The sequence below is a fragment of the Paenibacillus radicibacter genome (genome assembly GCF_024721995.1).
Lineage (GTDB): Bacteria > Bacillota > Bacilli > Paenibacillales > NBRC-103111 > Paenibacillus_AM > Paenibacillus_AM radicibacter.
The window spans coordinates 230,686-288,356 of the sequence record NZ_JANQBC010000002.1; the positions used below are offsets into that span (position 1 = coordinate 230,686).

A 57,671-nucleotide genomic window follows, 5' to 3' on the forward strand; every position below is an offset into this window, starting at 1 on the left:
AAAATGTCCTGGGCGCGACGCACCGCATAATTTCGTTGTAATATCGCTCACGATGACTTCTGTCTTCGAAGGACGCGGATAGATCTCTTCCACTTGCGGGAAAAATACAATGTCAGCCCCAGCTTCCTTCGCAATCGCTAAGTCACGCTCTTCGTTGCGCGGATATTTATCAAAGTCCTCATTCGGACCGAATTGTGTAGGATTTACAAAAATACTTAGTACAACAATTTGGCATTCTTCACGTGCTTTGTGCAAAAGGGATGCATGACCGGCATGTAAAAACCCCATTGTGGGTACAAATCCAACAAGCGCATCAAACGGTCTTTTCTTAAGTTCCGATCGTAATTCGCTTATCGTACGAATAACTTTCATTTCTCATCCGACTCCTATCTATATTAAGCGATTATTCGTTGTCGCTGCCGTACAGCTTTTGCGCTAATTCTTGATCCATTTGGAATCCGTGTGCTTCAGTCGGGAAGCTGCGATCCTTCACTTCTTTCACAAATTCCGCGATTCCATTTTGAATCGTCTCACCGATGTTCGCGTAAGTTTTCACGAAGCGCTTCGGATGACTTGGCGGGCCATATTGCAAAATATCATGGTACACAAGTACTTGACCATCACATGTTGGGCCTGCACCGATACCGATCGTTGGAATCGTTAATTGATCCGTAATCCAAGCCGCTAATTCCTCCGTAACAAGTTCAAGCACGATTGCGAATGCACCTGCTGCTTCAATTGCCTTCGCATCTGCAAGCATTTTCTGTGCTTGATCCGAGTTCTTACCTTGTACCTTGAAGCCACCAATTTGGTGAATGGATTGTGGGGTCAATCCAAGGTGACCCATAACAGGAATCCCTGCACTTGTCAGTGCTTGTACGGCTGGTGCAATCTCAGCTCCACCCTCCATCTTAACCGCTTTCGCTAAGCCCTCTTGCATGATGCGAGCCGCGTTGCGAAGGGTTTGATCAATCGATCCATGATAAGTCAAGAATGGCATATCCGTTACGACGAATGTCGTTTTGACTGCACGTACAACGGAGCGAGTATGGTAGATCATGTCTTCCAAAGTTACAGGGACTGTTGAGTCATAACCAAGTACGACATTCCCTAGAGAATCCCCGACCAGAATAATGTCTGTACCTGCTTGTTCAACGAGGTAAGCGGAAGGAAAATCATATGCGGTTACGACAGTGATCGGCTCACCGTCCTGCTTCATTTTCAAAATTTTAGATGTTGTAATCGGTCTGCGAACTGCTGTTGTCATTACATTACCTACTTTCGATTGAATGTGACAGCATGAAGTAGATGTTGGGGAGCAACAAAAAGTATGGCTACTTACGTAGAAAAGAGTGCTTCCAGTCGCTGTTGAAATCGTGACTCTTGGATTTTATTCTATGGTAATTTCACGATTTCAAAGGCGAACGCTTCGCTCTTCCAACACTCTTTTCTACTCCATTGCACTTTTTGTTGCTCCGTAGGAGAAAATAAAAAAGCCTAATAGCATGAGCTAATAGGCCTTCAACGTCAAAAGAATCATATGATCCTTTCTGTCTCGGTCCTTACGGCTCAGAGCAGAATCCAACATACTACTTATACAATTTCCATTAGGGTTGTTACACAAACATGAAAATAATGCTGTTGTAAGTGCAATTCCGCATGCGGATATCGCCTCACAGCATTATTATATCAAGATTGAGTGAGAGTGTCATCCTTTTTTCCATATAACTCCACGTCTCCGGAAAAAATACACAATTGCTCACCTGTACTAGATACAATACGCAGTCCACCTGACTCATCAATACCTGATGCAATCCCTTCCACGATGCCATCGCGAGGGGTATGTATTTGAATCGGTCGATGCAGAGTCACAGAAAGTGCTTCCCATAGGGCGCGAATTGTCGCAAATCCTTCTTGATGATATAGCTTATACAACTGCTCAAGCTCCTGAAGGAATGAAGCGATCAGCGTTTCACGATAGACTTGCTCACCCGAAGCAATAGCTAGTGACGTTGCAATATCAAGCAGTTCAGGTGGATAGTCCTCCTCGCCCAAGTTCGCAGATATGCCCACTCCGCAGATCACATGCTTGATCCGTTCATCTTCAGCACTCGACTCAAGCAATATTCCGCATACCTTCTTGCCATTAATGAGCAAGTCATTGGGCCATTTGATCCCGATGTCTACTTTGCATTCCCGACGAATGGTCCGACATAGCGCTACTGCGGTGAGCAGTGTTAACTGCGGGGCAAAATGAATCGGGATTTGCGGTTTGAGCACCACACTCATCCAAATTCCCTTCCCTTTAGGGGAATACCACTTTCGCCCCATGCGACCGCGACCAGCCGTTTGCGATTCTGCGATCACAATCGTGCCTTCCGGCGCACCTTCGGCAACTTTTTGCTTCGCAATCGTTTGGGTCGAATCCACTTCATCATAGTAATGAATACTTCTGCCCATCGACTCGGTCTCAAGTTTGCCAAGTAAAGTAGGAATGTCTAATTTCGCAGGCACTTGAACAAGGCGGTATCCCTTGCGTGAAGATGCCTCAAACACATAGCCTTGTGCGCGAAGGGAACGAATCCCCTTCCACACAGCAGTACGAGAGCAGCCAAGCTGCTTGCTGAGGTCTTCACCGGATACGAACGCACCTATATTTTTCTCGAAAATTTGTAAAATCGTATCTAACAACGTTATTCACTCTTTTCCTTAAGCTCAACTAATGCAGCTTCGATAAGCTGAGCTCGGCTATTAGATAACTTGCCCACAGCAACTCGGTTCAATAGTTCGTGTAACAATTGACCAACCCACGGTCCGCCTTTCATTCCCGCGGCTTGCATTAAATCGCTGCCTGTAATTGCAAGCTCAGATACCATCGTGCAAGGCATCTCAGTAAGCCACTGGTTGCCACTAGCGAGTATCAAATCACATGCATCGGTATGCAAAAATGTTAGGAGGCGGGAAGTGGAAAGATCCGCAGCCGTTTCGGGTACCGTGGATGAGCTTACAGCTCCATCCACGGTCGGCACGGGCTGCGCAGGCGCGCTCTCGCGCGGTGGCGCAGCTTGCATGTCCGATGGCGCACTCGGCGCCGCCATCGCCGCCCCCGCGGCGCGGCGAAGCACGGCGATGGCAGCCAGCCATCGCTGCGCAGCCTTCGCGCCGTAGCGAACCGCGGCGAGCTTCACCGTCGCCGCGAGAGCCACCTCGCTTGCCGGCTCTGCCAGGCAAGCGGTAGCAACGAAGTCGTCGTGCAATGCGACGACGGCGACTACCTCTTCGCCGGCTGCGCGGGCGAAGGTGAGCTGCCGCAGCGCATGGCGTGCGGCAGCAGGTCCCTCCTCCGTCAACAGGAGGAGGAGGGACCACCGCGCGCTGACATCGGCCAGCGCGGTGAGGTTCGCTAGCGCACCTGCGGATAGCTTGGTGCGCCACGCGGTGGCTACAGGCAGGCCGAGGTCCTGCCTGAAATACGCCAACAGCTCGCTATCCAGCAAGAGCTGCAAGCCTCTCTCCGGTGACTCCCCCCCGACCAATCGCTCTAGCTCCGCACGCACACGCTCCATCGCAATGTGCTTGAGCAGCGGTGCTTGCGTGCATAACGCCTCCCAAGTCTCATCCTCGATTTGCATCTGATATCCTGCAGCAAATCGTACACATCGCAGTAAACGCAGTGCATCCTCGCCGAATCGCTCCATCGGATTTCCAACACAGCGCAGAATTGCCGCTTCCAAATCCTGTTGCCCACCGAATGGATCAATGATCTGACCCTCTAATCCGAGTGCCATGGCATTCATCGTAAAATCTCGGCGCTGCAAATCCTCTTCTAAGTTCGTTACATACTGAACGTCAGTCGGTCTGCGAAAATCCACATATGCCGTTTCTGTCCGAAATGTCGTCACTTCGAAGGGTTGCTTGTCGATCAGCACCGTTACCGTCCCATGCTGCAAGCCCGTCGGTACCGTCCGTTCAAAGCAAGCAATTACTTCTTCAGGCTTCGCTGAAGTCGCAATATCAATATCCTTGACTGGTTTGCCAAGACATGCATCACGAATACAGCCCCCGACAAAGTAAGCCTCATAGCCACTGGCATGAAGCTGTGCAAGCACCTGCCTGCCCGCTTTTTCCGTAACACCTAGATTCCAAGCTTGCATCCTATTCACAACCTTACTTCGATTCCATCTTCATTATTTGCTATATTCACATGCTCCGGGATCTAACAAACGCAGCTCCGGTGGCATTGTACGTCCTAATGTTCGATAATAAATCTCTTCATATTGCAGCGTAATATAATCATTACAGAACGTGTGACGAGCGCGGTATAGACAAGCCTCACTCACACGTTTATACAGTGCCTCATCTGTAAGTAAACGAATCGCGTACTGCGCCATCGCTTCCGTATCTCCAATAGAAGCTAAGTAGCCTGTGTCTCCATGTGTTATAAGCTCTGGAATACCACCTGCATTCGAACCGATTGTCGGAACACCACATGCCATCGCCTCAAGCGCAACGAGACCAAAACTCTCTTTCTCTGAAGGTAACAACATCACATCAGCTAATGAAATAACCTCTGCAACATCATCTTGTTTACCGCAGAATATAACGCGGTCACCGATCCCCAGTTCCTTAACCCGACTATGAACTCTAGACAAATCGGGACCTTCCCCTACGAACATTAACTTACTCTTCACATGCTGCTGAACTTTTGCAAAAATTTCAACCACATCCATAACCCTTTTCACAGGTCGGAAGTTCGATATATGTATCAGCAGTTTCTCATCAGGCTCTACGAAATTTTTACGCAGCTCACTAACTTCGCGCGGGTAGTACACCCTTTTGTCCACAAAGTTATACGCAAGATCGATATCACGATTAATGGCAAGTGAATCTCTCGTTTCACGGATCAAATCCGCAGATACAGCGGTTACCGCATCACTCTTATTAATCGCAAAACGAATTAAATCCGAGATCGAATGATCCTGTGCAAGTACCGTAATATCGGTACCGTGCAGTGTCGTCACGACTTTAAGCTGATCGCCAACCATCTGCTTTGCTAGAATTGCACATACTGCATGCGGAATTGCATAGTGCACATGTAGTAAATCCAGATTTTGCATCTGTGCAACTTGTGCCAGCTTACTAGCCAATGACAAGTCATACGGCGGGTATTTAAACACATGATAATCCGATACTTCTACTTCATGATAAAAAATGTTTTTATCAAATTTGCCTAAGCGAAACGGCAAGCTATGTGTAATAAAATGCACTTCATGCCCTTTTTCAGCGAGCAGTTTACCAAGTTCAGTTGCTACTACACCTGATCCTCCTAGTGTCGGATAGCACGTAATTCCGATTTTCAAAAATTGACTCATTATTATCCTTCTCTCTTCAATCCGAAGTAATCTAGAAACAGCGGCTGCTTCGTTACAAAACCTTCGGCAAATCGAACTCCACCTTTTTGACCTAGCAAGTAATCTCTTGCTTCTACCCGCTCCATATAACTCTGATTCAGCGGCGTAGCGACATAATCATTGCTTGAGCCAGCAGGATTGAATTGTGTCTGATATGCGCGTAGAGAGTCCAACTTTTGCTCATAAAATGCTGTAACATCTGTCAATACATCTGCTTCGTGCACATCATTAATAAAATAAAAATACACTTGTGAAACAAGGTGTGCGTCCATGTCAGGTAGGTATTTACGAAGTTTCGCATTGAATAATGCTTCTTGTACAATACGGGAGCACATCACATGATCAGGGTGACGATCTTCCCAATACGGCGCAAATAAAATAGATGGACGATGCTTCCGAATTTCTCTTGTCACGGCTTCAATATGATCAGGGATGAGCTGTAAACCTCGATCTGGAAGCCCTAGATTGGACCGCATATGAAGATGTAGCACTTTAGAAGCAGCATTTGCTTCTTGAATGCGCGACTCCACCGTTCCATTGGAAGACATCTCCGCGTAAGTTAAATCACACATACCGACTTTGTAACCAGCGGCTGTGTGCTTGGCTATGGTTCCACCCATACCGATTTCTGCATCGTCTGGGTGAGCACCAAAAATCAATATATCTAAATGATCATCCATTACATCTCACCCGGTTTATACGTATTATCTAACGCTCTCCAACCCATATCTCCGTGCTCAATTGCTTTAATTACAATTTCAGCTGATGCCAAATTGGTTGCAACCGGAATCCCTATCACATCGCAAAGACGCAAAAGTGCAATAATATCGGGTTCATGCGGTTGTGCCATTAGTGGATCACGCAAGAAAATGATCGCATCCATCTTATTTTCCGCAACTAAAGCACCGATTTGTTGATCTCCGCCAAGTGGCCCTGAGTTAAATCGGTGTACGCTTAGTGATGTATTCTCCATAATCCGAGTACCTGTTGTACCTGTACCGTATAACGTATGATTAGCAAGTACGTTCTCATAGGCAATTGTAAAATCAACCATCTCTTCTTTCTTTCGGTCATGAGCAATTAGTGCAATATTCATCAGAATTTCCTCCTGTGATAACGATCTGAATTGTTGAATACGCGTTCAAAAAGCGACTTTTTGAACTCACTCTTGTATTTAAGTAAATAAGGACAGAGCGTAATAATTACGCCTTGTCCCCATTGTAAACCTATTCAACAAAATGCTCAAACCCATAAATCATCCCAGTGTATGTCATCACCTTTTTGCAGGCAACACTTACCCCTGGCATATAAGAGGATCTTTCATAGGAATCATTGCGTATTTTCAGTGATTGACCTGCAGCGCCGAAGATTACTTCTTGTTGTGCAAACACCCCAGGTAAACGCACACTATGTATCCGGAATCCCTCATACAATGCACCGCGAGCTCCATCAATCGTTTCTTCTTCACTCGGATTTCCTTGACGGAATTCATCACGATTCTGTGCAATAATCTCTGCTGTTTTCACTGCTGTACCTGATGGTGCATCTAGCTTCTGATCTCCATGATACTCAATAATTTCAACATGTGGGAAATATTTTGCCGCTTGTGCAGCAAATTTCATCATCAGAATGGCGCCGATCGAGAAGTTTGGTGCGATAAGCCCGCCAATTCCTTTTTCCTGACAAAGCTTGTCCAACTCTTCGATCTGCTCAGGGGTAAACCCTGTCGTTCCAATTACAGGACGTACTCCATGCTTAATCGCGATCTCTGTATGGAGTACGGCGGAATGCGGCAGTGTAAAATCAACCAGCACATCCGCCCCACTCTCAACTAGAGCAAGCTCCAGATCATTCGTAACGGCAATTCCGCAAGGTTTCATACCTACAGCTACGCCAGCATCTTCCCCTTCTGTAGTACGATTAACCGCGGCTACCAATTCGAGTTCTGGATCATTTAATACCATCTTTACAACTTCACGGCCCATTTTTCCATAGGCTCCTGCTACTGCAACTTTAATACGTTCACTCATTCTTATCTGATTCCTTCCTATCTAATCCCAAATATTGAGATAATTGTACTTGGTAATTAAGAAGCAATTCCTGTGCGAGTTCATGTTCAGGTTCAAGCCTCAGCGCTTCCTTAATAACATGAATAGCTGGATAGTAATCTTCAAGCTCGACATACGCCTCAGCTAGCAGTAAATAGGCTTCAATTAATAGGGGGTCCCACTCTAACGCCTGTTTCAAGAGAATAATCGATGCATAAGCAGATTCTGCGGTACCATCTAAGCGATGTTCAGTCTGCCGGGTTAACTCTTGTGCCTGCAGTCTTAATATGTGCTGTCGGTACACTTCGTTATTTGGCTCTAGCTGTGATGCTTGATACGCATATTGCTCTGCTTTTATTAACTTATTACTCCGAAAATAGGTGATAGACAGACGGTAGTACAATGAAGCATTGCCCGGATCACTTTCAATTGCTTTATGAAACCAATCAATAGCTGCTTCAAAGTCACTTAGCAACAAAGATTCATAAGCTTTTTTTATTAAAAAATCGCTATCCATGACCATCCACCTCAACTTGCATGTGATATACTGGCTTGGGGGATGGTACATCATATGTAGCTATTGTTTACTCGGTTCCCTTTTTTGTCCAACGGTTCGCATCACGCGTATTGAACTTATTTAACACTTTATCATGTGCCTCGGTCAAATCAATACCAAGTGAGTTAGCAAAACAGATTGTAATGAACAGGATATCACCAAGTTCCATTTCAATGGAGTTTGCCTCTTCGGTCGATTTTTTAGGCTTTTCCCCAAATTCATGATTGACCTCACGAGCAAGTTCACCCACTTCTTCGGTCATACGAGCAAGCATGGAAAGTGGTGAGAAATAACCTTCCTTGTATTGAGAAATATATTCATGTACTTCATTCTGTAGATCTTGAAGCGAACGTTTCGTCATCATTCACCCTTCCTTTACAACTTTCTACCCCTTATGTTAACTGAAAGCTGAAAAGTTGACAAATCATTTATCAATCGAGGAGGACCACTGTTGTCACAAGCATCCCTATTATCCAAGCTTCGCAATCTCATCCCGATCTCACTAGGTACAGCCATTTTTGCATTCGGCCTTCATTTCTTTGTAATCCCTAACAAATTGATGGAAGGTGGCGTAACGGGTATCGCCATTTTGCTCAATTATATTTTTGATTTGCGGCCTTCCCTCACTTCCCTTTTACTGAATATTCCTTTATTTTTCGTTGGATGGAAGTATCTCGGGCGTAATGCCATGTTCTATACGATTTATGGAACGATCTCTTTATCCTTTTTCCTATGGATTATGGAAATTCTTATTGCTCATGATTTGATCACACCATTTAATGCTGAGCATGACTATATTTTAGCTGCTTTATACGCAGGGGTTACAATCGGAATTGGACTAGGGATTGTATTTCGTTTTGGAGGTACAACAGGCGGGGTAGATATTCTAGCTCGGATTTATAGCAAAAAAGGCGGACGCAGCGTCGGACAGTTTATTTTCTCAACAGATGTTATCATTATCGGTTCCTCACTATTTTTTATCACCTTAGATAAAGTCCTTTATACATTAGTCACTGTCTTTATCGCCTCACGCGTAATCGATTACATTATTGAAGGGGCTTATGAAGCCAAAGCCTTCACCATCGTCTCTTCGAATCCAGATGCCATTGCAGAACAAATCACCTCGCAGATGGAACGTGGGGTCACGCTGTTCCATGCACAAGGTGCTTATTCCAAAGAAGACAAGAGAGTCGTCTATTGTGTCGTATCTCGCTCCGAAATACGCCAGCTAAATCAAATTGTTCGAGCAATCGATCCACGAGCTTTTATCGTTATAAGCAATGTACATGATGTACTTGGAGAAGGATTTAAGGACGAATAACACTACTCCCAACCACTCTCTCCGCTTTTCTTGCGTGATTTGATGGTCGTCTGCTGCGATTGATACATACGGATAGCGGAATAAGTTAATGTAAGCAATATAATCGATCCTAAGAGTATCGTCCATAGGATTGGCTCCTCTGGTACATATACAGGCCCAAGTGTTTCTTTGTCATCACGACCAAATAAGATATTCGTCTCTTTACGCAAATTGTCTAAACTCATCGTAAGCTCCGTCATGGCATAAGGATTATGGCGGAGCTGCGCTTTGGTCAATGTGAGCAAGTTCTGGACAGGTTTAATCTCCTCTGGATTCTTCGTTATTTGGACCGCAGGCTGTATTCTCGTATAGTGCTTCATCAGATTCGCAAAGGCAGCATCTGCTTCGATCCGCTTCTCCTGCTTCACACCTGTGTATATTCTTCTTAAATCATCCATGATAACGCTGTAAGCTTCATTCCACAGTGGATGTAATTTATGGCTAAGCGCATCTGTCATATAGCGAACTTGCGCAGCAGCTTCTATGCCATTTTCTGGTTGAAATCGAAACACACTAAACACATTAATTGCATGATCCAATGTTGCGAGTATCGTATCAATTCCGGTTGCAGTCGTCATCTCTTGTAATGGCAATTGCGCAAGCATACGCTGCATTGCTCTTAAATCCTCTAATGTGGCCAGTGGATCGCATTGTTCTGCTTTCCTATACATCTGGTCACTTCTTTTGTTTAGCGTCTCTAAGTCCATCTGTTGCTTCTTATTTCCTTCTGCCTGGTTCACTTCCCCTTTATCCTTAGAAGGTGCTGCTAGGGCTTGCACATCCCCACACACACCCGATAATCCAATTAGTAGGATCAGATAACAGCTGAATATACGCCATTTGCGCTGCAAAAAAAACATGGACATTCCCTCCTCACAACAGTGTATGGAGGGCTGTCCTGTTTTAGACCTTCGCTTGCTCGCCGATTTGAACCGTTCGATTACGAAGCTGCATATAAATGATGGCGGTTACAATACACATGAAACTTAAACTAATTGTAAAAGTTTTAACAATGTCCAGATCATTTAACAGCGTGTGTGATAAATAAGGGAAAATGCCTTTGTTGTAATCCATAAAGTCATTCCATAATGTCCAAGCCGCTGCACATAGAACAGCGCCCATGCCATATCGATAGAACGCACCAAATAATAACACTTCAAACGCCATACCTAAATGAGAAAAAATAAGCATGAAATGCTGCCAAGAAAGCGGATCCCCCAGATAAGCACCAGCTACGATCATAGTGACTGCCCATATTCCATATTTAATAGAAGTAATAACTGCAAATGCTTCAATAAATCCTCTCACTGCACGAGAAAATTTCGTACTTGGTTCTGCCTTCGGAAACATCAGATATACCAAACTTAATGTGAAAAATAAGCTTGCTGTCGGTGAATCCGGTACGAACGGTAAATACCAAAGAGGTTCTGTATCCGCTATATCAACAAGCTGTCCCCAGTACCAATAATACCCATACACCGTCCCTAATAAATTAATTAGGAACACCATCCATAGAATCGGACGGCTTAATAAGAATGACTTACTCCAAAAAAAAGACATTTGCAACGATTCTCGCCCCATTCTATGTACAATTACTTCTAAACATTTAAAAAGAACCTGACCGTATTTGTTGTACAGTCAGGTTCTTCATCATCGTGCATTTATTTTTTCTGTAGCGCGAGCCATGATACCATCTTATCGATATCTGCATCTGACAAACCTAGATTTTTGTTAGCATCGTACTGAGCGCCCATTCCGCCAATACCTTCTTTAACAATCTTCATCAGCTCATCTTTCGGATGCTTATCACCGATTCCAATTAAGGTAGGTCCAATTTTACCTTTTAAGTCTCCACCATGACATTGGATACAAGAAGATTTCTGGAAGACTTCATAACCAGGGTCATCTTTAGCAACAATTGCTGATGCTGCTTTCTTAGGTGCTTCACCTTTATTGCCACCGCCAGCAGCTGCTTTCTGCGCATGTAACTCTTCTTCACGCTTGATATGCTCAGGAACCATACCTTTTTCCTTGAGTTCAAGCTGGTAATGGTGCCAAGAGAATACTGTCAAATATGTAACAGCTGCAAGTGTCACAAGCATAATGGATGATGCGATTGGTCTTTTGTAGAAGCGACGCTCTTTACCTGTATCAAGAAATGGCGCAAGGATAAGTGCACCAAACATAATACCTGGAACTAGCATCGTACCTACGATTACGAAATCACCAGCTGCGTAAGGGTACTTCAATAGTTGATACATGAACAAGAAGTACCAATCTGGCATTGGAATTACCGTTGCCATTGGGTTAGCTGGATAGCCTAGTGGTGCTGGATCGGACATTACCAAGCACAGTACGCCAACAAGAGCTACTACTGCAACCATCCACTCTTTTAAAAGAAAATTCGGAATAAACGCTTCCGACTTACCCGGATAGGATGTATAATCGGGCGGCGTTATGAAACCTTTACTTTTACGAACACGGGAATCCCCGACATATACGATTTTTTCATTAGATTTAGGGCCATGTGCCATCTTAAGTCACTCCTTTCTCTTATAGAGGTCCAGAAATACCTTGCTTACGAATCATGAAGAAGTGTCCTGCAAGCAAAGCAAGTAGAACTGCCGGTAAGAAGAATACATGTAGTGCGAAGAAACGAGTTAACGTTTGAGCGCCAAGAATCTCTCCACCTTGCAGGAATGTCTGGATGTAAGGTCCTAAGATAGGTACGGAAGCGGCGATTTTAACACCTACTTGTGTTGCAAAGTAAGCTTTGTTATCCCATGGTAACAAGTAACCTGTGAAACCAAGTCCAAGCATTACCATGAAGATAAGCATACCAACTACCCAGTTCATCTCACGAGGAGCTTTATATGAACCTGTGAAGAATACACGTAAAGTATGTAAGAACATCATAACGATTACTAAGCTCGCACCCCAGTGGTGCATACCACGTACGATTACACCGAATGCCACTTCGTGTTGAATGTAGTCAACACTCGCGTAAGCATTAATAATATCTGGTGTGTAGTACATCGCAAGGAACATACCCGACAAAATTTGAATCGCTGTAATAAAGAACGTCAAACCGCCGAAGCAGTAAACGAACGCTGAGAAGTGATGGGCTGGATTCACGTGCTCAGGAACTTCATGATCCGCAACATCTCTCCACATTGGCGTGATGTCAAGACGTTCATCAATCCAGTTGTACATATTCTTAAACATTGATTAAACGCCTCCCTATTTCACTCTTGTGTTGGCATGAAGCTCGCCAACGTATACAAAACCATTCTCGATTTTGACCGTATACTGATCAAGTGGTGCCGAGGCAACAGCAAGCTGTTTCCCATCAATTGTGTAATGGGCACCATGGCATGGACAAGCATACTGATCTTTAAGTGTAGGGTTACCATTCCAAGTAACCATACAACCTAAGTGCTTACAAGTTGGATTTAGTGCGAAGATCTCACCTTTACTATCCTTGGCAACCCATGCTTCGAATTCAGGATCACTTTCGTACCATCCATCCACTTGATGCATCGCGAATTTAAACGCTTTCGGTTCTGTTCCTACTTTTGCTTCTTCAACGACTTTTACCCAATTTGCTTTAGCTTTCGGCTTGAGTACTGGATCTACCGCAAAGCGAAGCATTGGTACGACTACACCTGCAGCCATAAAAGCGGTTGCGCCACCTAGCGTATAGGTAAGAAACTGCCGACGGGACACTTCGCGTCTCACGGGTTTCTTATCCTGTTGCTCATCATTGTGATTGTTGTGATCAACCATTGTGTCGTTTTTCCCCCCTAAACATTTGCTCGTGTAAGGTGACTAACCTTGTCATATTCAACGTCTCGTTCGACCTCATATTACCATCATAAACTAGGACATAATAATAATAATCCACGACTTTTGGGGCGTCAATAATGTCAAGCTTTGATATTGACGCGGTTTCGGGACTATTCTGTAAATTTAACCGAATTGTCACAACTGTGATTTAGTTCATTGCACTCCACATTGCTTGGACCGCTTTTGCAATATTCTCATGAATCAATTCTGGATTTTCCTGTAATTCTCCTGCATTTACATATAAAAATATATCTGCATCCTGCAGCTTCAATTGCTCATATGCAGCTTGTGTCGTTAATACGATGACATATTTGAAAGAATCTTCCTTCAATTTATGGCACAACTCGTCCAATGCTTGTTCAATCTGGCCTGTTTCCTGATGCAAGACATAATGTAAAGCTGGATATGTAATCACTCTGCCTCGAAATGGAATCTCAATACAATCCATCGCATCACGCAGTAATTCGAGCTTATCAGTTGCTTGCCAAGGTGACTCTGATCCACTTAGACCCGTAATAGGCAGTAAACACGTATCGAGATAAGGCTTGAGTTCTTCCCACTTACTTGATTCTACATCGCTAAACTTCATCACTTTTCACTCCTCGTCTTAATCGCTACTTTAAGATGCATCGAAGGAGAAGTCAATAACAAAAAAAAGCATATGAAACGCTTCATATGCCTCCCCTTACTATGTGTATTGTATGGAACGAATGCTGCATAAACCTAGTATTGCAAAGATTTAAGTTCAGTGGTGAGAACTAGGAAGGAAGCTTCGTCTCCGTCAGCTAACGCGCTATCTATAGCTTTGTAGAGATGTTCTTGTCTATGTTTACGAATAGATTCATCCCACACCATTTCCGCAAACAGACTTAGTAAAACCTCATTGGAAACATTCATTTTTCCCATCATACCTACCTCCAAGCATTGTTCACGCTTTTCGTTAGCAGCAATTGTATCTGTTCTGTTCGTTTCGTTTGTTCCTGCTCCTACTAAAGCATATTCACTTCTTTGCACACCGCTAAGTACAATAGCCCCCATCCCGATTAATGTGTCTTTACCTAACGGGGATCCGAGATGTGATTAGGCCATTTAATCACTTCATCGTCTTTCACTTGTATACCTCGAATAATGAAACTGCCAACACGCGAAAGACGAACCACTTGTTTGCCTTGTTCCGTTTCACCAATCGACAACAAACCTAGATGCAACATCATCTGTGTTAGTCTGAAATCAAAGATAGACTCCGCTTGATCATAGTAGAATGGACTGATGAGTGGGCATAACACTTCCTTTAGTGAGGATACGTCAACCCAATCCTTAGTAAGTCGCTCCATCCACTGAACCAAAGCTTCTAAATTCGGTATCGGTCCTTTGTATAACCGTAACCAGAACTTGTACACATCTTGGATCAATTCCTTTTGATTCAGCAAAATACGTTCGGTGCCTATGTCTGTAAGCTGGAGTCTCCCATCTGTTTCTCGAATAAGAGCGTGGAAGTAACAGTAGTCATAGATGAGTGAGAATCGATTGGGATAGTCTTTAAACATCCTGCCGTACCCGAAACGCCATCCCCCTTTTGAAACGTTTGCCTCTCGTACAGATAACTCTTCCAAGGCAGCAGCTAATGTGCGCTTATAGATTGTTCCATCTGCAGCTAGAATGACATCATTGGATCCTACGAATTTCAGGAATTTATGAATATCTTCCACAATAAGCCGATGTTCCTCCCGATATACAACTGGATCTTTCGTCCATTGCAATCGTTCGAGCATCCTACGACCTAGCACATCACAAAATCGTTTCTTCAAATCATTGGGCACTTGAAACAAATATTTAGTCTGCGGGGAATGCCCGTGAAATAACCACCCAAGCTTTTTGAACCTTACGATAAGATCTCTTGGGTTGAAGTTGTCTGAATCTTCTTTTTCAAACTTAGCCTGCCTGGCACGTGCCGTTAATTCTTCTAGTGAGAATAGCGCTTTCGTATCAAAAAGAAGGGAGTTAAGGAATCGAACTTCTTCCAAGCTTAAATCTGCGATTTGCTGTTCAAATACATCCTTACGATTCACAGTACTGAGAATGGATTGAATCAAGTCATTCTTCGAGTGCGAGTTACACTCACAATCGTAGGTAGATGCGATTCGATTCAAATCTTGTATGTCTGCATAAGTCAGCATATCCGCTAGATTCATCTTGGCTACCTCCACTTTTAGTAACCATTATTGGATTATTTTAGAAAAATATTCCTACCCTCTCAAAATCTCTTTTTTGGACAAATAAAAAAAGCACTTAATCTAAGTGCTTTGTACAAGAATATAACGAGCAGGACCAAGCATTCGCGTCCCTATGAATAATCGTTAATGACGTATTCGTAATCCATCCATTCTCTTCTTCTAAACCAAGAGAACGAACAGCTTGACCAATATAAGAACCATGAGAGACGACAAGAATACGAGCATCTGGCTTGTTTGCGATCCATTCATCAGCAAAAGCAGTCCAACGTGCGAACAAAACATCATCTTGCTCCATACCAAGATCTTGCGTGCGCCACTGTTCTCCCCAACGCTCCAATCGCTCACTTAGCGTCGTTCCTTCACATTCACCGAAACTTCTTTCCCGAAGCAGTGGATCTGTTCCATGCAGAGGAATACCCGAATATTGCGAGATGATCTCAGCTGTCTCATGCGCACGTAGCAAATTGCTGCTCACTATGAAATCCCAGTCACTTGATTTAAGCTTCTTCCCCAATAATGTAGCTTGCTCTCTACCTTCTTCAGTTAAATGCGTGTCAATCTGTCCTTGCAATTTACCAAGTTTGTTCCACTCTGTACTCCCATGTCTCACAAGTCCAAATGTCGTCATAATTTCCTCCTATAACAAGGCACGCTTGTTACGATTTCATTCGCGTAAACCAGTTCATAATTAATATCATACTAATAAACCCTAGGAGAGACAACACTAGCAAGTAATCCGGATAGGAGTCAATCGGTCCCACTTGAAACCGAACAGGTTCTACAAACGATGAAGATACATTCGCCACTGCCGTTGTCATCGTCTTCTTACTTATTCCTTTATAACCGCCCTGAGCATCAAGTGCTTGCGGTGCTTGAATGGAGTAGATCGAGCTGTCGTCTACTGCCGATCTACTTCCCATATCGTATATCATCGTAAAAAGAATGGAGCCTAAGGATAAAATTAAGCAGAACGAAATCGCAACAAGGAGATTTCTTCTCATTTTGCGAGAGAAAGCATACATCCTCTCAGGTACAGGCAAGCGCCATGAATCATCTTCATAGATACGCTTCATTACCTTGGAAGATATGGAATTCTCTTCACGATGCGAAGAATAGGAAGATAACTGCTGTGCAGATTCATCCATCGCAGATCGAATCAACTGTGTACTTTCCTGCCAAATTTGAAACTCTTCCGCGCACTCCGCACAAGTCAGCACATGCTGATCAATGGCTATACGCTGTGGAGCATCTTCTGGCATATCCCAGTAGTCACCTAACTGCTCTCTTACCTCGTTACATCTCATCTTGTATTCATCCCTTCATAGTCCTCATACGCTGATTCCACAAAGTACGGTTCAAGCTGTACTTTTACACTCGCCCGAGCACGAAAGAGTAAGGACTTGACTGAACTAACCGTTTGACCCAGTATATTCGCAATTTCTTGATAATCCTTACCATCATATTCTCTTAAAATAAGCGCTGAACGCTGTTTTTCCGGCAAAGCATTAATCGCTTCCCTTACCTTGATCACACGCTCACTGCGAATCAAAGCATGTTCCGGGTGCGTATCAAGTGGTGCATGTGGTAGAACTACATTATCTTCAAGCGAGCAACTGATTGCCTTATTCTTACGGATTTCACTTAATACGGTATTACGTGCAATTGTATATAACCAAGTTGAAAAGGAAGCTTCAACTTCACGGAATGAATGGATACTGCGATACGCTTTATAGAAAGTTTCATTGCATAGATCCTCAGCCATGGTCTCTAGACCTGCTGTACGGACCATGTGATAGATAAAGGACAATAACTTACGTTCATAACGACGCATTAATTCACCATATGCTTCGCTATTACCATCTTTAATTTCACGAATCAACTGGGAGTCAATCATGACGCAGGTCCTCCTACTCTTTCATCATGCCCCAGCCTCTCAACATGTTTTACTACAACATGCCAAGAAAGTTGCGCACGGATTCAAATTAAAAAAATTATTATTTCTGACAATTAATGTGACTATTCTACACATATTCGGCTGATACAGCCTAATCCCTGCTTTTTTCGACAATAAACCGATATAAATATACATTCCAAGAAATTTTTATTTCATTTATGTAACATTTTCCAATCCGAATCAGTATATGGCTCAACCTTTCAAAAGATGACGCAAAAAAAAACCGCCTGAGCAATTCAGGCGGCTGCACATTGTGCAATTAATCGGATAGGAGTGGAGAGAAACCATACTGTACTTTTATTATATGTATACGTTTACATTCTGTCAATGGTTTTTTTGAAAACGCTGTCTTTTTTATTTGAACTAAAAAATCCAGCTTCTATCCCTCACTCTTCATCCGATCCATCACTTCTAAATACAGCACCTGAAGAAACTTCTTAATATTCACTTTTCCCTTCTCGGGTTTATCTTGATCATCGATTTCTTTCATCTTGAGTCTTACGTCTTGGAATTCAAAATACAGTGGGGCATAATGCTCAAACTTTGGATTGCTATAATCCGTCAGTCCAATGCTAGCAATGTTCGTTAGTGCGGCATTGACTGTACGCCGAATACGCTGCTCAATCGCTTTACATTCTTTATCAACGTCCAATTGTCCAACTTTATGTGAACGAACGGTTATTTCATATAACTCTTTAAGCGGCGGAATGCCTGCTGCCTTATGATGTAAGGTTAGGTGCTCGATAATATCCATCACATCTCGGCCACCACTTTCGCCTACGATGCCTAAATCCATAAGAATTTGATGCATGATCTCTCTAGCAGTCCGTTTCTTGCGTGGTTGATCCAGTCCTGTATGTAGTAAGTTCAGCTTCGTTAACGACTCTCTAATTTCTTGCAAAGAACGGCTAATCTTCCACTGCTCATTCACTTTAGAGAGTACCGCTTCGACTTCAATCTTATTGATTGGTTTTTGGATATAATATTCGACGCCGGCTTGATACGCTTTGCCGATCATCTCTTTATTTTCAATCTGCGAAATCATAACATATTTCCCTTGGAATCCTTGTTCCTTCAGGCGAATAATCGTCTCAATCCCATCTTGATCAGGCATTAATAAGTCAATGACGACAACATCGGGTGTTGTCTCAAGCAGCACTTTCTCACCTTCAATTCCGCTTCCTGCTGTTCCAACGACTTCGCCAAGTCCGCCTTTTTCGATAATCGTCTGCAGCATTAATCGACTCACTGCATCGTCGTCCACAATTCCGAATGACAGCATGATCTCTACACTCCTTTTCTCAACGTATCCGTCAATAAGGTGATAACGAAAGTTGTCTGCGCAGCCTGTTCACCACTTTGTAGATGAATGTCTCCACCTAATGCATGCACAATATCACGAACATGGGAAAGACCGATTCCTGTAGCAGCAAAGCCCTCTTGGTTAAACTTAGTTGTGAAACCCGGTTCGAAGATCATATCTCGATCCTGTTCCGTAATACCAGTACCTGTATCCGCAACAATAAGTATCGTCTCACCCTGTTTTTCATCTGCATAAATATGAATCATGCCTTGTGATTCTATCGCTTCTACGGAATTAGATACTAGGTTGTTCAATATCGTGAGCAGCGGCGTAAAGTGATCCGTCCAGTAATCAATGCGTATATCACTCTGAAAATCAATGGATTTACCCAACATATTGCTGTAACCACGGTTGGATTTAATGGAGAAATCGACAACCTCAGCAAGCCGCATTTCCGATGCGATATCATGATCGAACAGCTTAAAGAGACCCGCAAGGATTCGTTGAGAATCCTTCTTCACCTCATGAATTTGTTGTGTAATTTCGAGTATGCTTCGCGAATATCTTTTGAGACCTGCATGATTAACTTCCTGATATAGATTGTGGCTTTTGGCTGTAATCTGCTCGATTGTATCCATCGACTTTTGCAAATAAAATACTTCGCCATACAATCCACTGTTCGTATTTAGCATCTGCTCAATGCGCTTCTGCTGCTCACTTTGTATGCCTCGCATTTGCGTAATGGAGAAACTGCTGTAGATTCCGATGACAAAGTAACTACGCACAAGTGCCGTCACCGTAATGAACATCCACTGGTCCGGAAACATAAACGGCTTATTGAATATCAAGCTTCTTGCTAACAGTTCGATCTCATTGGATACCAAATCAACAATCGATATATAGATCCCTAGCAAGAATGGATGATAGTCCTGCAGCTTGGCTTGAATTCGGCTCATAATGATACCAAAAGCAACATAATACAACGTAGCTGGCAGATGAACCTGCATACTGTCTAGCACATTGCTAAGTTCGTATGAGGCCACCATATCCCGTATCGTACGAAACAACAGAACGGTAATCCCCGTTACAATCCCCGTATACACGTAAGGAAGGTGCCTCATGAGCAGCAGACACAGCAGAAAAGCGCTGCTGCCAAGTCCAATTCGGAACACCTCTCCGCTAAACGGAATAATTTTGAATTCTCCGGCAATTGCAGTCACAATCGCAACGAGAATCATTTGTATACCTTCATTCTTCAAGCGTCCTAGCATGACATCCCCCCTTAACATCTATTGTAAATCTTGAGGGGGATTTGTCTATACAACTTTGGCCTCTAGACGGCGTGCAAAGATAGATAGTGCGTAGTTGACTGTGAAGTACAGAACCGCAACCATAAACAAGACTGGGAATATATGTTCATCGTTATGCGCCATAACAATTTTTGCATGATTCATAAGCTCTGGCAAAGCAATCGCAACAGCAAGCGAAGTATCTTTAAGAAGTGAAATAAACTGGCTCACAAGCGGGGGTACCATTCGACGAATCCCTTGTGGCATGATAATAAAACGTAATGTCTGCGTATAACTAAGTCCTGAAGCTCTTGCAGCTTCAATCTGACCTTTATCTATGGACTTTAGCCCGCTCCTCACGATTTCCGCTATCATCGCACCTTCGAAGATCGTTAAGGCAATAATTGTCGCACTAGCAGGACTTAACTTCAAGCCGAATTGCGGCATCGCTAAATAGGTAAAAATGATAACAAAGAGAAGTGGTAAATTCCGTACTAACTCCACCACTACGGCGAAAATCTGTGACAAGACTGGCAGCTTCGTGTATCTAATTGTACCGAGCACACAACCTACAATGAAACTTAATACAATCGAGATAAAAGCTACCTTCAGTGTTAAATAAAACCCTTCTAATATAAAACGTACATTATCTATCGAAAATGCACCTATAAAATCCATATGCTCACCTCCTCATTGTGTTAATCAACTAGTTCTAGCCAGTCTTCGCTCCAAATATAGGGATAAGTAACTAAGTGGTAGAGTTAGAATTAAATACAGAACAGCAACGAAAAAGTAAGTATCAACAGTAGCATAAGTTTCACTTGCGATATGGTCACCAAAGTACATTAAATCTAGTCCTGCGAACATCCCTAGAACGGATGAGTTTTTCACCAAGTTAATAAATTGATTACTAAGAGGCGGAATTACGATCTTAATCGCTTGCGGCAAGATAACATGCCACATCGTCTGAACATAGGTCATACCTGTTGCACGAGCAGCTTCGGATTGCCCCTTTGGCACCGCCATAATGCCTGCACGAATGGCTTCAGCAATAAAAGCAGCTGTATAGAATGTTAACCCCGCAGTTCCACAAATAAAGCCACTTAGAGTGATTCCCATATAAGGAAGTCCAATATAGAAAGCGAAAACAACTAAAAGCAGAGGAATGTTTCGCATGACCTCGACATACGCCGTCCCAAACCATTGCAAAGGCTTGATGTTTGTTATACGAAATATCGCTATAATCGTACCAATAATGAAACTGCCTATCAGTGCAATCACACTCGACAATATCGTGTATCCGAAGCCCTGCATATAGGTATCAAAGTATCTTGTGAAAATTGTAAAGTCCATCTTAATCCTCCCCCTATACAGAAGATGGGTGGCAGCAGCCACCCATCACTTGCTCCATCATACGCTTATTTGGATGGTGCCTTACCAATCCATTTTTCATAGATTTTGTTATACTCACCATTGGATTGAAGTTTTTTCAACGCATCATTTACTGCTGTTACAAGTGCAGTCTCACCTTTTTTAATGGCAATACCATAAGGCTCATCTGTGAATGGAGGCTCGTTCACAACTTCAAATTTATTATCTTGTGCCACCATGCCGTACAAGATTGCATTATCTGTTGTTAAAGTATCCCCTTGACCTGCTTTAAGTGCACTGAATGCATCTTGGTAGTTATCGAACTCTAGAACTGTTGCTTCTGGAGCTTTTGCTTTGATATTAGCAACGGAAGTTGCCCCTTTAACAGCAAGTACTTTTGTACCCTTCTTCACATCAGCAATACCTTTAATCGCACTGCCTTTTTTCACAAGTAAAGATTGACCTGCTTTAAAATAGACATCGGAAAAATCAACCTGCTTCTTACGCTCTTCGTTAATCGTCATCGTAGCAACAATCATGTCAATTTCTTTGTTGTCCAACATCGGAATACGTGTCTTGGACGTTACTTCCTTCAGCTCAATCTTCTTCTCATCACCTAGAAGCTCTTTCGCTAACGCTTTCGCAATATCAACGTCAAAGCCTTCAACTTCATTGTTCGTCGGATTTTTGAGACCGAACAGCTTTGTATCATACTTCACGCCAACAACAAGCTTCCCCTTACTCTTAAGCGATTCTGGGCCAGTTCCGCTTGCTGCTGCAGCCGCAGGGCTTCCAGCAGGACTTGCTGCCGCACCTTCTGTTGAACTTTTACCGCAACCTGTTAATACGAAAGCAAGTGCTAGTGTGGAAACGATACCGCTTGTTAACCATTTTTTTGTCTTCATGAATCTTCATCCCCTTTTATTTGTTAATGATGTAATACCCGATTTAGGAACAGCCTTGCTCTCTCCTCACGAGGACTCGTGAAAAACTGCTCAGGAGGCGATACCTCCAATATTTGTCCTTTATCCATGAACACAACGCGATCAGCAACTTCTTTGGCAAATCCCATTTCATGTGTCACTACAACCATCGTCATCCCTTCACGTGCAAGCGTTTTCATAACATCAAGCACTTCGCCTACCATCTCCGGATCAAGTGCAGACGTTGGTTCATCAAACAGCATAATCTTAGGTTTCATCGCGAGGCCTCTGGCAATCGCCACACGCTGCTGCTGCCCACCAGACAACTGAGAAGGGAAACTCTGTGCCTTATCAGCGATTCCTACCTTCTCGAGATAATTCATGGCTAGTTCTTCCGCTTCTTTCTTCGCCATTCCTCGTACATTAATCGGGGCAAGCGTGACATTATCAATCACTTTCATATGCGGGTATAAGTTAAAATGTTGAAACACCATTCCAATGTCCCGACGCAGCATATTCACATCGGTCTTTTTATCATGAACTCTAAATCCATTCACATTAAGATATCCTTTTGTAATCGCTTCCAATTGATTGATACAACGAAGAAGTGTACTTTTACCAGAACCTGATGGCCCTACAACAACGACAACTTCCCCTTGATTAATTGTAAGATTAATACTTTGTAGAACATGAAAATCACCATAATACTTCTCAACTTGCTCAAAAATAATCAATTGAACCACTCCTTTCTGCTAAACTATGATCGTATGTATCTTGCTTATTGTTGTTACATCTAACTATCACGACATACCTATACAAACATATACAATCCGACATCGATTATTCAAAAAAAGTTCAAATTATTTTAAAGGAATAACAAAAAAGACCTTGCTCTACTTGGAATAGTAGGCAAAGTCTTCTGAATTTGGTTGTTATACATGAATAGCAAACTGCTCATGTAATAGCTGTGCGGCACGATCTGCGTCGTCTTGCTTTCGGAAAGATAAGCGAAGAATACCAGGCACATAATCACGACTTTCAAAAATATGAAGATTGCTCAGGTTGATCTGCTGCTGACCTAGTTGTGTAGCAATCGCTCCAATGATACCCGGTTGATCGGGGATATCCACATATATATCGTACTGGGAAGGCAGCATCCCCTTACGACGATCTGGAACCGAACGACGGAAGTCATTCGCTTTCTGGAACTGCGATGCAATACCTTCGGCATCCTCATTCTCAAGCAATTGAATGAACTCATCAACTTTCGTGTTCCAATCCCCTAACAATTTAAGCAGAATGTCACGATTGTTAATGAGAATATCACGCCAGATCGTTGGTTCAGATGATGCAATCCGTGTAATATCGCGGAAACCACCCGCCGCAAGCAGCTTATATAACGAGTTTGAATCGTTATAATCACAAACTTGATTCACGAGCGCTACAGCAATAATGTGCGGCAAATGCGAGATCGCACCTACAATCTCGTCATGCTCTTGCGGATTAACCTGAATGATCTGTGCTTTCGTCCAATATAACAAGTCCGTTAATCGATCAATGGCAGGCTGTGGTGTGCCTTCACTTGGGCACAGCACGTAGAAAGCATTTTCAAAAAGATGAGAAGATGCTGCTTCGATCCCTGATCGTTCAGAACCTGCCATCGGATGACCGCCGATAAAGTGAACGTGCTTTAGGTTCAAGCGACTTGCGCAAGCTGCGATCGAGCCCTTGGTCGATCCAACATCTGTAAGAATGCAGCCCTCTTTAAGCGGCAGTGTAGCAAGTTCCTCTAGATATGTATCTAACAAAGATACAGGCACACATAGCACAATTACATCGGCATCTACAACTGCTTCAACCATCGAAGTCGTCGCCTCATCTACAACTTGCATTTGGAGCATTTTATCTACAGATTTCTGACTTGGTGAATGCCCGACAATCGTATAACCTGGCTTCCCCTTCAAACAAAGCGCAAGTGATCCACCAATCAAGCCTACGCCAAATATAGCTATTCTTGTCTTCGTCATGGCATTCAACCTTCTATTATGTGTATTTACTCTTAAGTCCGCAGCTTAGCTTACGTTAGGCTTGCACAGTAACTTCTGCTAGTACTTCCTCTAGAGCATGAGCGAGTTTCGTATTCTGTTCTTGAGAACCAATTGTCACACGAAGGTGATTCGGCATCCCCCATTGTGGGTCAAAGCGAACGATGAATCCTTTACGTAGCAGCCCTTGGAACACTTCGCTGCCTGGGCGCTTTACATCAACCATAATAAAGTTTCCGTGTGCGGGGAACGCATCTAAGCCAAGACGTATAAATTCTCCTTGCAAATATGCACAACCAACAGCATTATCTTCACGACATTTCGCAACGAAATCTTGATCTTTAATCGCTGCTATTGCAGCTGCTTGCGCAATACGAGTCGTATTGAACGGCTCACGTACTTGGTTAATCGTATGAATCACATCAGCGTGACCGATACCATATCCAATACGTAGTGCGGCTAAGCCATATACTTTGGAGAATGTACGAAGTAAGATCAAGTTCTTGTAAGATGCGAGCAATTCAAAGCTGCGTGGGTATACGCCGCTTGTATCATATTCACAATAAGCTTCATCCAAAACAACGAGCACATGATTGGGTACAGCTTTCATGAATGTTTCTACTTCATCATGTGTGACCATCGTTCCAGTCGGGTTATTCGGGTTACAAATCCATACAATCTTCGTCTTATCGTTCACACGTGCAAGCATACCCGGTAGATCGTGCTTCCCATTAATATGAGGCACTTCTACACAAACCGCATTCTCGATTTCTACATTGTGCTTGTACTGAGGGAATGTTGTTGTAGCCATGATCGTCTCATCGCCAGGTACTAAGAATGCACGAGCAAGCATCAGAATGATTTCATCGGAACCTGCACCAAAAATAATCTGATCCGTGTTCACACCGTAGTGTTCAGAGACAGCTTGAGTAAGTAGCACAGCTGCTCCATCTGGATATAGGTAAAGTTGGTTCAATTCCTCAGCGATCGCTTCTTTTACTTTTGGTGAGAAACCAAATGGATTCTCGTTGGAAGCGAGTTTCGTAATTTCGCTAAGTCCTAGTTCGCGTCTTACTTCATCTGTTGATTTCCCTGGTTTATACACAGGAAGATGTACAATGTTTGATTTTGGTTGCACAATAATCACCTCGTCTGGTTTTGTGGTTGGAAAGGCGTGATCAAAAAAGTTTAAACGTAGTGAAAAAGCAATAACTGGAGAAGCGTAGCGGTCGACTTTGAAAGAGTGAATATACCATAACATCAATTCAAAAGTTCACGATTTCAGGAGGATCGGAAGTTATTCTTTTTCACGCAGTGACAAATTTTTTTGACCAAGCGCTTGAAAATTATTGTTTTAATTGTGCCACAAAATCGCGAATTTGCAAGAGATTGTAAGATTTAGTCTGTGGGTTATCGGATTGTAAGCCCTCACCTAGCTCTCCGATCTTACGAACGAGTGCACTGCCAACAACGACACCTTCACACACTTTTTCAAATTGGGCAACATGCTCACGTGAACTGATCCCGAAACCTATTGCAATCGGCAACTTTGTTGCACGACGGACACTTTCTATAAACTCATGAATCCCACTGTGGAATTCAGACCGCACACCTGTGACGCCTAATGATGATACACAATATATAAATCCTGATGCGTTACCCACAATCTTAGCAACACGATCATTGGAAGTTGGTGCCACAAGTGGTATTAGATGAACACCATATTGCTTAGCGATCTCTCGTACTTCTCCCGCTTCTTCATACGGTAGATCTGGAATGATAATACCTTCAATGTCGCTTTCCTTTATTTTTTGGAAAATAGAAGAAAGTCCAAGTTGTAGAACAGGGTTAAAGTAAGTAAAGAGAATAAACGGCAACTGTGATCCTTCGCGTCTTGCTTGTTTCGCTACTTCCAGACAATCTAACAGCGTAATGCCATTCTTAAGTGCACGTTCAGATGATGCTTGAATTACAGGCCCATCTGCGAGTGGATCTGAATAAGGAACCCCTAACTCGATGAGATCCGCGCCTGCTTGTTCAAGTTCATGTATGATGGCAACGGAATGATTAGCAGATGGGTCACCCACTGTTAAAAAAGGAATGAGTGCACTACGACCTTGCTCCTTTAAGCTTGCGAAAATGGCATCAATACGATTATTACTCATAGCGCATCCCCTCCTTCTGCAAGATAACCCATTATCGCTGCTACATCTTTGTCACCACGACCGGACAGATTCACAATTACGAGTTGATCTGGAGACATCGTTGGTGCGACTTTTAGTAAATGCGCAATGGCATGGGCGCTTTCTAGCGCAGGAATAATACCTTCTGTACGAGAGAGTAATTGCAGCGCATCAAGGGCTTCTGCATCTGTAATCGGTACATATTCAGCACGTGCAGTATCGTTAAGATAAGCATGCTCAGGTCCAATACCTGGATAGTCTAAACCTGCTGAAATCGAATGAGCAATTTTCACCTGACCATATTCATCTTGGAGCAAATAACTCATTGACCCTTGGAACACACCATGCGTCCCTTTGGTAATCGTGGCAGCATGTTCTTCCGTATGAATCCCTCTACCAGCAGCCTCCACACCGATTAATCGAACGTCTTGATCTTCGATAAACGGATAGAACATACCAATCGCATTCGATCCACCGCCTACACACGCAATAACCGTATCAGGAAGACGACCTTCTTTATGCAAAATTTGTGCTCTTGTCTCATCTCCGATCACGCGCTGAAAGTCACGAACCATCATTGGATACGGATGAGGACCCACCGCGGAACCTAGAATATAGAACGTATCATGTACATGCGATACCCAGTAACGAAGAGTTTCATTACCCGCATCTTTAAGTGTGCGTGACCCGCTTGTCACAGGAATTACTTCTGCACCCAGAAGTTTCATGCGGAAGACGTTCAATTCTTGCCTTTGCATGTCTTCTTCACCCATAAATACCTTGCATTCGAGCCCCAACAAAGCCGCTACTGTTGCGGTTGCAACACCATGTTGTCCTGCTCCCGTCTCAGCGATCACTTTCTTCTTGCCCATTCTTTTGGCAAGTACGGCTTGACCGATTGTGTTGTTAATCTTGTGTGCACCGGTATGGTTTAAATCTTCACGCTTTAAGTAAATTTTGGCTCCACCTAGTTGCTCCGTCAGACGCTTCGCATAATAAAGTGACGTCGGTCTACCGGAATATTCCTTCAACAACTGATTCACTTCTGCGATAAAATCAGGCTCAACCGCATACTTGCGATACGCTTCTTCGAGCTCATGTAAGGCATTCATTAATGTTTCAGGTACATATTTCCCACCGAATTTCCCAAATCGACCATGTTCATCAGGTACTTTAGTCATTAGTCTTCAACCTCTCCACGAATTTCTTTATTTTCTCTATATCTTTCCGTCCATCGGTTTCTACTCCACTTGATACATCGACACCATCTATTTCGTACGCATCCACTAGTATCCGCACATTATCGGGATGCAGTCCACCAGCTACGATTAACTTCACACCTGCATGCTTCGCCCACTCCGTAAACCTCGGAATCAGCTCCCAGCGAAATACTTGCCCAGAACCTCCACCATATACCGGATCATGCGTGTCAAGCAGCAAGGCGTCAATAACACCAACATAGCTAACTAATCTTGCAAGAAATGATTTTGACAAAGGAGCATCTACACTTAACTCTGCATGCTCCCCTTTGATCGAAATCACTTTATACACTTGTACACCGAACTTCTGTTTAACCCATTTGCACAAATCTGGCGATTCCTCACCATGAAGTTGAATGACATCAAGCGAAGCATGCTCCATAACTTGTGTCAATTCCTCTTGCGTTGGATTCATGAATACACCGACTGTTAGAGGCGTTCGACGATCTTCTTGCTCTCTCATTTGATTTAAGAATGCGATCATCTCGCCAGCAATTTCCTTCGTCACTCGCCGTTTACTCGGTGCAAATACAAATCCAATTTGATCAATGGGTAATGATTGAATAGATTTTAGCACTTCAACGCCCTGAAGTCCACATATTTTTATTGTAGGTTTCATCGGCTATAACCGTCCCACCAATTGATAAACAGCCTCTTCGACAGATTGCTGACGCATGAGATGTTCGCCAACGAGCACCCCGTGAGCACCTACTTGCTGTAAATACCCGATGTCTGCTGCCCCTGTAATCCCACTCTCGCTAATAACTGTGCGGTCACTTGGAATGTGTGCGATCAACTCTTCTGTCGTTTTCAAATCGGTAACGAAAGTCCGTAAATCTCGATTATTGATCCCAATTAACGTTGCATCTAATTCCAGTGCCCGCTCTAGCTCTGAACGATCATGAACTTCAACTAGCACATCCATACCCAGATCACGACTCAAACTCAAATACGATTTCAATTGTTCATCACTTAGAATGGCTGCAATGAGCAGTACTGCATCTGCCCCGAGCATACGAGCTTCATAAATTTGCAAGGGATCAATTGTAAAATCTTTGCGCAGCAGCGGTATGTTTACCGTCTTGCGAATGACCTCTAAATACGCATTACTTCCTTGAAAATAATCCACATCTGTGAGTACCGATATACAATCTGCGCCTGCACGCTCATAAGATTCAGCAAGTTCAATGGGATGAAATTGTTCACGAATGAGTCCTTTGGATGGCGATGCCTTTTTCACTTCGGCAATAAGTCCCATCGGACGATTTACTCGCGAAGTTAACTTTGCTTCAAATCCTAGACATGACTTCATCTCTGCAATTTGCTGCTCTGCCTTTGCTGGCGACAGTTTCAAGCGTAATTGTTCAACTTCTGCTAATTTTGTTGTTACGATTCGATCAAGAAACATGGCTGTATTCTCCTGTAAATGAGATTAGTTGTTGCAGTTTACGTGCCGCTTTTCCCTCGTCAATAATATCAGCTGCAAGCTTAATCCCTTCTTGGATTGAACTTGCAAGCCCTGTGACGAAGAAACAAGCTCCACTATTGGCGAGCACGATGTCGCGATATGCGCCGTGTTCCCCTGCAAACACATTATGGATAATGGCAGCGTTGTAAGCCGCATCCCCACCTTTTACATCCGCAAGCGAATATGTTCGAAGCCCTAATTCATCTGGTGAAATCTCATACGTGTGAATATCCCCATGACGTAACTCCGTTACCTTCGTAGGTGCTGAGATTGAGATTTCATCTAATCCATCTAGTGAGGACACGACGAGAGCCCGACGTAATCCCAACTCTCTTAGTGAATGAGCTAGCAGTTCTGTCTTATTACGATCAAACACACCGAGCAGCTGGCGATCTGCTCCTGCAGGATTCGTCAGAGGTCCCAGTAAGTTGAACACCGTCCTAACACCAAGCTCACGACGCGGTCCTGCCGCATGCTTCATCGACTCGTGATACTGCTGCGCGAACATGAAGCAGATACCCAATTGATCCAGACAAGCAGCAGACTCATGACCGGACAAGGAAATGTTCACACCTAGAGCTTCCAAGACATCCGCAGAGCCACTTCGAGAGGACATGCCTCTATTCCCATGTTTTGCCACCCGAATGCCACCAGCAGCCGCTACAAGCGCTGAAGCTGTCGAAATATTGAATGTACCTGCTCCATCTCCACCTGTTCCACACGTATCAAGCAAATTGCGCTGTTCAGTGGGAAGATTCATCCCCTTCAATCGCATCACTTCTGCAAAGCCAGTCACTTCATCGATTGACTCACCCTTCATTCGAAGTACAGTAAGCAATCCGCCAATCTGAGCAGAAGTTGCCTCCCCATCCATGATGTTTGCCATCACAGCACGCGCCTCTTCCCGACTTAAATGACTGCCGCCAATCACCTTCGCAATCGCTTCTCCAATTGTGAATTGTTTCTCCATCGCCTTAACCTCCATTTCCCACTAATTGCTCGTCTCGATCACCGATGAACATCGCTTCTGCAATTCGAATCGAAGTCAGTAGCGCCTTTGCTTTATTGATCGTTTCCTCATATTCCATCTCAGGTACAGAGTCACTTACGATGCCTGCACCTGCTTGCACATACGCTTTTCCATTTTTAAAAATAATCGTTCGAATCGTTATACAAGTGTCTAGGTTACCCGAGAATCCTAAGTACCCAATCGCTCCTGCATACGGACCGCGGCCTTCATTCTCCATCTCTGCGATAATTTCCATCGCCCGCAGCTTCGGCGCTCCAGATACAGTCCCTGCTGGCATACAGGATAGAAAAGCATCGAAGAACTCTTTGTCCTTGCGAAGCTTGCCGGATACGTTCGAGACGATGTGCATCACGTGAGAGTAGCGCTGAATATCCATGAATGTATCGCATCGAACTGAACCAAAATCAGAAACCCTTCCCAGATCATTACGACCCAAGTCAACGAGCATCAAATGCTCAGCACGTTCCTTCGCATCATTGAGTAGCTCTTCCTCATAAGCTTGATCTTCTTCTTGCGTTTTCCCCCTTGGTCTAGTACCCGCAATCGGCATCGTCTCAACACGCTCATTTTCCACGCGAACAAGAAGTTCTGGTGAAGTGCCTACAATAATTTCATCATCCATCTTGAGATAATACATATAAGGTGATGGATTCATTGTGCGCAGTACACGATACACTTGAAGTGGCGATACATCTGTTGTGATTTCAAACCGCTGTGACAACACCACTTGAAAAATGTCCCCTGCACGAATATACTCCTTCGCTCGCTCCACATTGCTGATATACTGCTCTTTCGTGACATTGGAACGAACCTCTCCTAGCTCTACATCCTCAGCAATTGGGACATGTGTCATAGCAGATGGCGGTGTCGTTTTCTTCAAATCTGCCACTGTAGCTTCCATCTTGGCGCAAGTTTGATGATATGCAGCGGTTATGGTCTCAACTGTCGTATTCTCTGGGATATGAACATTCGCAATGACTTTAATTTGCTGTTTAAAATGATCGAACACAATAACTTGATCGCAGAACATAAATTGCATATCGTTCATGTTCAAATCGTCAATACGGTGTTTCGGAAGTTTTTCATAATACTGAAGCAGGTCATATCCGAAAAATCCAACTGCACCTCCAGTAAACCTTGGCAACTCAGGTAATGCAGGTGAACGATACGCATTCAAGTAATTTTTCATGACATCAACTGGCTTTTCCGAAGTCATTCTCGTCTCTGATTTGAAATTGATTTGTGTAGTGCCGTTCTTTGCCTTAATCATCAGAAACGGGTCTCGACCGATAAAGGAATACCGCGCCCATTTCACACCGCCCTCCACACTTTCAAGTAAAAAGGCTCGATCCTCTTCATAAAAATGTTGAAATAACCGAATCGGCGTTTCCGTATCTGCAAGCACAGACCGCACAATCGGAATTAGATTGTATGCCTCTGACAATTCCAATACTTTCGCTAGCTCTGCTCTACTCATCCCTAACCCTCTCCTCATCTAAAAGTTGAACTTAAAGCTCCACTTGTTTCAAACATGTATACGCAAAAAAACCTCTACGACTCGTAGAGGTTGATGTTGATGGTTATAGTAAGAAGCACTGCGGGTAGCACGAACTAAGCATACATGTATACGAAATACACATAAAGTCCCACACCTCACGAATGAAATGTGTTCCTATGCTTAAATTCCCGTCTATACCGCATGGTATAACCGCCACTAACGATAAAGGCTCTCCCCTCACGTCTGGCCGCACACTCTGCTCATCTCATCTAAACTCATCTTCACTAAACTCTACTAGATCTTACTTAACTAACCTGCTCTTGCACTCTGCTAAACTTAGACTCACTATATACTGGTTACCACGGACTGTCAATTACTTATTTTAACAAATCAGGGCGTAATACAGTTGCTCCGTTCAGGTAAGCATGATGGATTTCATGCTGTTCTTTGGTCGTATTCACCATCACCATTAATCGGATGCATTGCGCTAATGCATGATCTACCTCGATCTCAACGGAGCACATCAGCGGCACAAGCTCCCAACCTTCCATTGAACGAATCGCTCTTGCCGGGAAAGTTGCATTCAAATCGCTAGTTACTGTAATAAAGACAGATGCAATATCTTTCGGATCCGTATTGTTGTTCTTCACAATTTCATTCAATAGTTCATTAGTCGCAGTTAACATTTCATCTGCATCGTTATACTCAACTGTCGTCGCACCACGTATGCCTCTGACTACCATCATGCTTGTTCCTCCTTCAATTGTTCGATTACTTCACGTACCCACTCCGAGGACACATTACGATTAACTTCAACCTTACCGATTTCTGTTGGAATGACAAATACCATCTTGCCTTCCTTGAACTTCTTATCATGCGCCATCGCTTCCATGAGCAGATCCGAATTAAAGTGATCCGGCAATTGTGTAGGCAATTCGAATTTCGCAAGCAATGCTCTTGTTACTTGCTCGATTTCTTTCGAAAATCCTAGTCGCTGCGCAAGCTTCGCTGCTCCAACCATGCCGATAGATATGGCTTCCCCATGCAATAGCTCACCATAACCTGCAACCGCTTCAAGTGCATGACCGATCGTATGACCCAAGTTCAAGATCGCACGCAAATCATTCTCACGCTCATCTTGAGAAACCACATAAGACTTCACCTGGCAACCCTTGTGCAAGCCATATTGCAGCGACTCTGTATCTAGCGCTAACAACTTATCTGCGTGCTCATCTAACCAAGTGACGAACTGTGCATCCCAGATAAGCCCATGCTTTACCATTTCAGCGTAGCCTGAACGAATCTCGCGCGGCGATAAAGTACGCAGCGTTGCAACATCGTACAAGACTAACTCGGGCTGATGGAATGCACCAATAATATTTTTCGCTATTCGATGATTTACGGCTACTTTCCCACCGACAGAAGAGTCATGGGCAAGAATCGTTGTGGGCATCTGAATAAATTTCACACCGCGCATAAATGTTGCTGCGACGAAACCTGCCAAATCCCCTACAACACCACCACCTAATGCGATCACAGAGGAATTTCGATCCAATCCACCTTCCAAAGCCGTTGTAATGATCTCTTCGAAAATAGACAATGACTTTGACTTCTCACCAGATGGAACGATATGGGATACCAAGCGATATCCCGCTTCGCGCAAACTATTCTCAACTAGTCCCAAATGGCCGCTTGCTGCGACTTGCTCATCAGTAACAATAAGAAGAGATGATTTTTTGCTAATATTACGCCCTTCTAAGTAGGAAGCAGCGTCTGACAACAAACCTTCTCCGATATAAATCGGATACGACCTTTGTCCCAAATCAACTTGTAACTCTAACATATTAATAGCTCTCCACTTGAGCTAGGTATTGGCTTAAGTTGTTACGGATTTCCTCTACAGAATCCCCACCGAATTTTTCCATGAACGCTTGTGCCACTTCCCATGCAATCACATTCTCCATAATGACTGCTGCTGCTGGCACCGCACATGTATCGGAGCGTTCCACTTGTGCAGTGAACGGTTCTTTCGTATCAATATCGACACTTGGAAGCGGCTTGTAGAGCGTAGAGATTGGTTTCATTACACCGCGAACAATAATCGGTTCACCTGTTGTCATACCACCTTCAAACCCGCCCGCGTTATTGGATGATCTTCTGAATCCACCATCTTCGGAGTATACAATCGGATCGTGCACATTCGAACCACGACGCTCTGCTGCTTCGAAACCAATTCCGAACTCCACGCCTTTGAACGCTTGAATAGATACAACCGCTTGTGCAATTCTTCCATCAAGTTTGCGATCCCACTGTACATGGCTGCCAAGTCCAACAGGTACGCCTTCCACGATCACTTCCACGATACCACCAAGTGTATCGCCATCCTTCTTCGCTTCATCAATTGCAGTAATCATCGCAGCTTCTGCTTCTTTATCTGTTACACGAAGTGGAGATTCCTCTGTAATGCGAATTAGATCATCAATTGGCATCTCTTCACGCTTCGCTACAACTTCACCTAAACGAATCACTTGGCAAGCAAGCTTAATGCCGAACAATTCCAAAAGTTGCCTAGCTACTCCTCCGCAAGCTACACGCATAGTTGTTTCACGTGCCGAAGAACGCTCTAGAATGTTGCGCATATCTTTCTGGTTGTATTTCAAGCCGCCATTTAGGTCAGCATGACCTGGACGGGGACGATTCACACGGCGCTTCGCATCCCCATCTTCTATGGGTTCGACACTCATGATCTTCGTCCAACTCTTCCAGTCATTATTCTCAACTACAAGTGCAACTGGAGCACCTGTCGTCTTCCCATGACGAACACCGCCAACAATGTTCACTGTATCTTTCTCGATCAGCATACGACGTCCGCGGCCATAACCCTTCTGCCTTCTATGTAACTGATGATTAATTTGTTCGAAGTCGATTTCTACATTGCTCGGCATTCCTTCAATAATTGCAGTCAGTTGTGGTCCGTGCGTTTCTCCAGCTGTTAAGTATCTCATGGTTTTCTCCCCTTTTCCCTTATACCCGATCTTCAATTCTCACCCTACGCTTTAGCGCTTTGGTGTGCTAATTACATGTGCATATTATAGTATAGGACATATCGTTTGACAACAAGCATTAGATAAACTTCTATTCGATCAGCTCTGCTGATAACTTATAACTTATAAATCTACAACAAAAAACACGCCTTCGTCAATAGACCTGAGCGTGTCGATGTTTTATTATTTAGCCGTGCACAATTTCAATCGAACTTCCCCGAAGTGGCTCAGCCAGTGTAGGATCATTCATAATTTTCATAATCTGCATCGAATCAATACCCATAATTTGAGCGCATTCTTGTATCGTTATAAAACCACGACGATAAGCTAAGATGACCTTGCGTTTATCCATTCTGACACTCCCTAATTTATGCATTTATCATTAGTATGGGAATGAATGGATTAGCTTATACGTTTACTTTACTTTTTTACTTTTTTCGGTAAAAGAAAGTTTCAGCGGGTTCAAATCCATATACACCAGGTGAGAATATCTGCTCTGTCGATCCAACGAACAAGATTCCGCCTGGGCGAAGTGCGCGGGCAAATTTGTGGAACAATTCCGTCTTCGCTTCATCTGTAAAATAAATAATGACATTCCGGCAAACGATCAAGTCAAATCCTGTTTCAAATGTATCTAACAGCAAATTCTGTTTCTTAAACGTCACGCCCCGCTTCAGTTCCTCACTAGCGGTATAGTGTACGCCCTGCTCAATCATATATTTTTTCAAATACGCAGGAGGTACATCACGAACAGCTCGATCAATATACTGACCAACACGTGCTTTTTCCAACACATTATCATCGATATCTGTTGCGATAAGCTTCGAATCCTTCAGCGCACCCTGCTCCGCCAGAATCATGGCAAGCGTATATGGCTCTTCACCTGTCGAACATGCTGCACTCCATACTTTCAATCGTCGATTGTTAGCCAACATCTCGGGTAAGAAACGCTTCTCTAATATTTCCCATCGATTCGGATTCCGCCAAAATTCCGAGACATTGATCGTCATACGATCTAGAAATTCATTCAGAAGTAGCTTATCTTTCTTCAATGCTTCTAGGTATAACGCAAAGCTGGCATACCCTTTTTTTGTCCGCAGTGTCGTGAGTCTTCGCTTCATTTGGGCTTCTTTATATTGAGCTAGATCAATACCCGTAAACGATTTAACCCCTTCAATAAACAACGTATAATCTTTGTCGTCCATTCGCTATCCACCTCTACTAAAAAAGAAAAAGGCACAAGGCTTCTGACCTTGTACCTTGTATCTTTGGTTCTTACACCCAAGCTTGAATTGCACGGTTGTAATCAAGAATTTCTTCTGGTTTGAAGAAGTTGTTGATTTCTTTTTCTGCATTTTCCGGTGAATCAGATCCGTGGATCAAGTTCATGCCAGTATGTAATGCAAAGTCGCCGCGAATTGTTCCTGGTGCAGCATCAAGTACGTTTGTTTTACCCATCAAAGTACGGGATAGGGCAATAACTTGATCGCCTTCCCATACCATTCCGAATACAGGACCAGATGTAATAAAGTCAATAAGTTCACCGAAGAATGGTTTCTCAGAAAGGTCAGAGTAGTGATACTCCGCTTGCTCTCTGGATACGTTCATTAATTTAGCACCAACTAGTTGAAAACCTTTACCCTCTAAACGCTTCACGATTTCTCCAACCAATCCACGTTGCACGCCATCTGGCTTTACCATCAAATATGTTCTTTCCATGATCTTTGAATTGCCCCCATTGTCAGTAAATTAAAATATCTTAATTACTATACTATGAAAACGCTTAAGAGACAATAAAGTTCACAGAAAATTAATACGATCGATTGCCGATAAAATGAGCAATTTGTTCGAACTCTTTACGTGCTTTAATATCCGGTAAATCTTGCAATACACGAATTGCTTTTTCAATATAAAATTGAGCTAATTTGTCTGTACGTTTAACTGCATCAGAAGTACGAATCATTTCCAAAATGTACGACACATCCGTCTGACCGTCTGCCGCTTGAATTCGTTCTAACTCCGAGCGAATTGCGCGATTAAGTACAGGGCTTTCCATCATCGCATAGAGCACAGGAATCGTAACATTCCCTTGCTTGATATCACTACCAGGTGCTTTCCCGATCTGCTTCTCCGTTCCACAGAGATCTAAGATATCATCACGGATTTGGAATGCCATACCAACATAATAGCCAAAGTCATAGAGCTTACGTGCAACTTGTTCAGATGCACCTGCCGCAAGAGCTCCTAGTTGACACGCGACTGCGATTAGCAGCGCTGTCTTTCTTTTGATACGCAGCAAATAGTCTCTAACACGCTGATTCGGTTCGAAGAAGAAACGGATCTGTTCCATCTCACCGATACACATCTCAATAATCGCATTAGACATCACTTGGTGCATAACTGGACTCGAGAAATGAGTCAGCTCATGAAGAGCTTTCCCTATGATGTAATCACCTGTAAACATGGCAATCCGATTGTCCCATTTGGATCGTACGGTTTGTTGTCCACGACGCGTCGGTGAATCATCAATGACATCATCATGAACAAGGGATGCCATATGAAGCAGCTCCAAGGATACGGCAACATGATGAATGCGCTTAATATCATAGGTGCCAAATTCACCTGCTAACAGTACGAACACCGGTCTGATCCGTTTGCCCCCTGCCCGCAGTAAGTGTAGGGAAGCTTCACGCAGAATCGCTTGATCCGTATGAATCGCATGTTCAAGTCTTTTCTCAATGAAGTCAATATCTTGTTTTTTTCGCGAATAAATGTCCGTCAGTTTCATTCTTTCACCCATGTCACTCGTTTTTAAGACCACAATTTCATTTCGACTTGCTCAGGTAAAAACCCAAGTTCCCACGCATACTGATAATAAAGCTGTAATCCGTCCCACTGCTCTGGTCCGAAATCATAGCATAAATTTCCAAAGTAATGCAGCCAGTAAGCTTCTGTTCCCCCTACCAGTGCCATTGCATCATGTACCATTGCAAGCGGATGTGCAAGTGATTCTTGCTTACTATGTACGAAAGCTTGGAATAACTGTTCAACCATCTGCGGATACTTCTCAATCGTGTCCTCACGAATTGCCCACACAGCAAAGGTCATCCCCTTGCCCGTCCATTTTCTCCATTCTTGCCCAAGGTCTGTGACGGTATACCCGCTGTCAACCCAGCTCGATCTGATCGCTTCATCTCCAATAAGGAGTGCTGCATCGTGATCCACCATCATTTCTTCAAGCACAGGAGGACTTGTTGTATAAGTCGGTGTTCCTCCATAAAACTTTTGAAGAATAATCTTGAGTAGGTTAACTGAAGTCGCAGAGGCGTTCGTTAGTGCAATACGTCCGTTCTTAATTTCTTCAAGCGGTTTGCGGTGAAACAGTAGAATCGAATTCACTCGATCACGTGCACTTACTGAAAGGTCAGGGTATAACACGTAATTCTTGAAGTTCTCCCCATAAGCAAAGGAGGAGATCGGCCCCATATCAACCTCTCCAGCCTTCATCGCACGATTAAGTGAACTCGGCACCTGCTCTATAAATTGAACAGAGTCTCGAAGTTCACCTTGCGGAAAGCTATGAAAGATTGGCCATACGTTCGTGTAATTAATGCGTCCGATGTGGATTTGTTTCTCTCTCTTGTTCATTGGCTTGTTCTCCCCATCTATTAAACAATTGATGATCAATTCCCATGTTGTCCATTACTTTACCTACTAGAAAACCAACAATATCATCCAAGCTCTTCGGTCCATGATAAAAGGCTGGCATTGCTGGAATGATACTCACGCCCATTTTGGCAAGAGACAGCATATTTTCCAAGTGAATCGCATGAAGCGGCGTCTCGCGTGGAACTAAGATCAGTCTGCGACGCTCCTTGAGCATCACATCCGCCGTTCGTTCAAGCAAATTGTCAGATGCACCGCGCGATATACCAGATAGTGTCCCCATTGAACAAGGCATTACCACTAGCCCTTCCGTTCGAAAAGAACCTGATGCAATACTTGCACCAATGTCTGCAATTGGGTGGTATTGATACGTACCGCCAAATGGTGCAAAATGCGCCTCCAACGCTTCTTTACGCTGCGAAGTTTGCCAACCTAATTCCTCACGTAATACACGCCAACCTGCTTCAGTCACCACAATATGAAGTGGAATCTCTCGCTTTAATAACTCTTCACAAAGCCGGATTCCATAAATCGCTCCACTTGCACCTGTAATTCCTACTACCCAACCTCGCATATTAACCCACCCACAAAATATCGATAAAAGTAAACACAAACACCACACAACTTAGAACACCATTCATTGTAAAAAATGCAGTGTTTAACTTAGACAAATCGTTCGGTTTAACAAGACGGTGCTCGTAGAACAAGATTAAATAAGAAATGATAAGACCTACTAAATACCAAATGCTAAGGGATGTCATAAAGAATAAGCACAACAAACCAACTGCTGTTAATACGTGAAACACGCGTGCAATCTTCAGTGCAGCTGCAACGCCAAAGCGGCTAGGAATCGAATGCAGCCCTTCCTGACGATCATAGTCCGTATCTTGGCACGCATAAATAATATCGAAACCTGCTGTCCACAGCGCGATTGTAAAATAAAAAATAAGTGACGTACCGGTAATATGACCGGTAATGGCAATCCATCCGCCCATTGGAGCGAGTGCAATCGTTAGACCAAGCACGACATGGCAAAGCCATGTAAATCGCTTCGTATAGGAATAGAACACTAAACAGAAAACTGCGATTGGCAATAGCTTCATCGATAACGCATTCAAATTCGAAGTTGCCCAGAAAAGCAGGGCAAAAGAAACGACAATAAAAAACAGAGCTTCCTTCGAGGAAATGAGTCCTGCTGGAATCGCTCTGCCCGCAGTACGCGGATTTTTCTTATCAATTACACGGTCAACAACACGGTTAACTCCCATTGCCGCTGTGCGTGCGCCAACCATTGCAAGTGTAACCCAACCGATTTGTGCCCAACTAGGTAAGTGTCCATCTAGAATAACGGAACCTAGAATTGCGCCCATAAACGCAAAAGGAAGAGCAAAAACGGTGTGTTCGAATTTAATCATCTCTAAAAACACTTTAACTTTGTTCCACATGAGGACATTACACTCCTGAATCTATTTTCGTTTCATCCCGATATGCAGTGCTGCAATACCGCTCATTAGCGGGTAAGCTTGTACCTCTTGTAAACCAATCTCACGGTATATTGTAGCTAACTGCTTATGATCTGGAAAGCTAACTAAGGACTCTGGCAACCAGCTATATTGTTCATATCGCTTCGCAATTAACTTACCTAACAAAGGCAATATTTTGCGGAAATAGAAATAATAAATGCTCTTAAACGGCTGCCAAGTTGGCTTAGACAATTCCAAACACACAACATGTCCACCTGGCTTAACTACACGCTTCATCTCACGTAACACTTGTTCCAAATCAGGAACGTTACGAAGACCAAATCCAATCGTTGCATAGTCGAACGAGTTGTCTTCAAACGGTAGCGCCATGGCATTGCCCTGTACGAGTTCGACTTGTCTGTCTAAACCTGAAGTAAATACTTTTTGTTTCCCGACCTCCAGCATTTTCTCTGAAAAATCAAGTCCGACAATCTTACCCGTACCACTTGCCTGTGCAAGAGAAACCGTCCAATCACAAGTTCCGCAGCATAGATCAATCGCAGTTTGCCCAGGTTGTACATCCATCTTCTTCATTGTAAATTTGCGCCATGCCTTGTGCCTTCTAAAGCTCAGAATGTCATTCATCATATCGTACTTCGGTGCAATAGACTCAAAAACCGAATGTACAAACTTCTCTTTCTTCGTTTCCATCTTCTTCTCCTTAAAGCTCTTCACAAGCTAGCGGTTTCGTTCCTATGTGCCGAAATGGCTCACAGATGTGAATTAATTCACTTTTCAAACTCTCTGATTCAAATTCATTGACTTTCGATATTAACGCTTGTGAGGATGTTTCCAGCATCTCACGAATCCGAGAAATCAAATTGTATTTGTGTACAATCGCACGCAGCTTCGTATAATCCATCTGCTCCATCTGCACGCATTTGCGCTCATCTCTAGAGCCATGCTGCATAATGTACCAGAAGCCCCAACTATCGCGATAATCATGGATAGACTCTTGCTTATACAGCTCTTGCTGCAACACTTCGCAACGAGTAACCATTAATAAAATTTCTGACCAATCCTTGCGATACTTCTCATCAATCATGGATTCAAAACGGATGAAAAGGTGCATTTTGAGCTGGATCAGCAATTCTATGTATTCTTCAGACTTTAGTTTTAGGTTTTTCATCTTCATGTAAAGGCTAACTTTCAAACGATTAATTTCACAAATAGCAGCAGACAATTTCGCAATCATATCAATCTGTCCAGCATCCGATAATAACTGATAAAATCTCGCTGAATACAGATCACCTGCAAGCACTTTGAGCTGTCTGTTTCGTGCTACCTTCTTCTCTTTATTATCATTGGATACAGAAACAAGATCATGCGTATCCATTCCCATTTGCAAAAGGGTCGCAACTAACGTGTAGAGTTCTCCACTCGCATGCGATGCTTCGTCTTTCGGGAGAAACGCATATAACAAACGAGTCCGAAATTCTGGGAAATCGGGCAGGTCCATATACTGCTGAATCATATCGTGTTCTGTATATTGTTTTGCTATCTCGGGAATCCGATAACCACTCATGGAAAGCCTCCGTACCTTTTGCCTATTGTGCCAGTTCAAGCATCCTCACGATTATATCACAACATAACTAACCTCGCACAATTATTGTGCAGGATTTCTGAGGAACCATTTATCTGTGTATTTTATTTGAAATTTTTTGTCCATTATTTTCCTTATATCATTTCCGCTCGCTCGTTGCAACTGATCCGGCATGCTTTTCCCACCTTCTCGATCCATTTGAACCGCAAGGAGTAACCCACCTTCTCGGGTAGGATCAAGCACACGGATAAACAGCTCATTCAAGTTGGAGGAGTGCTGAATCGCACTTTGGTTAATACGTGCCAAGTCACGAAATACGAGCGACGAATCGATCGTCTTCGGTAAAACCAGATCAAGCGATAAGCTTGAATGATGAAGCTCGACTGAAGATACACGAGTCTGCAGCGGCAGCGATGCGACTAAATCAACCACGTTCGTATCATCTACCATACGAATGACTTCTTTGCCCTCGTCATGCTTACTCATCTGTAATAGCCATGCCAATCCGAATACCAAAATATGCGAAACAAGAACAATCATTAACACCGAATATAACTTATTCCTATTCTTCATTGCGATGGCTCCCTCCTACTACTCAACAAGAGCATGTTTAAAAAGTCGGGTCACTGCGAAGAATGAGGGTGCTTAATGCTTACGAAGTGGTTTTCCACGGAAAGCCTTTGAGTCTCAATCGTGAATTCTGAATTTATTAAATGGTATTTTCACGATTTCAAAGGCGAACGCTACGCTCCTACAACACCCTCATTCTTCTTCGTTTAACTTTTTGAACACACTCAAAAGGCTTATACACCATCTTACAAAAAGAAAAAGCAGGCTATGCCTGCTTTATCGTAATAATTAATCAGTCTCGATCATGCCGAATTTCGTGTAAAGGGTTGCTTTACCGCGTACCTTGACTGCAGAAGTATGCTCTGTAAATTGAGCGATCATGACTTCTCCCTTATCAAGCTTCTCCGTATGATGAAAACGTGTATCATGCCCACGAGTTAGACCAATGACATGCACGCCGCCCTCTTTAGCTTTGATTACAAAATAATCGCTTTGATTGTTCTCCATTCCAAAAGCCTCCTAGATCTTATGTATCGTTGGATTGACTGTATGATCTAATGATGCTGGAAAGTAAATCGAAAGTCAACTACACTACCTTACGGTTCATCTACCTTAGCTGCTGCAATTGCTGGAATCGCAATATCCGGATATACTTTCGGCTCAGCAGGCTTGTTGCGACCTTGAGTTAAGTTCTGAATCAGCGCCTCAACATCTAAGCCAGATACACTCTTCAACATATCAGGAGCAGTCGCCATAAGTTCAGTTACATACTTGCTTACTTTGGTTGCCCCACCACCAGTACCGCCTGTATCTACAACAGTCAACTTCTCAATATTTGCCATCGGTTCTGCAATACGTCCTGCAAGTTCAGGTAACATCTTAACAACAATGTCCAAGATCGCAGCTTCACCGAACTTCGTGAATGCCTCTGCAAGCTTCTCCTTCGCTTCTGCCTCTGCCAAACCACGCAATCGAATAATATCTGCTTCTGCTGTACCTTTGGCACGCTCTGCGTCTGCTATCGCTAATCCTTCTAAACGTTTCTGTGCAGCAAGTGCCTTGGCTTCTGCTTCAATACGATATTGATCCGCATCAGCTGCTGCCATCTGCTTCGCTTTATCAGCTTCTGCAGCTTGCACAACTGAATAGCGATCCGCGTCTGCCTTCTTCTTCACTTCTGAGTCATACTGCTTCTCGCGTCTTAAAATTTCTTTACCTTCAAGATCAATCTCTCGCTCTTTACGTACAATCTCAACTTTCATTTGCTCTTCCACTACAGTCTGCTTCGCACGAGCTTCTTGAATGAAATAAGCCTGATCTGCTTCCGCTTTCGCGGTATCTTGATCCTTCTTAAAGGCAGCAACTTTCAATTCCTTCTCCATCTCTGCCTCTGCAATGTTCGTATCCCGTAGTAACTCTGCTTTCTGTCCTTGTTCCTCTGCACTTGCTTTCTGGATACGAGCATCACGCATCGCTTCAGCTTCAGCAATTTCGGCATCCCTCTTCACCGCTGCAATCCGTGGTTTACCAAGTGCATCTAAGTAACCATTCTTGTCACGTAAATCTTTGATAGTAAAGGATACGATCTGCAGCCCCATCTTCCTCAAGTCAATCGCAGACACCTCTTGAACCTTTTGAGCAAATACATCACGGTTTTTATAAATCTCCTCTACGGTCATACTACCCAATATCGCTCTAAGGTGTCCCTCAAGCACTTCTTGTGCCTCACTGCGTAGTTCATCGTCTGTCTTTCCTAAGAATTGCTCTGTCGCTGTTGCCACGTCTTCAATCGAACCGCCGACTTTAATGATCGCAACCCCATTGGCTTGTACTGGCACCCCTTGTTCCGTATACACTTCAGGTGTCGCAATGTCTAACTTGTGCGACAGCAATGATATGCGCTGCGCTTGTTGAAATATTGGCAACAGAAATGCGCCACCACCACGAACAATTTTTAATCTACGTCCCGTTTCATCTGTCATTACATTCTTCCTGCCAAGTAGCGATCCTGTAATGATCATTGCTTGATCGGGTCCAACTGTCTTATAACGTGCCCAGAACGCCAAACTTAAGATTACTAATACAGCAACTACTACAAGCGGAATAGTCAAATAATTATCCAACACTTCTGTCATTGACACTGTATTACCTCCCTATGTATTTATAGATTGAGCTCACTGACTGCAAAGTCTCTGCCTCGCAATTCAACAATCACAACCTTGTTACCTTGTTTAATCAGCTGTCCCTCAAAGCTAATCGCAGGATAATTGGAATACCCCGACACGGTTTTCACGATGATCTCCCCATAACCCCTTGATGGAATCGGAACCGATACTTCCGCAATCTTCCCAACCAATTCAGCAGTAGAATGACCGATTGAGTTTTCTGCCTTGGCCATCTTCTTGACGTAGCCAAAGTACACCGACATGGATATAAGAACAGCAAAGAGAAGTGAGAGAACACCAATGAATGGCTCTGACCAAGACGTATACTTTGTGAGTAGAACACCGATAGCACCTAGACACGTCAGTCCCCCAATTACAACAACCGGTTGTAAATAATCAAGATGATCAACATGAAACGCATTGGATAAGCTATCCAGCCAATGTCCGATTATCTCCCCCAAGATTAAGGTCACAACCGCAAACACAACACCGAGCAGAAGTAAATTCCAATAAACAAGTAGCACGAGCAGCGCCTCCTTTCTACCCCTTTCTATTCTAATCCATAATGTGCCAATAAAGATAGGAAAAACCTAACAATATACAAAAGAAAAAACCGCACGGGGCAAGCCCGATACGGTTTTTGTGTGCTTACGTATGTAAGAGCGGATTATTGAATACCGTCTTTAAGTGCTTTCCCTGGTTTGAAAGCTGGGATTTTGCTAGCTGGAATTTCAATTTCCTTACCTGTTTGAGGATTACGGCCCTTACGTGCAGAGCGCTCACGAACCTCAAAGTTTCCAAAACCAACAAGTTGAACCTTGTCACCGTTTTGTAGTGCTTCGGAAATTGCTTCAAACACAGCGTCAACCGCTTTCGTCACGTCTTTCTTGGAGAGCTCAGAAATTTCGGCTACTTTTGTAATCAATTCGGATTTATTCATGCAATTCACCTCCCCCCAAAGAGTCGTTATAGCTTTTACTCCCTGTTTTCACCGATTCCATGAAAAATATACATCAGGATAAAAAGAATAAATTCATAGTAATACACCCATTCATCAATTTCAAGGGCTTGTGTTCGTATTTTATGAAAAAAAGGCAAGAAATAGTAAGAAAGTCATGCACCTTTTGACGACTTGACGAATAGAAACTAAGCATCTACGCATAGAAAAGAGCTGTTCTTTAGGTCTTTGTGAACCCAAAGGAACAGCTCTTGATCTTTATAAAATGATTGCGATTAAACCGCCAGAACCTTCGTTAATAATGCGTCCAAGCGTCTCTTGGAGCTTATAACGGGCGTTATCCGGCATCATCGCAAGTTTACCCTGAATACCCTCACGAACGATGGAGTGAAGCGAACGACCGAAAATATCCGATTCCCAAATCTTAAGTGGGTTATCTTCAAAGTCCTGCATCAAGTAGCGGACTAGCTCTTCACTTTGCTTCTCAGTTCCAATAATTGGAGAGAATTCTGACTCTACATCAACCCGAATCATATGAATAGAAGGTGCTGTAGCCTTGAGTCTCACACCGAATCTTGCACCTTGACGTATGAGTTCTGGCTCATCTAATGCCATCTCAGCGAGTGTCGGAGGTGCAATACCGTATCCGGTCGTCTTCACCATCTCCAGCGCCTCGGCAAATTGATCATACTCACGCTTCGCATGTGTAAACTCCTGCATAAGCTGCAGCAGGTGATCTTTACCTCGGATTTCAACTCCAACGACTTCTACGAGAATCTTATCATATAGCTCATCTGGCGCATACAAGTCAATCTCAGCTACACCTTGCCCCATATTCATGCCTGCTAGAGCAGCACGATCAATAAACTCATATTGATTGAACTGAGATACAACGCGATCGACATCACGCAGACGGCGAATATCTTGAACCGTTTCACGTACAGAGTCTTCAAAGTGCGTGCGCAACCAGTGTCTTTCGTTAAGTACCATCACCCAGCTTGGTAAGTTCACATTCACTTCATGAACTGGGAATTCATACAACACCTCACGCAGTACACCGATCATTTCGTCCTCAGTTGCAGTCGCTACACTCATTGTCACAACTGGAATATCGTACTTGGATTGTAGCTCCGAACGCAGTTCTAACGCGTGATCATTGTGCGGTTTCAATGAGTTTACAATCACGATGAATGGCTTGCCAACTTCTTTCAACTCCGCAATTACTCTTTCTTCGGCAAGCACATAAGAAGAGCGAGGAATGTCCGAAATCGTACCATCCGTTGTGACAACAACACCTAGTGTTGAGTGCTCTTGTATGACCTTTCGTGTACCAATTTCTGCAGCTTCTTGGAACGGAATCGGCTCCTCGAACCAAGGTGTAGAGATCATACGAGGACCATTCTCATCCTCATAGCCTTTCGCTCCTTCAACTGCATAACCGACGCAATCCACGAGTCTAACATTTACATTCAAACCTTCTGCAACAGCGAGCTGCACCGCATTATTGGGTACAAATTTAGGTTCTGTTGTCATAATCGTTCGACCGGCTGCACTTTGCGGCAGTTCATCTGTCGCTCTTACACGTTCTGTTTCTGTCTGGATGTTAGGCAGCACGACCGACTCCATGAAGCGCTTAATAAAGGTTGATTTCCCCGTCCGGACCGCTCCAACGACCCCCAGGTAAATATCCCCTCCCGTTCGCTCTGCAATGTCCTTAAAGATATCCACTTTTTCCAATTGAGATCCCCTCCTACAGGTTGTTAAATGAAGCAAGTGCCACATGACGTTTCAATCAAGCTTATCCTGCGATCCGTATGCGACAACCTCGTACATTCTTTGGACTAGTAGAATTATATGTATGATTACTAGGAATATGATGAACTTTTCAAAACTATTTTTCGGGAATTTTGTAATCAGAACCCCTTTAGCAATATATGTGGGTTCAATCAAGTTATTCCAGTACACAAAAAACCTTTCGGGTACCGAACAGGTAACACAAAAGGTTTCGTTTTTACAGTTAAATAACTATGATTTCGCTCTCAAACTTGGAGTAGGCTCATTATTTTCCCAGTAGTAGTGCAGAGATTGATTCGGTACAAATGGCGAATTTTTTACAAGCAGCTCTCTTAAATCCACATTCGGTTCAAGACCGCTTTGCAAGCTTTGCATTTCGATCATCTTCATCAATTCAACCCCGTAATAAATCGAGGCCACACCTGACTCTTCGAGCATAAAGCTCACTTCAAGCTGACGATTAAAGGGCGATTTGAGATCAGGCTTCTTAACACCCATTTTATCCCAATTAACATGATAGATTCCCGGTGCAATCGCCTCACCTAGTGGCAATGTACCATTGTTTTTCTTCTGATAGGCTTGTACTTGCCGCTGAAGCTCAATCACACTCTGATAAGAAGCCAGATCAAGCAATTTGACTTCCGGCTTCGTCTCTACATTGATTAGCACGTATATAAAGCTTCCACCGCCCTCATAGGAGTTCGGAGGAGGATTCGAGATTAAGCCTCTTTCTTGCAGTCTTTTAAAATCAATTTTGTACTTCTCGTACAAAGGCGTGTCCATCTCACTATTTTTGATAGGAAGCATGCCACCCGTCTTCTCGCGGAAATGGTCAATTGCGCCTTGCACCATACTTATATATTCCGACGGGTTGCCTTGCCTCTCCTTACGCTTCTCTTGTGGATATAAGCAGCCCGTTAACATCGATACAATTACAACCATGAGAACGAGCGTAAATCCGATTCGCATCTGTTTCAATACATACACCTTCTATCTTTGTTCAAAATAATTCATCTTCTTCGCGTGCACGCTCAAGCTGTCTGCGTACAGCCGCTTTAAGGGGGTCTTCAAGCACTGTAACCGTTACAGCTGAGTTTACTTTAGCTTGGCAAGAAAGTCGGTATCCCTCTTGAATGGAGCTTCCAAGCTTCAGACGCTCATTCTGATTAGGCACCATAAGACCACTTGTACACGTCTCTTGAACTTGTACTTTGCACATGAGACAAGCTGCTTTACCGTCACAACGTGTACGGATATGCACCTTAGCCCTGCGAGCAGCATCAAGTAGCGTCGTTCCCGGACGCACTTGAACCTTTTTGTGATCAGGTAAAAATGTAACTTCTACGGTTGCCATAATTTCATACCTTCTATCCTCGCATTTGATAATACAATTCAATTCCTAACAAACGTTCGATCTGAGTCAAGACCTCGTCGCTCCATGTCCCCTGTGCTAACAACTGCTGCAAGATAGCTTGATGGTCCTCTAGACGGGGTAACATCGCCTCTGCAATAGGCTCATAACGATCATGACGCTTTCGCAGCACATTAAAGAGCAATTCATGCGATAGCGGCATTAAACGAATCGTTCGACCTTCAAGTTCATAGTGAATAGCCCCATTTTCCGATAAAAAGGATACGTCCACTTGGTACACAGAGTCTCGAGCTGTCACACGGAAACCACCTACAAGCTCAACACTAACCCCACCCATGTCATAATGGCTGAGCATGGAATAGTAAATATCGGTCTGACTCTCACACAAAGCGTCAACCGCATAAGCTTGTAGCCCTCTACTTAGCGTCTGTGTATAAGCAATATCGGTATAGTAATCCAAGTCTCGAGGCGCAGCTTGTAGCAGCACACCTTGTAGTAGCAATCCCGCACTGCCTCCTAATAACAAGGGTGAAGATACTGCGCGTGCTGTCAGTTGATCTACCGTAATGATTGCCTCTCGCATGCTGTTACTTAGCATTGAGAGCGATGATCCTACTTGGTTTCGATTATTCATTAGAAGTAGGGCTTGTATTGTACAGACGCAGGACCTGATCCTTGCACAACCGCTTGGCAAGCCAAGCGATAACCCGCCTCCAATTCTTCAGGTTCAAGACGATCATATTCAGCAATGGTTACAGGCTGCAATTGATCCATACCTTCTATCACTTGGCAGCGGCACTTTGCGCATGTCCCTTTACGGCAATTAAATTTCCAGTCCAAATCATGTTTCTGAGCAAGTGCAAGTAAAGTGCTTCCGACTTCAGGCTCGACTTCTTTTTTAACGGATCTCGTAATTAAAGTAATCATGTAAACGTCCTCCAGTTGTTAAAAAGCTATCCTAAATTATATCATTCACTTCTTCCCTAGGGAATGTGCAGGCAAAACAAAAAGCATAAGCGAAATGCTTATGCCCAGCAGTCGTCATACAATATTCACTTCTTCTTCATAAGTAAACCCATGAGGGTGCTCATGCTTGAACCATCCAAGTTGCTGGACTTCACTGCTTTTATTATATCTTTCACTGTTGATTCCTCAACCTTCACATTCACAAGTGCTGCAACTTTTTTAATGAGTTCTCGCAATTGCGCTTCATTCTGTGTGGTCGAAGGCGTAACTGTACTTGCCAGTTTGTTAATGTCTTTTTCGGTAATATTCTTACCCGTCGTTTGATTAACTGCGCCGAGTACGTCTTTATTCGCGTCTTTCTTAGGCATATCGCCGCCTCCTCTACCCAGTCCATAGTTGGACCTTTATACAGGTATTGTATGACGGAAAATGGTGACAAGTGTGGGCTAAGAGAGCAAGCCAAGACCTTCTGTGGCAACTTCCTCAATCTCATGCGTGCGAACACGTCCCATAAGAGCTTCTACAGCGAGTTTCGGCTCCTTGCCTTCAAAGAGAACGCTATATAGTTCAGCTGTGATCGGCATATTCACTTCATATCGCTCTGCCAGATCTTTCGTAATGCGAGTCGTACGTACACCTTCTACAACCATACCTACTTTAGCAAGCATTTCATCCATGGTGAGTCCTTGTGCAAGTAGAGATCCTGCACGCCAGTTTCGGCTGTGCTGACTCGTACAAGTCGCAATTAAATCACCTACACCTGCAAGTCCCGCAAAAGTAAGCGGGTTCGCCCCCATCGCTACGCCAAGGCGTGCAATTTCAGCAATACCACGAGTCATTAGCGCTGCCTTCGCATTATCGCCAAAACCAAGACCATCTGAAAGACCTGCACCTAACGCAATAATATTCTTGAGCGCTCCGCCAAGTTCAACCCCCAGAACATCTGGATTCGTATAAACGCGGAACGACGATTTATTGATAAACAAATCTTGCGCACATTCGGCTGCCGTTATATCTTTTGCCGCAACTACGACAGTAGTTGGGCTATAGCGTATTACTTCTTCAGCATGACTTGGACCTGACAAACAGACGATTCTATCTGGATCATAATCTGGAAGCTCTGCTGCAATCACCTGTGTCATTGTATGTAAGGTGCCCGCTTCAAAACCTTTAGTCGCATGGATAATAAGAGCATCCGATCTCAAAAAAGGACGAATTGCTCCAGCCACTCCGCGCATTCCACTCGAAGGAACTACCATCACGACCGCATCCGCATCCGTTACCGCTTCTTCAAGCGAATTCGTCGCTACAATGCGATCAGATAACGTAATACCAGGCAAGAACTTGGAATTCTGATGCGTTTCATTGATTTCCTTTACTTGGGCTGCATTTCTAGACCAAAGAATAACAGTATGATCATTCTCCGCTAGTACTGAAGCTAGAGCAGTTCCCCACGAGCCTGCTACAAGTACGCATACTTTCCTAGACATCTGTGATATTCCTCCTCTACATGCTACTGTTTAGCGCCGATCTTGTTCTCTTTGCCTTTAACAAGCTTCACAATGTTGCTGCGATGACGAACAAAGGCAAATACTCCAATGATGATGCTGCCCCAGAAAATTTCAGGCGGCTTGCCCATTAGCCAAATAACAAGAGGTAAAAGTGCAGTAAACACGAGCGAGCCAAGCGAAACAAAACGGGTGAGCACAATGGACAAAATCGCAAAAACACCTGCAATTAGTCCCGGAACGAAACAGAGAGTCATCATCACACCGATTGTAGTCGCAATCCCTTTCCCACCACGAAAACCGAAGAAAATCGGCCAATTGTGACCAATAATGGATGCTAGACCACATAGTACGGCTACCCAAAGAACATCTGGTGAAACCCATTTACCAATCCATACTGCAATCACGGCTTTCAATACATCCAGTACAAGCACAAGAATTGCAGGTCCTTTTCCAAGAACCCGCAATGTATTCGTTGCTCCAGCGTTTCCGGAACCATGCTTGCGAATGTCGATGCCTTTGAACAACCTTGCAATAATAAAACTAAAGCTAATTGAACCTAGTAAATAACTGACGACAATCGCGATCACACTCTGCAAAGAAATTCTCTCCTATTCATCAGAGGATTTTCTGCGCGTAAAGATACGCAGCGGTGTACCTTCGAAACCGAAAGCTGCACGGATCTTGTTTTCCAAATAACGCTCATATGAGAAGTGCATGAGTTCCGGATCATTCACGAACAAGACGAATGCCGGAGGCTTCACAGCTACTTGTGTCACATAGTTAATGCGCATTCTTCTACCCTTGTCAGTCGGAGGTGAGTTCAGCGCAACTGCATCCGAGATCACATCGTTCAAGATGTGAGTCTGAATACGAATCGTGTGTTGCTCTGCCACTTGATTGACGAGTGGTAGAATGCGATTAAGTCGCTGCGTTGTTTTCGCAGATACGAACAAGATTGGCGCATACGTCATGAACAAGAAGTGATCACGAATTTTTTGTGTAAACTGTTGGAGCGTCTTATCGTCTTTCTCTACCGCATCCCATTTATTTACGACAAATATAGCCGCTTTTCCTGCTTCATGTGCATAACCTGCAATATGCTTGTCCTGCTCAATAATGCCTTCTTCACCATTAATGACAACAAGGATAACATCAGCACGTTCAATTGCTTTCATTGCACGCATCACCGAGTATTTTTCCATGTTCTCATAAACTTTACCGCGTTTACGCATACCTGCTGTGTCGATAATTACATACTTCTGACCATCTTTTTCAAAAGGAGTATCAATCGCATCACGCGTTGTTCCTGCTACATTCGATACAATCACTCGATCTTCACCAAGAATAGAGTTCACAAGTGAGGATTTCCCTACGTTCGGACGACCAATCAAAGCGACTTTAATCACTTCATCGCCATATTCATCATCCACATCTTCAGGGAAATGTTTCGCACATGCTTCTAATAGATCACCAATTCCGATTCCATGGGAACCCGAGATGGCAATTGGATCACCAAAACCAAGCGCATAGAATTCAAAGATCTCATCTTGACGCTTCAAGTTATCTACTTTGTTTACCGCTAGTACGACAGGCTTACCCGAGCGATACAAAAGTTGAGCAATCTCTTCATCGGATGCTGTTAATCCTGCTTTAGCATCTGCCATAAATACGATAACATCTGCCTCTTCAATCGCAAGTTCAGCTTGCATACGTACGGATCTTAATATTTCATTCTCGCCTTCAATTTCAATTCCACCTGTATCGATAACGCTGTATCCACGGTCAAGCCATTCTCCGAGTCCATACAAACGATCCCGAGTAACCCCGGGCATATCTTCAACAATGGCTAACCGATCGCCGATCATCCGGTTGAAAACTGTGGATTTACCAACATTCGGACGCCCTACGATTGCGATAATAGGTCTGGCCATTCTATTCAACTCCTTTGCTGTGTCGATCCCCATATGTAAATTTCATTAAAAAATTCACAACTACCATCATATCAAAAAAGTAGACGATTGGCTAATTATTTACCTGATTCGTGTGTAAAAAGGGGGAAATTACTAATGTTTAACCAAGATCATAGAACCATTCTTAAGGTCATGTGCCATCGCATCCATGATCTTCTCTAAGTTAAAAGCAGTTTGTTGCATCTCTTCTTCACTCTCTACATGAAAAATAGGTGCGCCACCTGCCACTTTGTCAGGGTGCATGGTTACGATAGCTAGAACGACCCCACTCATTAGGACTTCCTCCTTGCAGAAGATTCAGTTGGCATGCGTACAGCACTCTCAAGCATAGGTACACGTACAGCAGCAGCGAGTGCTTTATCCTTATCATAGTCTTGCGGCAAAATGAGTACACCGAGTGTACCATCATCTTTATCGAGTTTTGCAATCGGTATAAGTGACGGGTCACCCGAATCCCGATACACCCCTAAGATCGTCGAAATATCAAAGAGAATGGCTTGTCGCTGTCCTAAGTTTGCAAGTGTGGCACGACAATTAATATTTTTCGGCTTAAATAATAAACCAATGCCATGCTTGCGAATGATTTCTTGTGAATCCTTAAGACCAACATTCATCATGTAGATCGAGCCTACATATATATCTGGCCCTTCTACGCGCACTTCACCAATAGAGATTTCCGCAACTTCCGATAAACTCTTGCCTTTCTTAAGCCAATTCGCAAGTAACAAGGACAGCAGCCCCGCAGCGATACCAATGTACCAATGATAAAGAATAGCAAAGAATGTGGTCACGAATGCCGTAAGAATAACAAGATAATTACGACCCTCAAATACCATGGCAATCCCTTCAATGTAGGTCGTACCGCGTGTAACAAGCTCCATCTTGTCCATTTGCAATAAACTTTGACGTTCCATATTACGTACATCACGAAACTGTTGTGCTGCGAGGGACAAGAACGTAATCGCCGTATAATCTTTATTGAGTAGAGATGGGACCGCAACCGCACCTAACCCTGCTGCAATAACACCAAGCGCAATATGAATGATTTTGCCATGTGGATAGGTAGGGTATTGCCTGTAATCCGTACGCAACATCGTAAGCCTCGCAATAATACCGAATGCAACTCCAAGCGTTATGCCCAGCGTATACTCCTCTAAAAATGACCAGTTCATTCTTTCGTCCCCCGACTTCTGAGTGCTGATACACGATTTGTTATGAATTTAACGCCTACTAGGATCGATTGTAGCAATTGAGAAGCTATACTCACAGTGATCAAAACCAACCACCATGTATCTTGAAAAATAGCAGACCCGAGGGAAATCGGTGCTTCGCTTCGGTGTAATAAATGATGTCCGAAGTCCCCAACCAACACGCCGATCGCGACACTCACCATTTGGATTGTATTTCCCCTGCGCATGAGAACAGCAAGAAGGGACATTCCAAGCGCGGCGTCCCAGCCAGCATTCCAGATGATAAACACAGGATCAGTCGCAAACAGCTCAAGCAGTAGCATATACACCATACCAAGAAGAACACCGGACACAACCATATACATCTGCATGAGAGGAGAATTGACTTTGATACAAGCATATACGCATAGTGCAAGCCCTACGATAAAGCTGCCGTTCACTTCTAGTAACCCTTGCCCGAATTTCAATTGTGAGCCAATGAGCCATAACATAAAAAAAAGAAGTATTTCTTTGTGCGAGACATGACGCAGAAATACTTCTTTCCATCCGCTTGCTAACATAATTAGCGTAATACAGATAAGAATGAGCGACAGGTATCCTGGATTCATATGTTTATCACCTTATAAGACCGTATTTCTGCCGTGGCAGAGTTTGATCTTAGTATGGCAATAACACCAAATTTTACTCCTTAATCCCTTCGCTTCGCATATTCAGTTATCGATATTCCACGAGCTGTACACCACTGCGCTGTTTCGCCGCTGATTACAACGGGTACACCACCCAGCTGTTTCACCGTTGGAGTTCCAAGTGCCGTCATTAATAGAATGATTCCTTCGTGAAGCTCATCTACATACGTATGTAATGCATCTAACCCTTCTGTTTGCAGCACACGAAGGAATGCACCGGCCATACCAATCGCAGAAGCACCAGCACCTAGCGCTTTGACAATATCATGGGCGCCTGTAATTCCGCCTGAAGCCATAACAGCCCCTCGCGGAAACACGGATAGTCCTTCTAATAGCGCAATACTGGTCTTGCTGCCCCAGCTATTGAGCCAATCTAGTGGAACATCTCTTCTAGCATTCTCGATCTCCGCAAAATTCGTTCCGCCTGTACCACCAACATCAATCGCTTTGACACCGACATCTTTAAGTTTTTGCGCACCCTCACGCATAATGCCAAATCCAACTTCCTTGACGATAACAGGGACGCCTACTTGATCCACAATGCGCGCAATTCGGTCTAACATCCCACAGAAATCACGATCTCCTTCTGGCATGATCAGCTCTTGCATCACGTTCAAATGAATTTGCAAGGCATTAGCCTCAATCATCTCCACGGCATCAAGCGCCTGCTGTAGCGTTGCTTCACTACCAAGATTGCCGAAGACAATACCATCTGGATTCACCTTCCGCACAACTTCATAGGAAGCACGAACGGATTTATCCTTAATAGCTGCCATCTGAGAACCTACTGCCATTGCCAGCTTCTTCTCATGAGCCACTATTGCCAATTGCCTGTTAATTTGCTCCGTTTCTTGTGATCCACCTGTCATCGCATTAATAACAATAGGCGAGCTCAGATTGAGTTCGCCTATTGTTGTGTGAAGCTGTATCTGCTTCATAGATGTATCAGGTAGACAGTTATGCACAAGACGGAAGTCCGCTAACCCCTGTTGTCCTGTTTGACCCAGGCGCAGCGCATGAAGCACATGCTCCATTTTCCTAGAAGTGCGCATTGCTGTGACTCCTTTAACTTTTCTATTATTGTTTGTTCAATTATTGTTTGAATTTGGATAGCAAATCACCAAAACGATCGCCAAGTGTCGTTGTCATTGATTGCTTGTTCATTGTAACATTCTCATTGTTCTCGATGTCTTTCAAGTGTGCATTGTTGTTTCCGCGGTCGCCGCGAGGTGCACGTTCTGTACGCTCTGGCTTCGCTTCAACTTCTGGAGCCTCTTCTGTTTCTTTGATGGACAAGGAAACGCGCTTCTCAGCAGCATTTAGATCCAAGATTTTCGCTTGAACTTCTTGACCTTCTTTCAAAATTTCATGAGGCGTACCGATATGACGGTGAGCGATTTGAGAAATGTGTACAAGACCTTCAACGCCTGGTGCGATTTCTACGAATGCACCGAAAGTAGCAAGACGCTTAACTGTACCTGTTACGATATCGCCAACATTAAATTGGGACTCAGCTGTATCCCAAGGACCCGCTTGAGTTGCTTTGATGGATAGAGAAACTTTGTCTTTCTCTGGCTCCACTTTCAATACTTGTACTTTCACTTTGTCGCCTTCTTTAACAACTTCAGAAGGGTGTGCAATGTGATTCCAAGCCATCTCGGAAATATGAACAAGGCCATCGATTCCACCGATATCAATGAACGCACCGAACTGAGTCAAGCGTTGAACCGTACCTTCGAATAATTGACCAACTTGAATGCTTTCGATGATTTCTTTTTTCTTCACTTCGTATTCTTCATCCAAAATGTCTTTTTGAGAAAGAATCACTTTGTTCTTCTCACGATCGATTTCTTTCACTCTTAGGCGAAGGGAACGACCTTTGTAGTCGGAGAAATCTTCTACGAAATGACGTTCAACCATGGAAGCTGGTACGAAACCACGAACGCCGATATCAACCACTAAACCGCCCTTAACAACTTCAGCAACTTTAGCTTCGATAATGGATTTATCTTCTAATTGTGTATTTAGTGTTTCCCATGCTTTTTCGCTGTCAATCGCACGCTTAGAAAGTGTTAGTTCTTCTTTCGCATCGTTGATGCCGATTACTTTTACTTGTACTTCTTGACCGACTTCAACTGCGTTAGTAGCAGTGTCGATTCCTACGGAAGATAGCTCTTTTAGTGGAATAATTCCATCGTATTTGTAACCAACGTCCACTAATGCTTGGTTGTCCTCAACCTTTACGATTTTACCTGTAACGATATCACCCTTTTTGAGTACGGATGCTTGGGACATAGCTAGTTCTGCCTCTGTTTGTTGTACATTCATTTCTTCTGACATTGATTAACCCTCCTAAGAGTTTCGCGGATTTGTTTCCAATTAATATTTATATCGTAAAACACGAGTTGAAGCTGGTAGTTTTTATAGGATTGTCATGATAAGTATCATTCCCAATTCATTGCTATTTAGCCGCCAACTCGCGAATCGAAACCATAATTTTCTCTGTTGCAAGTTCCAGATCATCGGAACAATCACTGAGATCAACTGGCTTACCATATCTCACCATCATTGGACGGAATAGTTTATAATTTCCAACAATCGCTGCTGGAATAACTACTGCACCCGACTTGATAGCAAACATCGCTGCGCCCTTTTTACCCATACCCTCTGTATTATTACGCGTTCCTGCTGGGAAAATCCCCATCACATTGCCTTCTTTAAGAAGGTTAATGGAGTGACGGATGGATTCTTTACTTACACCACCACGTTTAACAGGAAATGCGCCTAAATTACGAATAATAATTCCAAGTACAGGGATATCGAACAATTCCGCTTTCGCCATAAAGTGAACTTTGCGGTTTAGCGGGACACCAACAACAGGTGGATCTAGCAAGGAAATATGATTCGAGCATAGCAGCACCGGACCATCTTTGGG

68 protein-coding genes and 1 pseudogene (2 of these 69 only partly in view) are annotated in these 57,671 nt (G+C 43.6%); 1 reads left to right on the top strand and 68 read right to left on the bottom strand.

Annotated elements, in window-relative coordinates:
- The 10 genes from panC to NV379_RS06265 all read right to left on the bottom strand — a co-directional run.
- Positions 1-372: the 5' portion of a pantoate--beta-alanine ligase gene (gene panC, locus NV379_RS06220; RefSeq protein WP_258206425.1), read on the bottom strand. Its footprint begins 495 nt before the window's first position; 372 of the gene's 867 nt are visible here — the first part of the coding sequence; it begins with the start codon at positions 370-372; its stop codon lies off the left edge, out of view.
- 31 nt (positions 373-403) lie between these two features.
- Positions 404-1,267, bottom strand: coding sequence for a 3-methyl-2-oxobutanoate hydroxymethyltransferase (panB, locus tag NV379_RS06225; protein ID WP_258206426.1), 864 nt, complete (start codon positions 1,265-1,267; stop codon positions 404-406).
- 422 nt (positions 1,268-1,689) lie between these two features.
- Entirely contained in the window at positions 1,690-2,691 is a 1,002-nt protein-coding gene (locus tag NV379_RS06230) for a biotin--[acetyl-CoA-carboxylase] ligase (protein WP_258206427.1), read from the bottom strand.
- Positions 2,692-2,693: 2 nt separating this feature from the next.
- On the bottom strand, positions 2,694-4,154 hold the full coding sequence (locus NV379_RS06235; RefSeq protein WP_258206428.1) for a CCA tRNA nucleotidyltransferase: 1,461 nt from the start codon (positions 4,152-4,154) through the stop codon (positions 2,694-2,696).
- 33 nt (positions 4,155-4,187) lie between these two features.
- Positions 4,188-5,372 carry an N-acetyl-alpha-D-glucosaminyl L-malate synthase BshA gene (bshA, locus tag NV379_RS06240; protein ID WP_258206429.1) on the bottom strand — a complete coding sequence of 395 codons (1,185 nt, stop codon included), beginning with the start codon at positions 5,370-5,372 and terminating at the stop codon, positions 4,188-4,190.
- 2 nt (positions 5,373-5,374) lie between these two features.
- Positions 5,375-6,091: a bacillithiol biosynthesis deacetylase BshB1 gene (gene bshB1, locus NV379_RS06245; protein ID WP_258206430.1), complete on the bottom strand. Its 717-nt coding sequence runs from the start codon at positions 6,089-6,091 to the stop codon at positions 5,375-5,377.
- Complete coding sequence (mgsA, locus tag NV379_RS06250) at positions 6,091-6,507, bottom strand: methylglyoxal synthase (RefSeq protein WP_258206431.1); 417 nt, start codon at positions 6,505-6,507, stop codon at positions 6,091-6,093. The genes bshB1 and mgsA overlap by 1 nt, the downstream gene beginning before the upstream one ends.
- 130 nt (positions 6,508-6,637) lie before the next feature.
- Positions 6,638-7,441, bottom strand: coding sequence for a 4-hydroxy-tetrahydrodipicolinate reductase (gene dapB, locus NV379_RS06255; protein ID WP_258206432.1), 804 nt, complete (start codon positions 7,439-7,441; stop codon positions 6,638-6,640).
- On the bottom strand, positions 7,434-7,976 hold the full coding sequence (locus NV379_RS06260; protein ID WP_258206433.1) for a tetratricopeptide repeat protein: 543 nt from the start codon (positions 7,974-7,976) through the stop codon (positions 7,434-7,436). Before NV379_RS06260 ends, dapB begins: the two co-directional genes overlap by 8 nt.
- Before the next feature lie 67 nt (positions 7,977-8,043).
- A complete protein-coding gene (locus NV379_RS06265; RefSeq protein ID WP_258206434.1) occupies positions 8,044-8,376 on the bottom strand; it encodes a nucleotide pyrophosphohydrolase in 333 nt (110 codons plus the stop codon).
- A gap of 90 nt (positions 8,377-8,466) precedes the next feature.
- On the opposite strand from NV379_RS06265, the gene NV379_RS06270 reads away from it, so the two are divergent.
- Positions 8,467-9,336 carry a YitT family protein gene (locus NV379_RS06270; RefSeq protein WP_258206435.1) on the top strand — a complete coding sequence of 290 codons (870 nt, stop codon included), beginning with the start codon at positions 8,467-8,469 and terminating at the stop codon, positions 9,334-9,336.
- Positions 9,337-9,338: 2 nt separating this feature from the next.
- Here NV379_RS06270 and NV379_RS06275 read toward each other — a convergent pair whose 3' ends face one another.
- From NV379_RS06275 to NV379_RS06560, 58 genes and pseudogenes are all read right to left on the bottom strand, one after another.
- Positions 9,339-10,235, bottom strand: coding sequence for a sporulation protein YpjB (locus NV379_RS06275; protein WP_258206436.1), 897 nt, complete (start codon positions 10,233-10,235; stop codon positions 9,339-9,341).
- A 43-nt stretch (positions 10,236-10,278) separates the two neighbouring features.
- Positions 10,279-10,935, bottom strand: coding sequence for a DUF1405 domain-containing protein (locus tag NV379_RS06280; RefSeq protein ID WP_308860253.1), 657 nt, complete (start codon positions 10,933-10,935; stop codon positions 10,279-10,281).
- A 101-nt stretch (positions 10,936-11,036) separates the two neighbouring features.
- Complete coding sequence (locus NV379_RS06285; RefSeq protein WP_258206438.1) at positions 11,037-11,909, bottom strand: menaquinol-cytochrome c reductase cytochrome b/c subunit; 873 nt, start codon at positions 11,907-11,909, stop codon at positions 11,037-11,039.
- A gap of 19 nt (positions 11,910-11,928) precedes the next feature.
- Entirely contained in the window at positions 11,929-12,600 is a 672-nt protein-coding gene (gene qcrB / locus NV379_RS06290) for a menaquinol-cytochrome c reductase cytochrome b subunit (protein WP_258206439.1), read from the bottom strand.
- A 15-nt stretch (positions 12,601-12,615) separates the two neighbouring features.
- Positions 12,616-13,161: a QcrA and Rieske domain-containing protein gene (locus tag NV379_RS06295; RefSeq protein ID WP_258206440.1), complete on the bottom strand. Its 546-nt coding sequence runs from the start codon at positions 13,159-13,161 to the stop codon at positions 12,616-12,618.
- Between the two features lie 208 nt (positions 13,162-13,369).
- Positions 13,370-13,810 carry a DUF2487 family protein gene (locus NV379_RS06300; RefSeq protein ID WP_258206441.1) on the bottom strand — a complete coding sequence of 147 codons (441 nt, stop codon included), beginning with the start codon at positions 13,808-13,810 and terminating at the stop codon, positions 13,370-13,372.
- A 134-nt stretch (positions 13,811-13,944) separates the two neighbouring features.
- Positions 13,945-14,130: an IDEAL domain-containing protein gene (locus NV379_RS06305; protein ID WP_373426087.1), complete on the bottom strand. Its 186-nt coding sequence runs from the start codon at positions 14,128-14,130 to the stop codon at positions 13,945-13,947.
- A gap of 48 nt (positions 14,131-14,178) precedes the next feature.
- A pseudogene (locus tag NV379_RS06310) lies at positions 14,179-14,292 on the bottom strand (gamma carbonic anhydrase family protein); the annotation flags it as partial.
- Positions 14,280-15,413, bottom strand: a complete 1,134-nt coding sequence (locus NV379_RS06315; RefSeq protein WP_258206442.1) for a hypothetical protein — start codon at positions 15,411-15,413, stop codon at positions 14,280-14,282. The gene NV379_RS06315 and the pseudogene NV379_RS06310, both read right to left, overlap by 13 nt.
- A gap of 97 nt (positions 15,414-15,510) precedes the next feature.
- Positions 15,511-16,083 (bottom strand): histidine phosphatase family protein, encoded by a 573-nt coding sequence (locus NV379_RS06320; RefSeq protein ID WP_258206443.1) that lies wholly within the window; start codon positions 16,081-16,083, stop codon positions 15,511-15,513.
- Between the two features lie 28 nt (positions 16,084-16,111).
- Complete coding sequence (locus NV379_RS06325; protein ID WP_258206444.1) at positions 16,112-16,759, bottom strand: anti-sigma factor family protein; 648 nt, start codon at positions 16,757-16,759, stop codon at positions 16,112-16,114.
- Positions 16,756-17,349, bottom strand: coding sequence for an RNA polymerase sigma factor (locus NV379_RS06330; protein ID WP_258206445.1), 594 nt, complete (start codon positions 17,347-17,349; stop codon positions 16,756-16,758). The genes NV379_RS06325 and NV379_RS06330 overlap by 4 nt, the downstream gene beginning before the upstream one ends.
- 439 nt (positions 17,350-17,788) lie before the next feature.
- Positions 17,789-18,691, bottom strand: a complete 903-nt coding sequence (locus NV379_RS06335; RefSeq protein WP_258206446.1) for a response regulator — start codon at positions 18,689-18,691, stop codon at positions 17,789-17,791.
- Positions 18,692-18,696: 5 nt separating this feature from the next.
- Positions 18,697-19,983: an ATP-binding protein gene (locus NV379_RS06340; RefSeq protein ID WP_258206447.1), complete on the bottom strand. Its 1,287-nt coding sequence runs from the start codon at positions 19,981-19,983 to the stop codon at positions 18,697-18,699.
- 45 nt (positions 19,984-20,028) lie between these two features.
- A complete protein-coding gene (locus NV379_RS06345; protein ID WP_258206448.1) occupies positions 20,029-20,679 on the bottom strand; it encodes an amino acid ABC transporter permease in 651 nt (216 codons plus the stop codon).
- A 24-nt stretch (positions 20,680-20,703) separates the two neighbouring features.
- Positions 20,704-21,354, bottom strand: coding sequence for an amino acid ABC transporter permease (locus NV379_RS06350; protein WP_258206449.1), 651 nt, complete (start codon positions 21,352-21,354; stop codon positions 20,704-20,706).
- A 65-nt stretch (positions 21,355-21,419) separates the two neighbouring features.
- Entirely contained in the window at positions 21,420-22,277 is an 858-nt protein-coding gene (locus tag NV379_RS06355; RefSeq protein WP_258206450.1) for a glutamate ABC transporter substrate-binding protein, read from the bottom strand.
- A gap of 23 nt (positions 22,278-22,300) precedes the next feature.
- A complete protein-coding gene (locus NV379_RS06360) occupies positions 22,301-23,029 on the bottom strand; it encodes an amino acid ABC transporter ATP-binding protein (protein WP_258206451.1) in 729 nt (242 codons plus the stop codon).
- A gap of 198 nt (positions 23,030-23,227) precedes the next feature.
- Positions 23,228-24,322: a prephenate dehydrogenase gene (locus tag NV379_RS06365; protein ID WP_258206452.1), complete on the bottom strand. Its 1,095-nt coding sequence runs from the start codon at positions 24,320-24,322 to the stop codon at positions 23,228-23,230.
- A gap of 55 nt (positions 24,323-24,377) precedes the next feature.
- Entirely contained in the window at positions 24,378-25,478 is a 1,101-nt protein-coding gene (hisC, locus tag NV379_RS06370; RefSeq protein ID WP_258206453.1) for a histidinol-phosphate transaminase, read from the bottom strand.
- 208 nt (positions 25,479-25,686) lie between these two features.
- Entirely contained in the window at positions 25,687-26,505 is an 819-nt protein-coding gene (trpA, locus tag NV379_RS06375; RefSeq protein ID WP_258206454.1) for a tryptophan synthase subunit alpha, read from the bottom strand.
- Positions 26,502-27,704: a tryptophan synthase subunit beta gene (trpB, locus tag NV379_RS06380; RefSeq protein ID WP_258206455.1), complete on the bottom strand. Its 1,203-nt coding sequence runs from the start codon at positions 27,702-27,704 to the stop codon at positions 26,502-26,504. The genes trpA and trpB overlap by 4 nt, the downstream gene beginning before the upstream one ends.
- Entirely contained in the window at positions 27,697-28,401 is a 705-nt protein-coding gene (locus tag NV379_RS06385; protein ID WP_258206456.1) for a phosphoribosylanthranilate isomerase, read from the bottom strand. Before NV379_RS06385 ends, trpB begins: the two co-directional genes overlap by 8 nt.
- Before the next feature lie 3 nt (positions 28,402-28,404).
- A complete protein-coding gene (gene trpC / locus NV379_RS06390; protein WP_258206457.1) occupies positions 28,405-29,190 on the bottom strand; it encodes an indole-3-glycerol phosphate synthase TrpC in 786 nt (261 codons plus the stop codon).
- Positions 29,180-30,220 (bottom strand): anthranilate phosphoribosyltransferase, encoded by a 1,041-nt coding sequence (gene trpD, locus NV379_RS06395; protein ID WP_258206458.1) that lies wholly within the window; start codon positions 30,218-30,220, stop codon positions 29,180-29,182. The genes trpC and trpD overlap by 11 nt, the downstream gene beginning before the upstream one ends.
- 4 nt (positions 30,221-30,224) lie before the next feature.
- Positions 30,225-31,757: an anthranilate synthase component I gene (gene trpE / locus NV379_RS06400; protein WP_258206459.1), complete on the bottom strand. Its 1,533-nt coding sequence runs from the start codon at positions 31,755-31,757 to the stop codon at positions 30,225-30,227.
- 398 nt (positions 31,758-32,155) lie between these two features.
- Positions 32,156-32,521 (bottom strand): chorismate mutase, encoded by a 366-nt coding sequence (gene aroH, locus NV379_RS06405; protein WP_258206718.1) that lies wholly within the window; start codon positions 32,519-32,521, stop codon positions 32,156-32,158.
- Positions 32,521-33,621 carry a 3-dehydroquinate synthase gene (gene aroB / locus NV379_RS06410; RefSeq protein ID WP_258206460.1) on the bottom strand — a complete coding sequence of 367 codons (1,101 nt, stop codon included), beginning with the start codon at positions 33,619-33,621 and terminating at the stop codon, positions 32,521-32,523. The genes aroH and aroB overlap by 1 nt, the downstream gene beginning before the upstream one ends.
- Position 33,622: 1 nt before the next feature.
- Positions 33,623-34,783, bottom strand: a complete 1,161-nt coding sequence (gene aroC, locus NV379_RS06415; RefSeq protein ID WP_258206461.1) for a chorismate synthase — start codon at positions 34,781-34,783, stop codon at positions 33,623-33,625.
- A gap of 226 nt (positions 34,784-35,009) precedes the next feature.
- The gene (locus NV379_RS06420) at positions 35,010-35,174 is read right to left on the bottom strand and encodes a hypothetical protein (protein WP_258206462.1); all 165 of its coding nucleotides are present in this window, start codon (positions 35,172-35,174) and stop codon (positions 35,010-35,012) included.
- A 76-nt stretch (positions 35,175-35,250) separates the two neighbouring features.
- On the bottom strand, positions 35,251-36,027 hold the full coding sequence (locus NV379_RS06425) for a CheR family methyltransferase (protein ID WP_258206463.1): 777 nt from the start codon (positions 36,025-36,027) through the stop codon (positions 35,251-35,253).
- A 70-nt stretch (positions 36,028-36,097) separates the two neighbouring features.
- Positions 36,098-36,541 (bottom strand): nucleoside-diphosphate kinase, encoded by a 444-nt coding sequence (ndk, locus tag NV379_RS06430; RefSeq protein WP_258206464.1) that lies wholly within the window; start codon positions 36,539-36,541, stop codon positions 36,098-36,100.
- Positions 36,542-36,632: 91 nt separating this feature from the next.
- Positions 36,633-37,610 (bottom strand): polyprenyl synthetase family protein, encoded by a 978-nt coding sequence (locus NV379_RS06435; protein ID WP_258206719.1) that lies wholly within the window; start codon positions 37,608-37,610, stop codon positions 36,633-36,635.
- A gap of 23 nt (positions 37,611-37,633) precedes the next feature.
- Positions 37,634-38,470, bottom strand: coding sequence for a menaquinone biosynthetic enzyme MqnA/MqnD family protein (locus NV379_RS06440; protein ID WP_258206465.1), 837 nt, complete (start codon positions 38,468-38,470; stop codon positions 37,634-37,636).
- Positions 38,430-39,062 (bottom strand): UbiX family flavin prenyltransferase, encoded by a 633-nt coding sequence (locus NV379_RS06445; RefSeq protein ID WP_258206466.1) that lies wholly within the window; start codon positions 39,060-39,062, stop codon positions 38,430-38,432. The genes NV379_RS06440 and NV379_RS06445 overlap by 41 nt, the downstream gene beginning before the upstream one ends.
- 1 nt (position 39,063) lies before the next feature.
- Positions 39,064-39,933: a UbiA-like polyprenyltransferase gene (locus NV379_RS06450; RefSeq protein WP_258206467.1), complete on the bottom strand. Its 870-nt coding sequence runs from the start codon at positions 39,931-39,933 to the stop codon at positions 39,064-39,066.
- A 21-nt stretch (positions 39,934-39,954) separates the two neighbouring features.
- Positions 39,955-40,662, bottom strand: a complete 708-nt coding sequence (locus NV379_RS06455; RefSeq protein WP_258206468.1) for a demethylmenaquinone methyltransferase — start codon at positions 40,660-40,662, stop codon at positions 39,955-39,957.
- Positions 40,663-40,672: 10 nt separating this feature from the next.
- Positions 40,673-41,536 carry a heptaprenyl diphosphate synthase component 1 gene (locus tag NV379_RS06460; protein WP_258206469.1) on the bottom strand — a complete coding sequence of 288 codons (864 nt, stop codon included), beginning with the start codon at positions 41,534-41,536 and terminating at the stop codon, positions 40,673-40,675.
- An 81-nt stretch (positions 41,537-41,617) separates the two neighbouring features.
- On the bottom strand, positions 41,618-42,127 hold the full coding sequence (locus NV379_RS06465; protein WP_258206470.1) for a hypothetical protein: 510 nt from the start codon (positions 42,125-42,127) through the stop codon (positions 41,618-41,620).
- A 285-nt stretch (positions 42,128-42,412) separates the two neighbouring features.
- Positions 42,413-42,631, bottom strand: coding sequence for a trp RNA-binding attenuation protein MtrB (gene mtrB / locus NV379_RS06470; protein WP_258206471.1), 219 nt, complete (start codon positions 42,629-42,631; stop codon positions 42,413-42,415).
- A gap of 89 nt (positions 42,632-42,720) precedes the next feature.
- The gene (gene floT / locus NV379_RS06475) at positions 42,721-44,259 is read right to left on the bottom strand and encodes a flotillin lipid rafts scaffold protein FloT (RefSeq protein ID WP_308860260.1); all 1,539 of its coding nucleotides are present in this window, start codon (positions 44,257-44,259) and stop codon (positions 42,721-42,723) included.
- A gap of 26 nt (positions 44,260-44,285) precedes the next feature.
- The gene (locus NV379_RS06480; protein ID WP_258206472.1) at positions 44,286-44,813 is read right to left on the bottom strand and encodes an NfeD family membrane protein; all 528 of its coding nucleotides are present in this window, start codon (positions 44,811-44,813) and stop codon (positions 44,286-44,288) included.
- Positions 44,814-44,956: 143 nt separating this feature from the next.
- Entirely contained in the window at positions 44,957-45,229 is a 273-nt protein-coding gene (gene hbs, locus NV379_RS06485) for a non-specific DNA-binding protein Hbs (RefSeq protein ID WP_258206473.1), read from the bottom strand.
- 276 nt (positions 45,230-45,505) lie between these two features.
- Complete coding sequence (spoIVA, locus tag NV379_RS06490; protein WP_258206474.1) at positions 45,506-46,984, bottom strand: stage IV sporulation protein A; 1,479 nt, start codon at positions 46,982-46,984, stop codon at positions 45,506-45,508.
- 288 nt (positions 46,985-47,272) lie between these two features.
- The gene (locus tag NV379_RS06495) at positions 47,273-48,028 is read right to left on the bottom strand and encodes a YphF family lipoprotein (RefSeq protein WP_258206475.1); all 756 of its coding nucleotides are present in this window, start codon (positions 48,026-48,028) and stop codon (positions 47,273-47,275) included.
- Positions 48,029-48,041: 13 nt separating this feature from the next.
- Positions 48,042-48,395 carry a 2Fe-2S iron-sulfur cluster-binding protein gene (locus tag NV379_RS06500; RefSeq protein WP_258206476.1) on the bottom strand — a complete coding sequence of 118 codons (354 nt, stop codon included), beginning with the start codon at positions 48,393-48,395 and terminating at the stop codon, positions 48,042-48,044.
- A gap of 13 nt (positions 48,396-48,408) precedes the next feature.
- Complete coding sequence (locus NV379_RS06505) at positions 48,409-49,011, bottom strand: hypothetical protein (protein ID WP_258206477.1); 603 nt, start codon at positions 49,009-49,011, stop codon at positions 48,409-48,411.
- A 35-nt stretch (positions 49,012-49,046) separates the two neighbouring features.
- Positions 49,047-49,340 carry a 2Fe-2S iron-sulfur cluster-binding protein gene (locus NV379_RS06510; RefSeq protein ID WP_258206478.1) on the bottom strand — a complete coding sequence of 98 codons (294 nt, stop codon included), beginning with the start codon at positions 49,338-49,340 and terminating at the stop codon, positions 49,047-49,049.
- A 125-nt stretch (positions 49,341-49,465) separates the two neighbouring features.
- Positions 49,466-49,747 (bottom strand): stage VI sporulation protein F, encoded by a 282-nt coding sequence (locus NV379_RS06515; protein ID WP_258206479.1) that lies wholly within the window; start codon positions 49,745-49,747, stop codon positions 49,466-49,468.
- A gap of 78 nt (positions 49,748-49,825) precedes the next feature.
- Positions 49,826-50,869: an NAD(P)H-dependent glycerol-3-phosphate dehydrogenase gene (locus NV379_RS06520; protein ID WP_258206480.1), complete on the bottom strand. Its 1,044-nt coding sequence runs from the start codon at positions 50,867-50,869 to the stop codon at positions 49,826-49,828.
- 23 nt (positions 50,870-50,892) lie between these two features.
- Positions 50,893-51,486: a glycerol-3-phosphate 1-O-acyltransferase PlsY gene (gene plsY, locus NV379_RS06525; RefSeq protein WP_258206481.1), complete on the bottom strand. Its 594-nt coding sequence runs from the start codon at positions 51,484-51,486 to the stop codon at positions 50,893-50,895.
- A gap of 12 nt (positions 51,487-51,498) precedes the next feature.
- Complete coding sequence (der, locus tag NV379_RS06530; RefSeq protein ID WP_258206482.1) at positions 51,499-52,821, bottom strand: ribosome biogenesis GTPase Der; 1,323 nt, start codon at positions 52,819-52,821, stop codon at positions 51,499-51,501.
- A gap of 132 nt (positions 52,822-52,953) precedes the next feature.
- A complete protein-coding gene (locus NV379_RS06535) occupies positions 52,954-53,133 on the bottom strand; it encodes a capping complex subunit for YIEGIA (protein WP_258206483.1) in 180 nt (59 codons plus the stop codon).
- Positions 53,133-54,032 (bottom strand): YIEGIA family protein, encoded by a 900-nt coding sequence (locus NV379_RS06540; protein ID WP_258206484.1) that lies wholly within the window; start codon positions 54,030-54,032, stop codon positions 53,133-53,135. Before NV379_RS06540 ends, NV379_RS06535 begins: the two co-directional genes overlap by 1 nt.
- On the bottom strand, positions 54,029-54,658 hold the full coding sequence (locus tag NV379_RS06545) for a YphA family membrane protein (protein WP_258206485.1): 630 nt from the start codon (positions 54,656-54,658) through the stop codon (positions 54,029-54,031). Before NV379_RS06545 ends, NV379_RS06540 begins: the two co-directional genes overlap by 4 nt.
- 80 nt (positions 54,659-54,738) lie before the next feature.
- The gene (gene fni, locus NV379_RS06550) at positions 54,739-55,788 is read right to left on the bottom strand and encodes a type 2 isopentenyl-diphosphate Delta-isomerase (protein ID WP_258206486.1); all 1,050 of its coding nucleotides are present in this window, start codon (positions 55,786-55,788) and stop codon (positions 54,739-54,741) included.
- Between the two features lie 40 nt (positions 55,789-55,828).
- On the bottom strand, positions 55,829-57,076 hold the full coding sequence (gene rpsA, locus NV379_RS06555) for a 30S ribosomal protein S1 (RefSeq protein WP_258206487.1): 1,248 nt from the start codon (positions 57,074-57,076) through the stop codon (positions 55,829-55,831).
- 121 nt (positions 57,077-57,197) lie between these two features.
- Positions 57,198-57,671, bottom strand: partial view of a lysophospholipid acyltransferase family protein gene (locus tag NV379_RS06560; protein ID WP_258206488.1) — the 3' portion only. Its footprint extends 84 nt past the window's final position; only the last 474 of its 558 coding nucleotides appear in the window; the start codon falls outside the window, past its right edge; the stop codon is at positions 57,198-57,200.

Bases quoted from the DNA above. Each gene is read 5' to 3' on its own strand.
- der (WP_258206482.1), bottom strand. From the start codon at position 52,821: ATGGCCAGACCTATTATCGCAATCGTAGGGCGTCCGAATGTTGGTAAA.
- mtrB (WP_258206471.1), bottom strand. From the start codon at position 42,631: ATGGAGAACAATCAAAGCGATTATTTTGTAATCAAAGCTAAAGAGGGC.
- NV379_RS06280 (WP_308860253.1), bottom strand. From the start codon at position 10,935: ATGTCTTTTTTTTGGAGTAAGTCATTCTTATTAAGCCGTCCGATTCTA.
- NV379_RS06285 (WP_258206438.1), bottom strand. From the start codon at position 11,909: ATGGCACATGGCCCTAAATCTAATGAAAAAATCGTATATGTCGGGGAT.
- trpE (WP_258206459.1), bottom strand. From the start codon at position 31,757: ATGAGTAGAGCAGAGCTAGCGAAAGTATTGGAATTGTCAGAGGCATAC.
- NV379_RS06420 (WP_258206462.1), bottom strand. From the start codon at position 35,174: ATGGATAAACGCAAGGTCATCTTAGCTTATCGTCGTGGTTTTATAACG.
- NV379_RS06295 (WP_258206440.1), bottom strand. From the start codon at position 13,161: ATGGTTGATCACAACAATCACAATGATGAGCAACAGGATAAGAAACCC.
- NV379_RS06510 (WP_258206478.1), bottom strand. From the start codon at position 49,340: ATGATTACTTTAATTACGAGATCCGTTAAAAAAGAAGTCGAGCCTGAA.
- NV379_RS06535 (WP_258206483.1), bottom strand. From the start codon at position 53,133: ATGAGTGGGGTCGTTCTAGCTATCGTAACCATGCACCCTGACAAAGTG.
- ndk (WP_258206464.1), bottom strand. From the start codon at position 36,541: ATGGAAAGAACATATTTGATGGTAAAGCCAGATGGCGTGCAACGTGGA.
- NV379_RS06455 (WP_258206468.1), bottom strand. From the start codon at position 40,662: ATGGAAACGAAGAAAGAGAAGTTTGTACATTCGGTTTTTGAGTCTATT.
- NV379_RS06325 (WP_258206444.1), bottom strand. From the start codon at position 16,759: ATGAGATGTAACGAGGTAAGAGAGCAGTTAGGTGACTACTGGGATATG.
- mgsA (WP_258206431.1), bottom strand. From the start codon at position 6,507: ATGAATATTGCACTAATTGCTCATGACCGAAAGAAAGAAGAGATGGTT.
- NV379_RS06345 (WP_258206448.1), bottom strand. From the start codon at position 20,679: ATGGATTTTATAGGTGCATTTTCGATAGATAATGTACGTTTTATATTA.
- NV379_RS06260 (WP_258206433.1), bottom strand. From the start codon at position 7,976: ATGGATAGCGATTTTTTAATAAAAAAAGCTTATGAATCTTTGTTGCTA.
- NV379_RS06350 (WP_258206449.1), bottom strand. From the start codon at position 21,354: ATGGACTTTACAATTTTCACAAGATACTTTGATACCTATATGCAGGGC.
- NV379_RS06450 (WP_258206467.1), bottom strand. From the start codon at position 39,933: ATGTGGAACAAAGTTAAAGTGTTTTTAGAGATGATTAAATTCGAACAC.
- NV379_RS06460 (WP_258206469.1), bottom strand. From the start codon at position 41,536: ATGAGTGGTTATCGGATTCCCGAGATAGCAAAACAATATACAGAACAC.
- qcrB (WP_258206439.1), bottom strand. From the start codon at position 12,600: ATGTTTAAGAATATGTACAACTGGATTGATGAACGTCTTGACATCACG.
- NV379_RS06315 (WP_258206442.1), bottom strand. From the start codon at position 15,413: ATGAATCTAGCGGATATGCTGACTTATGCAGACATACAAGATTTGAAT.
- bshA (WP_258206429.1), bottom strand. From the start codon at position 5,372: ATGAGTCAATTTTTGAAAATCGGAATTACGTGCTATCCGACACTAGGA.
- NV379_RS06355 (WP_258206450.1), bottom strand. From the start codon at position 22,277: ATGAAGACAAAAAAATGGTTAACAAGCGGTATCGTTTCCACACTAGCA.
- NV379_RS06320 (WP_258206443.1), bottom strand. From the start codon at position 16,083: ATGACGACATTTGGACTTGTGAGACATGGGAGTACAGAGTGGAACAAA.
- trpB (WP_258206455.1), bottom strand. From the start codon at position 27,704: ATGACTAAAGTACCTGATGAACATGGTCGATTTGGGAAATTCGGTGGG.
- aroH (WP_258206718.1), bottom strand. From the start codon at position 32,521: ATGGTAGTCAGAGGCATACGTGGTGCGACGACAGTTGAGTATAACGAT.
- NV379_RS06425 (WP_258206463.1), bottom strand. From the start codon at position 36,027: ATGGACGACAAAGATTATACGTTGTTTATTGAAGGGGTTAAATCGTTT.
- aroC (WP_258206461.1), bottom strand. From the start codon at position 34,783: ATGAGATACTTAACAGCTGGAGAAACGCACGGACCACAACTGACTGCA.
- hbs (WP_258206473.1), bottom strand. From the start codon at position 45,229: ATGAATAAATCCGAATTGATTACAAAAGTAGCCGAAATTTCTGAGCTC.
- NV379_RS06385 (WP_258206456.1), bottom strand. From the start codon at position 28,401: ATGAAACCTACAATAAAAATATGTGGACTTCAGGGCGTTGAAGTGCTA.
- NV379_RS06500 (WP_258206476.1), bottom strand. From the start codon at position 48,395: ATGGCAACCGTAGAAGTTACATTTTTACCTGATCACAAAAAGGTTCAA.
- NV379_RS06465 (WP_258206470.1), bottom strand. From the start codon at position 42,127: ATGAAGAATAGGAATAAGTTATATTCGGTGTTAATGATTGTTCTTGTT.
- NV379_RS06445 (WP_258206466.1), bottom strand. From the start codon at position 39,062: ATGCGAGGTTGGGTAGTAGGAATTACAGGTGCAAGTGGAGCGATTTAT.
- NV379_RS06340 (WP_258206447.1), bottom strand. From the start codon at position 19,983: ATGCTAGGACGCTTGAAGAATGAAGGTATACAAATGATTCTCGTTGCG.
- NV379_RS06435 (WP_258206719.1), bottom strand. From the start codon at position 37,610: ATGAAACTGACGGACATTTATTCGCGAAAAAAACAAGATATTGACTTC.
- floT (WP_308860260.1), bottom strand. From the start codon at position 44,259: ATGACAGAAGTGTTGGATAATTATTTGACTATTCCGCTTGTAGTAGTT.
- NV379_RS06275 (WP_258206436.1), bottom strand. From the start codon at position 10,235: ATGTTTTTTTTGCAGCGCAAATGGCGTATATTCAGCTGTTATCTGATC.
- NV379_RS06235 (WP_258206428.1), bottom strand. From the start codon at position 4,154: ATGCAAGCTTGGAATCTAGGTGTTACGGAAAAAGCGGGCAGGCAGGTG.
- NV379_RS06540 (WP_258206484.1), bottom strand. From the start codon at position 54,032: ATGAACTGGTCATTTTTAGAGGAGTATACGCTGGGCATAACGCTTGGA.
- NV379_RS06520 (WP_258206480.1), bottom strand. From the start codon at position 50,869: ATGTCTAGGAAAGTATGCGTACTTGTAGCAGGCTCGTGGGGAACTGCT.
- panB (WP_258206426.1), bottom strand. From the start codon at position 1,267: ATGACAACAGCAGTTCGCAGACCGATTACAACATCTAAAATTTTGAAA.
- trpA (WP_258206454.1), bottom strand. From the start codon at position 26,505: ATGAGTAATAATCGTATTGATGCCATTTTCGCAAGCTTAAAGGAGCAA.
- trpC (WP_258206457.1), bottom strand. From the start codon at position 29,190: ATGTTTCTTGATCGAATCGTAACAACAAAATTAGCAGAAGTTGAACAA.
- NV379_RS06545 (WP_258206485.1), bottom strand. From the start codon at position 54,658: ATGAATCCAGGATACCTGTCGCTCATTCTTATCTGTATTACGCTAATT.
- rpsA (WP_258206487.1), bottom strand. From the start codon at position 57,076: ATGTCAGAAGAAATGAATGTACAACAAACAGAGGCAGAACTAGCTATG.
- NV379_RS06265 (WP_258206434.1), bottom strand. From the start codon at position 8,376: ATGACGAAACGTTCGCTTCAAGATCTACAGAATGAAGTACATGAATAT.
- NV379_RS06515 (WP_258206479.1), bottom strand. From the start codon at position 49,747: ATGCCTAAGAAAGACGCGAATAAAGACGTACTCGGCGCAGTTAATCAA.
- NV379_RS06300 (WP_258206441.1), bottom strand. From the start codon at position 13,810: ATGAAGTTTAGCGATGTAGAATCAAGTAAGTGGGAAGAACTCAAGCCT.
- NV379_RS06440 (WP_258206465.1), bottom strand. From the start codon at position 38,470: ATGAACAAGAGAGAGAAACAAATCCACATCGGACGCATTAATTACACG.
- NV379_RS06305 (WP_373426087.1), bottom strand. From the start codon at position 14,130: ATGATGGGAAAAATGAATGTTTCCAATGAGGTTTTACTAAGTCTGTTT.
- NV379_RS06505 (WP_258206477.1), bottom strand. From the start codon at position 49,011: ATGCTAAGTAACAGCATGCGAGAGGCAATCATTACGGTAGATCAACTG.
- fni (WP_258206486.1), bottom strand. From the start codon at position 55,788: ATGCGCACTTCTAGGAAAATGGAGCATGTGCTTCATGCGCTGCGCCTG.
- NV379_RS06335 (WP_258206446.1), bottom strand. From the start codon at position 18,691: ATGCTGTCATTCGGAATTGTGGACGACGATGCAGTGAGTCGATTAATG.
- trpD (WP_258206458.1), bottom strand. From the start codon at position 30,220: ATGGAGAAACAATTCACAATTGGAGAAGCGATTGCGAAGGTGATTGGC.
- aroB (WP_258206460.1), bottom strand. From the start codon at position 33,621: ATGTTAGAGTTACAAGTTGATTTGGGACAAAGGTCGTATCCGATTTAT.
- NV379_RS06365 (WP_258206452.1), bottom strand. From the start codon at position 24,322: ATGACGAAGACAAGAATAGCTATATTTGGCGTAGGCTTGATTGGTGGA.
- dapB (WP_258206432.1), bottom strand. From the start codon at position 7,441: ATGAGTGAACGTATTAAAGTTGCAGTAGCAGGAGCCTATGGAAAAATG.
- bshB1 (WP_258206430.1), bottom strand. From the start codon at position 6,091: ATGGATGATCATTTAGATATATTGATTTTTGGTGCTCACCCAGACGAT.
- NV379_RS06330 (WP_258206445.1), bottom strand. From the start codon at position 17,349: ATGATTGACTCCCAGTTGATTCGTGAAATTAAAGATGGTAATAGCGAA.